The sequence below is a fragment of the Pseudoflavonifractor sp. genome, from assembly GCF_050943825.1.
Classification (GTDB): Bacteria; Bacillota; Clostridia; order Oscillospirales; family Oscillospiraceae; genus Pseudoflavonifractor.
On the sequence record NZ_JBMNPX010000008.1, the window covers coordinates 56,474 to 111,726 of the forward strand.

At 51.1% G+C, this 55,253-nt stretch carries 44 protein-coding genes (1 of these 44 cut by a window edge); 32 read left to right on the forward strand and 12 right to left on the reverse strand.

Features of this window, described 5'->3' with window-relative positions:
* On the reverse strand, window positions 1-105 hold the 5' portion of the coding sequence (locus tag ACOX7T_RS08785; RefSeq protein WP_433441875.1) for a helix-turn-helix transcriptional regulator. 804 nt of this gene lie to the left of the window's left edge; 105 of the gene's 909 nt are visible here — the first part of the coding sequence; its start codon is at window positions 103-105; the stop codon falls past the left edge of the window.
* A 127-nt stretch (window positions 106-232) separates the two neighbouring features.
* Between ACOX7T_RS08785 and ACOX7T_RS08790 the strand changes: the two genes are divergently transcribed.
* Genes ACOX7T_RS08790 through ACOX7T_RS08800 form a run of 3 tightly spaced genes read left to right on the forward strand, consistent with a single transcriptional unit; the run spans window position 233 to window position 1,972 of the window.
* On the forward strand, window positions 233-763 hold the full coding sequence (locus ACOX7T_RS08790) for a dihydrofolate reductase family protein (protein WP_433441877.1): 531 nt from the start codon (window positions 233-235) through the stop codon (window positions 761-763).
* Between the two features lie 6 nt (window positions 764-769).
* Window positions 770-1,519: a GNAT family N-acetyltransferase gene (locus tag ACOX7T_RS08795; RefSeq protein ID WP_433441879.1), complete on the forward strand. Its 750-nt coding sequence runs from the start codon at window positions 770-772 to the stop codon at window positions 1,517-1,519.
* 9 nt (window positions 1,520-1,528) lie between these two features.
* Entirely contained in the window at window positions 1,529-1,972 is a 444-nt protein-coding gene (locus tag ACOX7T_RS08800) for a GNAT family N-acetyltransferase (RefSeq protein WP_433441881.1), read from the forward strand.
* Window positions 1,973-2,025: 53 nt separating this feature from the next.
* Here the strand turns inward: ACOX7T_RS08800 and ACOX7T_RS08805 are convergent, their stop codons facing one another.
* Window positions 2,026-2,502, reverse strand: coding sequence for a flavodoxin (locus tag ACOX7T_RS08805; protein ID WP_433441883.1), 477 nt, complete (start codon window positions 2,500-2,502; stop codon window positions 2,026-2,028).
* Between the two features lie 147 nt (window positions 2,503-2,649).
* Here ACOX7T_RS08805 and ACOX7T_RS08810 point away from each other — a divergent pair, with 147 nt between their 5' ends.
* The 15 genes from ACOX7T_RS08810 (at window position 2,650) to ACOX7T_RS08880 (ending at window position 23,851) form a co-directional block, all read left to right on the forward strand.
* Window positions 2,650-3,528: a LysR family transcriptional regulator gene (locus ACOX7T_RS08810; RefSeq protein WP_433441885.1), complete on the forward strand. Its 879-nt coding sequence runs from the start codon at window positions 2,650-2,652 to the stop codon at window positions 3,526-3,528.
* Window positions 3,529-3,764: 236 nt separating this feature from the next.
* The gene (locus tag ACOX7T_RS08815; RefSeq protein WP_433441887.1) at window positions 3,765-5,756 is read left to right on the forward strand and encodes a DUF4118 domain-containing protein; all 1,992 of its coding nucleotides are present in this window, start codon (window positions 3,765-3,767) and stop codon (window positions 5,754-5,756) included.
* A 380-nt stretch (window positions 5,757-6,136) separates the two neighbouring features.
* Window positions 6,137-6,214: a K(+)-transporting ATPase subunit F gene (gene kdpF / locus ACOX7T_RS08820; protein WP_433441960.1), complete on the forward strand. Its 78-nt coding sequence runs from the start codon at window positions 6,137-6,139 to the stop codon at window positions 6,212-6,214.
* A 31-nt stretch (window positions 6,215-6,245) separates the two neighbouring features.
* The gene (locus tag ACOX7T_RS08825; RefSeq protein ID WP_433441889.1) at window positions 6,246-8,006 is read left to right on the forward strand and encodes a potassium-transporting ATPase subunit KdpA; all 1,761 of its coding nucleotides are present in this window, start codon (window positions 6,246-6,248) and stop codon (window positions 8,004-8,006) included.
* A 16-nt stretch (window positions 8,007-8,022) separates the two neighbouring features.
* The gene (gene kdpB / locus ACOX7T_RS08830) at window positions 8,023-10,074 is read left to right on the forward strand and encodes a potassium-transporting ATPase subunit KdpB (protein WP_433441891.1); all 2,052 of its coding nucleotides are present in this window, start codon (window positions 8,023-8,025) and stop codon (window positions 10,072-10,074) included.
* A 14-nt stretch (window positions 10,075-10,088) separates the two neighbouring features.
* Window positions 10,089-10,760, forward strand: coding sequence for a K(+)-transporting ATPase subunit C (kdpC, locus tag ACOX7T_RS08835; RefSeq protein WP_433441893.1), 672 nt, complete (start codon window positions 10,089-10,091; stop codon window positions 10,758-10,760).
* A 174-nt stretch (window positions 10,761-10,934) separates the two neighbouring features.
* Complete coding sequence (locus ACOX7T_RS08840; protein WP_433441894.1) at window positions 10,935-11,129, forward strand: hypothetical protein; 195 nt, start codon at window positions 10,935-10,937, stop codon at window positions 11,127-11,129.
* 134 nt (window positions 11,130-11,263) lie between these two features.
* Window positions 11,264-12,598: a TrkH family potassium uptake protein gene (locus tag ACOX7T_RS08845; protein WP_433441896.1), complete on the forward strand. Its 1,335-nt coding sequence runs from the start codon at window positions 11,264-11,266 to the stop codon at window positions 12,596-12,598.
* An 18-nt stretch (window positions 12,599-12,616) separates the two neighbouring features.
* Window positions 12,617-13,267 (forward strand): potassium channel family protein, encoded by a 651-nt coding sequence (locus ACOX7T_RS08850; RefSeq protein WP_433441898.1) that lies wholly within the window; start codon window positions 12,617-12,619, stop codon window positions 13,265-13,267.
* A 38-nt stretch (window positions 13,268-13,305) separates the two neighbouring features.
* Window positions 13,306-13,791, forward strand: coding sequence for a hypothetical protein (locus tag ACOX7T_RS08855; RefSeq protein WP_433441900.1), 486 nt, complete (start codon window positions 13,306-13,308; stop codon window positions 13,789-13,791).
* A 46-nt stretch (window positions 13,792-13,837) separates the two neighbouring features.
* Window positions 13,838-16,483, forward strand: coding sequence for a DUF4118 domain-containing protein (locus ACOX7T_RS08860; RefSeq protein ID WP_433441902.1), 2,646 nt, complete (start codon window positions 13,838-13,840; stop codon window positions 16,481-16,483).
* Window positions 16,476-17,177: a response regulator gene (locus ACOX7T_RS08865; RefSeq protein ID WP_433441904.1), complete on the forward strand. Its 702-nt coding sequence runs from the start codon at window positions 16,476-16,478 to the stop codon at window positions 17,175-17,177. Before ACOX7T_RS08860 ends, ACOX7T_RS08865 begins: the two co-directional genes overlap by 8 nt.
* Window positions 17,178-17,246: 69 nt before the next feature.
* Window positions 17,247-18,242: a helix-turn-helix transcriptional regulator gene (locus tag ACOX7T_RS08870; RefSeq protein ID WP_433441906.1), complete on the forward strand. Its 996-nt coding sequence runs from the start codon at window positions 17,247-17,249 to the stop codon at window positions 18,240-18,242.
* Between the two features lie 87 nt (window positions 18,243-18,329).
* The gene (locus tag ACOX7T_RS08875; RefSeq protein WP_433441908.1) at window positions 18,330-21,803 is read left to right on the forward strand and encodes a hypothetical protein; all 3,474 of its coding nucleotides are present in this window, start codon (window positions 18,330-18,332) and stop codon (window positions 21,801-21,803) included.
* On the forward strand, window positions 21,800-23,851 hold the full coding sequence (locus ACOX7T_RS08880) for a hypothetical protein (RefSeq protein ID WP_433441910.1): 2,052 nt from the start codon (window positions 21,800-21,802) through the stop codon (window positions 23,849-23,851). The genes ACOX7T_RS08875 and ACOX7T_RS08880 overlap by 4 nt, the downstream gene beginning before the upstream one ends.
* Window positions 23,852-24,177: 326 nt before the next feature.
* Here ACOX7T_RS08880 and ACOX7T_RS08885 read toward each other — a convergent pair whose 3' ends face one another.
* From ACOX7T_RS08885 to ACOX7T_RS08905, 5 genes are all read right to left on the reverse strand, one after another.
* Window positions 24,178-30,501 carry a leucine-rich repeat protein gene (locus tag ACOX7T_RS08885; RefSeq protein ID WP_433441912.1) on the reverse strand — a complete coding sequence of 2,108 codons (6,324 nt, stop codon included), beginning with the start codon at window positions 30,499-30,501 and terminating at the stop codon, window positions 24,178-24,180.
* A gap of 133 nt (window positions 30,502-30,634) precedes the next feature.
* The gene (locus ACOX7T_RS08890) at window positions 30,635-31,258 is read right to left on the reverse strand and encodes a response regulator (protein WP_433441914.1); all 624 of its coding nucleotides are present in this window, start codon (window positions 31,256-31,258) and stop codon (window positions 30,635-30,637) included.
* Window positions 31,221-32,687, reverse strand: a complete 1,467-nt coding sequence (locus ACOX7T_RS08895; RefSeq protein WP_433441916.1) for a sensor histidine kinase — start codon at window positions 32,685-32,687, stop codon at window positions 31,221-31,223. The genes ACOX7T_RS08890 and ACOX7T_RS08895 overlap by 38 nt, the downstream gene beginning before the upstream one ends.
* 112 nt (window positions 32,688-32,799) lie before the next feature.
* Window positions 32,800-33,639 (reverse strand): sigma-70 family RNA polymerase sigma factor, encoded by an 840-nt coding sequence (locus ACOX7T_RS08900; protein WP_433441918.1) that lies wholly within the window; start codon window positions 33,637-33,639, stop codon window positions 32,800-32,802.
* The gene (locus ACOX7T_RS08905; protein WP_433441920.1) at window positions 33,636-34,859 is read right to left on the reverse strand and encodes a DUF6076 domain-containing protein; all 1,224 of its coding nucleotides are present in this window, start codon (window positions 34,857-34,859) and stop codon (window positions 33,636-33,638) included. Before ACOX7T_RS08905 ends, ACOX7T_RS08900 begins: the two co-directional genes overlap by 4 nt.
* A 151-nt stretch (window positions 34,860-35,010) precedes the next feature.
* Here ACOX7T_RS08905 and ACOX7T_RS08910 point away from each other — a divergent pair, with 151 nt between their 5' ends.
* The 8 genes from ACOX7T_RS08910 (at window position 35,011) to ACOX7T_RS08945 (ending at window position 41,684) form a co-directional block, all read left to right on the forward strand.
* The gene (locus ACOX7T_RS08910) at window positions 35,011-35,226 is read left to right on the forward strand and encodes a helix-turn-helix domain-containing protein (protein WP_433441922.1); all 216 of its coding nucleotides are present in this window, start codon (window positions 35,011-35,013) and stop codon (window positions 35,224-35,226) included.
* The gene (locus tag ACOX7T_RS08915) at window positions 35,223-35,900 is read left to right on the forward strand and encodes a helix-turn-helix domain-containing protein (RefSeq protein WP_433441924.1); all 678 of its coding nucleotides are present in this window, start codon (window positions 35,223-35,225) and stop codon (window positions 35,898-35,900) included. The genes ACOX7T_RS08910 and ACOX7T_RS08915 overlap by 4 nt, the downstream gene beginning before the upstream one ends.
* Before the next feature lie 314 nt (window positions 35,901-36,214).
* On the forward strand, window positions 36,215-36,634 hold the full coding sequence (locus ACOX7T_RS08920) for a hypothetical protein (RefSeq protein ID WP_433441926.1): 420 nt from the start codon (window positions 36,215-36,217) through the stop codon (window positions 36,632-36,634).
* Complete coding sequence (gene mobP3 / locus ACOX7T_RS08925) at window positions 36,622-38,592, forward strand: MobP3 family relaxase (protein WP_433441927.1); 1,971 nt, start codon at window positions 36,622-36,624, stop codon at window positions 38,590-38,592. The genes ACOX7T_RS08920 and mobP3 overlap by 13 nt, the downstream gene beginning before the upstream one ends.
* Before the next feature lie 146 nt (window positions 38,593-38,738).
* Window positions 38,739-39,044 (forward strand): hypothetical protein, encoded by a 306-nt coding sequence (locus ACOX7T_RS08930; protein ID WP_118642008.1) that lies wholly within the window; start codon window positions 38,739-38,741, stop codon window positions 39,042-39,044.
* Between the two features lie 5 nt (window positions 39,045-39,049).
* Window positions 39,050-39,253: a hypothetical protein gene (locus tag ACOX7T_RS08935; RefSeq protein WP_433441930.1), complete on the forward strand. Its 204-nt coding sequence runs from the start codon at window positions 39,050-39,052 to the stop codon at window positions 39,251-39,253.
* A gap of 53 nt (window positions 39,254-39,306) precedes the next feature.
* Complete coding sequence (locus ACOX7T_RS08940) at window positions 39,307-40,500, forward strand: tyrosine-type recombinase/integrase (RefSeq protein ID WP_433441932.1); 1,194 nt, start codon at window positions 39,307-39,309, stop codon at window positions 40,498-40,500.
* Window positions 40,458-41,684: a tyrosine-type recombinase/integrase gene (locus ACOX7T_RS08945; protein ID WP_433441934.1), complete on the forward strand. Its 1,227-nt coding sequence runs from the start codon at window positions 40,458-40,460 to the stop codon at window positions 41,682-41,684. Before ACOX7T_RS08940 ends, ACOX7T_RS08945 begins: the two co-directional genes overlap by 43 nt.
* Window positions 41,685-41,952: 268 nt before the next feature.
* Here ACOX7T_RS08945 and ACOX7T_RS08950 read toward each other — a convergent pair whose 3' ends face one another.
* Entirely contained in the window at window positions 41,953-42,372 is a 420-nt protein-coding gene (locus ACOX7T_RS08950) for a GNAT family N-acetyltransferase (protein ID WP_433441936.1), read from the reverse strand.
* Between the two features lie 327 nt (window positions 42,373-42,699).
* Between ACOX7T_RS08950 and ACOX7T_RS08955 the strand changes: the two genes are divergently transcribed.
* The 5 genes from ACOX7T_RS08955 to ACOX7T_RS08975 all read left to right on the forward strand — a co-directional run bounded on the left by ACOX7T_RS08955 (window position 42,700) and on the right by ACOX7T_RS08975 (window position 49,619).
* Window positions 42,700-44,004 carry an RNA-binding domain-containing protein gene (locus ACOX7T_RS08955; RefSeq protein ID WP_087170146.1) on the forward strand — a complete coding sequence of 435 codons (1,305 nt, stop codon included), beginning with the start codon at window positions 42,700-42,702 and terminating at the stop codon, window positions 44,002-44,004.
* Between the two features lie 26 nt (window positions 44,005-44,030).
* Entirely contained in the window at window positions 44,031-46,967 is a 2,937-nt protein-coding gene (locus ACOX7T_RS08960) for a TOTE conflict system archaeo-eukaryotic primase domain-containing protein (RefSeq protein ID WP_433441940.1), read from the forward strand.
* Between the two features lie 607 nt (window positions 46,968-47,574).
* A complete protein-coding gene (locus ACOX7T_RS08965) occupies window positions 47,575-48,285 on the forward strand; it encodes a tyrosine-type recombinase/integrase (RefSeq protein ID WP_433441942.1) in 711 nt (236 codons plus the stop codon).
* Complete coding sequence (locus ACOX7T_RS08970; protein ID WP_433441944.1) at window positions 48,282-49,250, forward strand: tyrosine-type recombinase/integrase; 969 nt, start codon at window positions 48,282-48,284, stop codon at window positions 49,248-49,250. The genes ACOX7T_RS08965 and ACOX7T_RS08970 overlap by 4 nt, the downstream gene beginning before the upstream one ends.
* 54 nt (window positions 49,251-49,304) lie before the next feature.
* Complete coding sequence (locus ACOX7T_RS08975; protein ID WP_433441946.1) at window positions 49,305-49,619, forward strand: DUF6809 family protein; 315 nt, start codon at window positions 49,305-49,307, stop codon at window positions 49,617-49,619.
* 56 nt (window positions 49,620-49,675) lie between these two features.
* Here the strand turns inward: ACOX7T_RS08975 and ACOX7T_RS08980 are convergent, their stop codons facing one another.
* The 4 genes from ACOX7T_RS08980 to ACOX7T_RS08995 all read right to left on the reverse strand — a co-directional run bounded on the left by ACOX7T_RS08980 (window position 49,676) and on the right by ACOX7T_RS08995 (window position 53,917).
* A complete protein-coding gene (locus ACOX7T_RS08980) occupies window positions 49,676-50,338 on the reverse strand; it encodes an anti-sigma factor family protein (RefSeq protein WP_433441948.1) in 663 nt (220 codons plus the stop codon).
* Entirely contained in the window at window positions 50,335-50,805 is a 471-nt protein-coding gene (locus ACOX7T_RS08985) for an RNA polymerase sigma factor (protein WP_433441950.1), read from the reverse strand. Before ACOX7T_RS08985 ends, ACOX7T_RS08980 begins: the two co-directional genes overlap by 4 nt.
* 323 nt (window positions 50,806-51,128) lie before the next feature.
* The gene (locus ACOX7T_RS08990) at window positions 51,129-52,523 is read right to left on the reverse strand and encodes a DNA adenine methylase (protein ID WP_433441952.1); all 1,395 of its coding nucleotides are present in this window, start codon (window positions 52,521-52,523) and stop codon (window positions 51,129-51,131) included.
* 53 nt (window positions 52,524-52,576) lie between these two features.
* Complete coding sequence (locus ACOX7T_RS08995; protein WP_433441954.1) at window positions 52,577-53,917, reverse strand: ATP-binding protein; 1,341 nt, start codon at window positions 53,915-53,917, stop codon at window positions 52,577-52,579.
* Window positions 53,918-54,259: 342 nt separating this feature from the next.
* Between ACOX7T_RS08995 and ACOX7T_RS09000 the strand changes: the two genes are divergently transcribed.
* Entirely contained in the window at window positions 54,260-54,967 is a 708-nt protein-coding gene (locus tag ACOX7T_RS09000) for a hypothetical protein (protein ID WP_433441956.1), read from the forward strand.
* Window positions 54,968-55,253 lie beyond the last annotated feature (286 nt).

The following is a 55,253-nucleotide window of genomic DNA, read 5'->3' on the forward strand; positions in this document are numbered from 1 at the left end:
GATGGTACGGCGGGATACCTCGAACTGTTCCGCCAGCTCCGGGGCGGTGACCTTCTCACACTGGAGCAGGATGGACAGAATGCCAATGAGCCGCTCCATCTTCATAAGCCGCACCGCCTTTCTTGTTTCTTCTGTATTATAGCACAGGAACAGGACAACTGTCTGTCATGTTTCACTTGCCTTGTTTTTTTATATCGCTTGGATATAATAGAGGAAACAAAGGAGAATTGCCATGGGAAAAATTGTGTTGTATCTCGCCATGAGCGTGGATGGTTATATTGCGGACGAGCGGGGCGGCGTGAGCTGGCTGGTAGGCGACGGCAGCGAGCCAGACGCCCCCGGCAGTTACCCGGCATTTTTGGATACGGTGGACGCCATTGTCATGGGTTGGACCACCTATCACCAGCTGGTCACGGAGCTCTCCCCGGACAGCTGGCCCTATGAGGGACGACCCTGTTATGTGGTGACCAACCGGCAGGAAGAGGATCAGAAGGACATTTTCTTCTGGAATGGGGAACTGGCTGCCCTGGCGGACAAGCTGAAAGGGGAGCATGAGGGCAATGTCTGGATCTGCGGCGGCGCATCCGTGGCCGGACAGCTGCTGAAAGAGGGCCGCATCGACAAGCTGTGGCTGTCGCTCATCCCCACAGTGCTTGGCAAGGGCGTGCGGCTGTTCCCGGAACTGTCTCAGGAGCTTCCGCTGAAGCTGGTGGGAACGGAGTATTGGAACGGGATTGTGGATCTGGTGTATGAAAAGCGGTGATAAGCGATGAACGAACAATTTATCAATCTGACAGAAGAAAATCTGGCGCAGGAGCACCTGTGCTGCATTATCCGCAGCAAGAAACCCCATCCCGGAGTAGAAGCCAAGCGGGCCTGGCTCAAAGAGCGGCTGAAAGAAGGGCATGTGTTCCGCAAGCTGGATGCCAAAGGCGTAGTGTTCATTGAATATGCCCCGCTGGAGACTGCCTGGGTACCGGTGGAGGGAGAGAACTATCTCTACATCTACTGCCTGTGGGTCACCGGGGACTTCAAGGGCAAGGGCTACGGCAGGCAGCTGATGGAGTACTGTCTGGCCGACGCCAGGGCCAGGGGCAAATCCGGCGTGTGCATGCTGGGCGCGGAAAAACAGAAGGCCTGGCTCTCGGACCAGGCCTTTGCAGAAAAGTATGGATTTAAAACGGTGGATACCACCCCGGACGGCTACCGGCTGCTGGCCCTTTCCTTTGACGGAACCAAGCCACGCTTTGCAGAGAACGCCAAGCGGCTGGAGACGGAACATCAGGAGCTGACCATCTATTACAGTGCCCAGTGTCCCTACATCCATCAGAGCGTGGAACTGGTGCGCAGGACCTGTCAAGAACTGAAAGCTCCCTATACCCTCATTCCGGTGGATACGCTGGAAAAGGCCAAAGCTTTGCCATGTGTGTTCAACAACTGGGCGGTATTTTATCAGGGAAAGTTCGCGACGGTGAATCTGCTGGATGCCGCTGCGCTGAAGCGGCTTCTGAAAAAGTAAGGTGTGCCCATGGAAATCAGAAAAGTGGAAGCCGATAAAAAGCAATACCTCGATTTGCTCCTGTTGGCGGATGAGCAGGAGAACATGATCGACCGATACCTGGAGCGAGGAACCATGTATGTTCTGGAGGATTGCGGAGTCAAGGCCGAATGCGTGGTAACCGACGAAGGCAGCGGTATCCTGGAACTGAAAAACATCGCCGTAAAGCCAGGCTTTCAGGGCAAAGGCTATGGGAAAGCCCTGGTGGACTTCCTCGTCCAAACCTACATAGGACAGTATACAGTGCTGCAGGTGGGCACCGGGGACAGTCCCTCCACCATCCCGTTTTATGAGTCCTGCGGCTTTCGCAGGCACCACCTGGTCCGGAACTTTTTCACCGACCACTACGACCACCCCATCTACGAGTGCGGGATTCAGCTGGTGGACATGGTGTATCTGCAAAGAGAGATATGAAAAATGTGGAGTGTCCAACAGACACTCCACATTTTTTGCATATCCGGGATGCTTTACAGCTTGAGCCCCTCCGCCCAGGCCTTCAGTTCCGCCTCGTTCAGGCGGCCATTGAGCATCCGGCCATCCACGATTTTGGCGCCGGGGGCGCTGGAGCGCAGTCCGGCCGCCGACTTGCCCAGACCGCTGCCGCCGGAGGTGGCAAAGAGGACGATGGTTTTGCCGGTGAAGTCATAGGACTCCAGAAAGGTGTTGAGAATGGTGGGGGCCACATACCACCACACGGGGAAACCCAGGAAGATCACATCGTGTCCGGCTACCGGGGCGTCGGTGTCGGCCAGAGCGGGACGGGAGCTGGTATCCTTCATCTCAACGCTGGAGCGGGAACCTTTGTCCATCCAGTTCAGGTCGGCGCTGGTGTAGGGAACAGCGGGCTTGATCTCATAGAGGTCTCCGCCCACGGCGCTTGCCAGAGCCTTTGCCGCCTTGGCGGTGGTGCCGGTAGCGGAAAAATAAGCAACCAATGCGTTCATGTGAATAACCTCCTTTTCTGGCTCCATTGTAAATCCCACGCCCAGAAATGTAAAATACCCATTTTCTATTTACAGCTATTCTGTGAAGGCATTTTTATCTTGCGGGAGCGGGACGGGGGTGGTAGGATGAAAAAAGGAGGGATGCCCATGGAGCTTCGTGTTTTGAGATATTTTCTGGCGGTGGCCCGGGAGGAGAACATCACCAAGGCTGCGGCCCTGCTCCATCTGACCCAGCCCACCCTGTCCAGGCAGCTGATGCAGCTGGAGGAGGAGCTGGGGGTACAGCTCTTTCACCGCAGCCGGTACCATATCGTGCTCACCGACGAGGGAATGCTGCTGCGCCGCCGTGCTCAGGAGCTGGTGGACCTGGCGGACAAAACAGCCCGGGAATTTGCCGCCCGGGAGACGGAGCTGATGGGTGAGATCGCCATCGGCGCGGGGGAGAGCCGGAGCATGACCTTCCTCTCCCAGGCCATCCGCACCTTCCGAGAGCGCTACCCCAAGGTTACCTTCCGCATCTTCAGCGCCATCGCCGACGATGTGAAGGAGCGGCTGGACACGGGACTTCTGGACATGGGGCTGCTGACGGAGCCGGTGGATGTGGGCAAATATGCCTTTTGCCGGATGGAGGAGAAGGACCGCTGGGGTGTGCTGGTACGGGAGGATTCCCCCTTGGCTGAGCTGGACGCGGTCACGCCGCAGGATTTGGAATCGGTTCCTCTGCTGGTCAGCGGGCGGGAGAGCGTACAGCAGGAGCTGGCCAGCTGGTTTGGGGACTGTTGGGATCGCCTGCAGATTGCCGCTACCTTCAACCTGATTCTTAACGCTGCCAATATGGTGCGCTGCGGCGTGGGGGCGGCGCTGGGATTTGACCTAAACCTGGCCTTTGATGACCTCCGGTTCCGTCCCCTTTCTCCGGCTATGGAGACGGGAACGGTGCTGGTCTGGAAAAAGGAACAGGCACTGACTCCGGTAGTGGAGGCATTCCACCGGCATATCAAAAATGAGCGGGAGCCTCAGTTTTGACAGCCTCTTTAATCGCAGGCTGCTGGCCGACTGCTACCGGCGGGCCATGGCCAAGCGTATATTGGGGTGGAAGAAACAGACGAATATAAACCGGACGCCAAGTGTGCTTGGCGTCCGGTTTTATTTTTATGTCATCTTAATGTCTGATACGTATTACTAATCATTTCATAGCGCGGCGCATGGTACGATAAACAAAATGGTATATTCTCGGAGAAAAGCGGAGAAGGAGAGCGCGTATGGATCAGACAGAAAAAGAGCTGGAATATGCTCCACATAACACAGAAGGTACGGTATCTCCGGGCCGGTTAAAGATATTTTTCGGGTATGCGGCAGGCGTGGGAAAAACATATGCCATGCTGGAGGCGGCCCATCAGCTCCAGAAGGAGGGGATTGATGTTGTCGTAGGCTATGTGGAGCAGCATGCCAGACCGGATACCCAGGCCCTGCTGGAGGGGCTGGAGGTCTTGCCGTGTAAGGAGATCGATTATCGGGGCATCAAGCTCAAAGAGTTCGACCTGGATCAAGCATTGCAGCGGAAGCCGCAGCTTATTCTTGTAGATGAGTTAGCTCACAATAATGCCCGGGGATGTCGGCACACAAAGCGCTATCAAGATGTAGAGGAGCTGCTCAAAGCCGGGATTAATGTCTATACCACGGTCAATGTGCAGCATCTGGAGTCGTTGAACGATTTGGTGTCTTCCATTACGGGCATAGCGGTGAATGAGCGGATTCCGGATCGGGTGTTTGACCGGGCGAACCAGGTTGAGCTGGTGGATATCGAGCCGGACGAGCTGGTGAAGCGGCTTCAGGCGGGCAAGGTATACCGGGAGCGCCAGGCCAAGCAGGCGCTTCAAAATTTTTTTACCACAGAGAATCTGGCGGCGCTGCGTGAGATTGCCATGCGCCGTACAGCAGATCAGTTAAACCGTGCGGCGCTGCAAAAAGGGGAGGAAAAGAGTGCTAAGGCTGGCGAGCACATCCTGATTTGTCTGTCCTCTGCGCCCTCTAACGCCAGGGTAATCCGGACAGCTGCCAGGATGGCAGAGGCTTTTCACAGTGGGTTTACCGCGCTGTTCGTACAGACGCCGGAGACAAAAGAGCTATCTGGCGAGAATCTCAAACGCCTGCGGAATAATTTACATCTGGCAGAGCAGTTGGGCGCTCAAATTTCCACGGTATATGGAACGGATCCAGCCGTACAGATTGCGGAATATGCACGGGTCAGCGGTGTGACAAAGATTATTATGGGACACATGAATCACAGGCAGAACGCCATTACGGGGAAGAAAAGCTTGACAGACCGTCTGCTTGAGCTGACCGACCTGGATGTCTATATTATTCCGGACCATCAGCCTTTGTATAAGAAACCGCTTGGAAAGCTCCACCGGCCTCAAGTGCACTTATCCTTGAGAGATACGGCGATTATGCTGGCGGCGCTTGTATTCTCAACTGCCGTTGGAGCTGTCTTTTATTATGCGGGATTCAGTGAGTCCAATATTATAACGGTCTATATTCTGGGCGTGCTCATGACTGCGGTCTGGACAGGAAGCCACCTTTATGGTGCAGTAAATTCGTTTCTAAGCGTGGCGGCGTTCAATTTCTTTTTTACAGTACCGCGATATTCATTCCAGGCCTCTGATCCCAGCTACTCTGTTACTTTCTTGATTATGCTATTTTCCAGCATGATCGCAAGCTCTCTGGCCAGTCGGGTTAAGGCGCAGGCACGCCTGGCCGCAGAAAAGAGCTACTATACAGAGCTCCTTCTGGAGAACAGTCAAAAACTGCAAAAAGGCAGAACAGAGTGGGAATGTCTGCGCCTGACTGCGGAACAGCTCAGCAGACTTTTTGACCGTCCAGTATTGTATGCGTTAAATGGACCAGAGAGGGAACTGACTTTTCGGGTAGAACCGGAGGATGAAAAAAGTATTTTGGCTGGGTTGGGTTCTGAGGAGATCGGGGTAGCTAAGTGGGTTCAAAAAAACAATAAGCACGCCGGCGCAACTACCAGTACACTGCCGGACTCCAAATGGCTGTTTTTGTCAGTCAGAGGGACACAGGGGGTGATGGGGGTTGTGGGAATCCCGATTGCAGGCTATTCGATTCCGGATGCGTTTGAGAAGAATTTGATGATCGCGATCCTGAACGAATGCGGCCTGAGCCAGGAACGGATCCGATTGGAGGACGAGCGAAACAGGGCAGCTTTGCCGACACAGAAGGAACGTATCTAAGCAAACCTGCTTCGGACAGGGAGCAGCAAAATAAAGTGAGTCATATGAAATATTAATCCTATATTAACATAGCCGTACCTTCCTTAATCTCCGCTTATTAAAGTTTGCGGTATGCTAGGGACGCAAAACGGGAGTTCGTCCGGTTTGCCTGCCGCCGTGGCCTGAGCGGCTTTGATGCCGCCTGCCGATGCTGTACAGACGATAGAAATGCAGCCGGAGGCCGCGCATGCAGTACGCTTTGGAAGAGAGGAGAGCCTCAGACATGATGGACCTATTAATGGTAGGAACCCTGCTGGTATGCTTCGGCCTGATTTGGCTGCTGACGAAGTGGTGCCAGAAGCAGGTAGACGAACAGGAATGACCACGATGGAGGAAAAAATATGATTCTGCTTGGAATTATCGTTTTGCTGCTGGGCAGTTATCTGGTCTACGCTCTGGCGCATCCGGATCGATTCTAACAACGAGGCCACAGTTTAGGAGGAGTTTCATATGTTACAGCTGGCTCTGACAATTCTCATCTGTTTGATAATTGTCATTCCGGTGGGGCGGTACATGTATCATATCGCCGCAGGAAAGCATACCTTTGCCGATCCGGTGTTTAATCGGGTCGACGGAGTGATCTATAAAATCGGCGGAGTAAACCCCGAAAAGGGAATGAACTGGAGGCAGTACGTTCTGGCTCTGGTGGGAACCAACGCCGTCATGGTGTTCATCGGCTACCTGCTCCTGCGTATCCAGAGCATCCCCTTCTTTAACCCCAACGGGATTGGAGGCATGGAGCCCACCCTATCCTTCAACACCATCATCAGCTTCATGACCAACACCAACCTGCAGCACTACTCCGGTGAGAGCGGCCTGAGCTACCTCTCCCAGATGCTGGTCATCATCTTCATGATGTTTGCCTCCGCGGCCACCGGCTACGCCGCCTGCGTTGCGTTCATCCGGGGCCTGGCCGGAAAGAGCAAAGACAATGTGGGCAACTTCTTTGCTGACCTGGTGCGCATCACCACCCGCATCCTGATTCCGTTCTCTGTTGTGGGCGGCATGCTGCTGGTGTGGCAGGGTGTGCCCCAGAATTTCGACAGCAATGTTGTGGTAAAGACACTGGAGGGCACATTCCAGACCATCGCAATGGGCCCCATCGCTGCGCTTGAGATCATCAAGCACTTGGGCACCAACGGCGGCGGCTTTCTGGGCGCCAACTCCTCCACTCCGCTGGAGAACCCCACCATGCTGTCCAACCTCATTGAGATGTATTCCATGATGCTGCTGCCCGGCGCCTGTGTCATCACCTTTGGCAAGATGGTGGGCGACAGCCACAAAGAGCGCATGCAGAACGCCGCGCCCGACAACGCGCTGCCCGCTGCCCGCGAGGGCCTTACCACCCGGATCTTCGGCCGTGAGGGCCGCAGCATCTTTGCCGCCATGGGCATCCTCTTCCTGGTGGGGCTGAGCCTGTGCTTCTGGGCTGAGAGCCAGGGCAACCCTCTGCTGGCGGATATCGGCCTTAACCAGTCTGCCGGCAGTATGGAGGGCAAGGAAGTCCGCTTCGGCATTGCCCAGTCGGCCATGTTCACCACGGTCACCACTGCCTTCACCACCGGCACCGTCAACAACATGCACGATACCCTGACGCCTTTGGGCGGCATGGTGCCCCTGCTGAACATGATGCTCAACGTGGTGTTCGGCGGCAAGGGTGTGGGCCTGATGAACATGATCATGTACGCTATCCTGGCCGTGTTTATCTGCGGCCTGATGGTAGGCCGCACCCCTGAGTATCTGGGGAAAAAGGTGGAAGGCCGTGAGATGAAGCTTACTGCACTGTGTATCATCATCCATCCCTTCCTCATCCTGGCGTTCTCTGCGCTGGCCGTAGCTACCAAGGCTGGTATTGAGGGCATCACCAATCCGGGTTTCCATGGCCTGAGCCAGGTGCTGTATGAGTATGCCTCTTCCGCTGCCAACAACGGATCCGGCTTTGAGGGCCTGGCAGATAACACTTACTTCTGGAACATGACCGCCGGTCTTGCCATGTTCTTTGGCCGCTATCTGTCCATCGTGATCCAGATGGCCATCGCCGGCTCCCTGATGAAGAAGAACCATGTGAATGAGTCCGCCGGCACCCTGCAGACCAACACCTTCTCCTTTGCAGTGATTCTGGTCTTTGTTGTGTACATCTTTGCCGCGCTGACCTTCTTCCCGGCGTTGGCTCTAGGCCCCATTGCGGAGCATCTGACCATCTGGGGCTAAGGAGGATTGTTCAGATATGAGTAAGAAGCAAAATAAGAAACTGTTGACCCCCGAGATCCTGAAACAGGCGCTCGTTGGCTCGGTCAAAAAGCTGGATCCCCGCTACATGATCAAGAACCCGGTCATGTTCGTGGTTGAGATCGGATTCTTTGTTACGCTGCTGCTGACGTTTGTGCCTACTCTGCTTGGCGGTACTGATACCAGCCTGCGTGTTTACAATCTCGTGGTCTCCATCATCCTGTTGGTGACCGTCCTCTTTGCCAACTTTGCCGAGTCGGTGGCGGAAGGCCGCGGCAAGGCCCAGGCGGCCAGTCTGAAGAAGACCCAGAAGGATACACAGGCGCATCTGCTATACGAGAACGGCAGCGAGACCATTGTCTCCTCCAGCGAGCTGAAGAAGGGCGATGTCGTCATGGTGGTGGCCGGCGAGGTCATCCCCGGCGACGGCGAGGTCATCGAGGGCATCGCCTCCGTAGACGAATCCGCCATCACCGGCGAGTCCGCCCCTGTGGTCCGTGAGAGCGGCGGCGACTTCTGCTCTGTCACCGGCGGCACCACCGTGGTGTCCGACTGGCTGAAGATCCGCATCACCTCCGAGCCGGGCAACAGCTTTCTGGACCGGATGATCGCCCTGGTTGAGGGCGCTTCCAGAAAGAAGACCCCCAACGAGATCGCGCTGAACACTCTGCTGGTGTCCCTGACCATCATCTTCCTCATCGTCATCGTGACGCTGTATCCCATTGGCGTGTACAGCGGTGTGCAGCTGCCTGTCTCCACGCTGATCGCGCTGATGGTCTGCCTGATCCCCACCACCATCGGCGGCCTGCTCTCCGCCATTGGCATCGCCGGCATGGACCGTGTGACCCGCTTCAATGTCATCGCCATGTCCGGTAAGGCCGTCGAAGCCTGCGGCGACGTGGACACCATGATCCTGGACAAGACCGGAACCATCACCTTCGGCAACCGCCTGGCTGCCGATTTCATCCCCGTGGAGGGCGCCAGCCGCAGCGACCTGATCCGGTGCGCCGCCCTGACCAGCCTTCACGATGAGACGCCCGAAGGCAAGTCCACGCTGGAACTGGCCCGCCGCCTGGGCGACACCAGTGAGGAGCAGGCCGGATCCGCTTTTATGGAGTTCACCGCACAGACCCGCATGAGCGGTGTGGACCTGCCCAACGGCACCCGTGTCCGCAAGGGCGCTTCCGATGCCATCGAGCAGTATGTCAAGGAGCAGGGCGGCAAGATCCCCGCTGATCTCCACACCCATGTGGAGGAGGTCTCCTCCCTGGGCGGCACGCCTCTGGTGGTGTGCGAGAATAACAGGGTTCTGGGCGTCATCTACCTGAAAGATACCGTGAAGCCCGGCATGGCGGAGCGCTTTGCGCGTCTGCGCGCCATCGGCATCAAGACCATCATGTGTACCGGCGACAATCCTCTGACCGCTGCCACCATCGCCAAGGAGGCCGGTGTGGACGGTTTCATTGCCGAGTGCAAGCCGGAAGACAAGATCAGCGTGATCAAGAAGGAGCAGGCTGAGGGCAAGATCGTGGCCATGACCGGCGACGGCACCAACGACGCCCCCGCTCTGGCGCAGGCCAACGTTGGTCTGGCCATGAACTCCGGCACCACCGCCGCCAAGGAAGCGGCCAACATGGTGGACCTGGATTCCGACCCCACCAAGATCCTGGAGGTCGTTGAGATCGGCAAGCAGCTGCTGATCACCCGCGGCTCTCTGACCACCTTCTCCATTGCCAACGATATCGCCAAGTACTTTGCCATTATCCCCGCTATGTTTATGGCGTCCATTCCCCAGCTGGGCGTGCTGAACATCATGCACCTGACCACGGAGTACAGCGCCATCCTGTCCGCGCTGATTTTCAACGCCATCATCATTCCCTGCCTGATCCCCCTGGCCATGAAGGGCGTCAAGTACCGCCCCATGTCCTCCGGCAAGATGCTGGCTCGGAATATGATGATCTATGGCCTGGGCGGTGTCATCACGCCCTTTGTCGGAATCAAGATCATCGACATGATTATTGCGCCTGTCCTGCAGGCTATGGGCTTCTAAGGAGGATTCCCAAGATGAACGAGACAACAAGCAATAAAATCCTGCACAATGTGCGCCAGGCTGTGGCCGTGACGCTGATCCTGCTGCTGCTGTGCGGCTTTGTGTTCCCCGTTGTGCTCAGCGGCCTGTCTGCGGTGATCTTTCCCCACCAGGCCAAGGGCAGCATGGTGACTGCGGACGGTATCGCCGTAGGCACGGCTAACGTGGGGCAGGACTTCACCGAGCCTTATTTCATGAAGTGCCGTCCCTCTGCGTATCACTACAATACTTACTACGAGGACGAGGAGGGCAACCGGTTCTATAACGACGGGACTGAGTTTGCCGGACTCGCCTCCGGCAGCAACAACTATGCCGCCTCCAACCCGGCTCTGGTAGAGCGGGTGGAGGCCGACATCGAGAAATTCCTGGCTGCCAACTCCGAGATTAGCCGGGAAGAGCTGCCTGCCGACCTGATGACGGCTTCCGGCTCCGGTTTGGATCCCCATGTGTCTCCCGAAGGTGCTCAGGTGCAGATCCCTGCTCTGGCAGAGGCCTCCGGTCTGAGCGAGGAGGAACTGGAGCAGATTATGGCGGATAATACCAGGGGTAAGCTGCTGGGCATTTTCGGTGAGGAGACCGTCAATGTGCTGGGCGTAAACCTGGACATTGCCAAGGCCATGGGCCTTGTGGGCGAAGTTTCCAAGTAAGCATGCTCCCCACAGTTTTCTGACAGAGGTCAGGGTTTCTCGGAAGGCCGGGAGATTCGTCTGAATATTTGGACGAATCTCTCGGCTTTTATCGATTCTTAATTCCATAGATACAATCTTTTCCCCGGTTTTAGTCCTGCCGCGTTATGATAAGCCTGTAAGGAGGAGAGCGTTATGCTTATGCTCAAAAAGCGCATGTCTCGCATGGAAAAGCAAGTGGATGCCTCTTTAGAAAGGTTTATCTTTCAGCATAAAGTCTTGGGTGTGTTAATGCTCTTTATTGGGATGCCGTTGCTTACATTACTTGCAGTGTGCATTTGCACCACTGTAATCGCGCTACCTATGGCAATGGCGCTTGGCTGGGCGTAAGAGTTCCGCCAAGCGCCATTGCCTTCTTAATGCCGTCTTAATATGCAGATAAATAAATTAACACCTCTTTTAGACCATATATGGATAATGGGGATATAAAGAACAGATAAAGACGCATTAAGAGGTGGAGGCTTGTGTGGCAGCTTTTGCACAAAAGCAATAAGTCCCCGTTCCAGATCATCATATTCGGTTTTTTGCTTGTCATACTCACAGGAAGCATTCTCCTGATGCTCCCGCTGTCAACACGGGAAGGCACGGTTACGCCTTTTTTGGATGCGCTGTTTACATCCACATCTGCGGTATGTGTAACAGGCTTGGTCATTCATGATACCGCCACCTATTGGTCGGAATTTGGGCAGCTTATTATTATCCTTCTGATCCAAATCGGCGGTTTAGGCGTTGTTACCGTGGCGGGCGCATTTGCCATTCTTTCCGGCCGCAGAATCGGCCTGATGCAGCGCAGTACCATGCAGGAAGCGATTGCAGCACCCCATGTAGGCGGTATTGTGCGGCTGACCGGGTTCATTCTGAAAACAGCTTTGGCTGTCGAGCTGCTGGGAGCAGCATTGCTCTTTCCTGTATTCTGCAAGGAATTCGGCCTTATAAGAGGCGCATGGTACGCTTTGTTTCACTCAATATCCGCTTTTTGCAACGCAGGCTTCGACCTGATGGGTATAAAGGCTCCGTTTTCTTCTTTAACAGATTATGCGGCACAGCCCGTTGTTTCTGTGGTAATCGCCCTTTTAATCGTGGTTGGAGGAATCGGCTTTTTGACCTGGGAGGATATCCGCACAAATCGGCTGAGCTTCCACAAATATCGAATGCAAAGTAAGGTAATCCTGACTGTAACGGGCGCACTGATTCTAATTCCAGCCATCTATTTTTTCTTTTTTGAATTTGCAGGAAAACCAATCGGAGAAAGAGTGCTGTTGTCCGTCTTCCAGTCGATAACGCCCAGAACGGCTGGCTTTAATACAGCGGATTTAACAGCTATGAGTGAAACCGGTCAGTCGGTTATTACAATTTTGATGCTGATTGGCGGTTCACCGGGTTCTACCGCGGGCGGTATGAAGACCACTACCCTGGCGGTCTTGCTGGCAAGTGCGCTTGCTGTTTTCCGGCGGAGAGAAAACCCCCATTTTTTTAACCGGCGGGTGTCGAATGAGACGGTGTCTCAGGCCGCGACCATTCTGATGATGTACTTAATTCTGTTTTTAGTCGGTGGATTGGTTATCAGCAGAATAGAAGAGATTCCCGTCCTCACCTGCCTGTTTGAGACAGCTTCTGCCATTGGAACGGTAGGGCTTTCCCTGGGGATTACGCCGCAGCTGCATTGGATTTCACACCTTATCCTGATTGGATTGATGTTTTTCGGCCGTGTTGGCGGACTGACGCTTATCTTCGCGGCGCTTTCAAATACGCAGGGAACGAATGCACGGCTGCCTCAGGAGCGCATTACAGTTGGGTAAAAGAAAGGATAAGAGCTTATGAAAACGATTCTGTTGATAGGTTTGGGCCGTTTTGGCCGCCATATTGCGATGAAATTGAACGAATTGAACCATCAGGTCATGGCAGTGGATAAAGACGAGGAGAAAGTAAATGCCGTTCTGCCCTTCGTGACCAACGCGCAGATTGGGGACAGCACCAGTGAGGAATTCCTTTCCGCCCTTGGTGTTCGGAACTTTGATGTGTGCATTGTGGCCATCGGCGACAATTTTCAGAGTTCTTTGGAGACTGCCTCGCTATTAAAAGAATTGGGCGCCCAAAAGGTGGTGGCCAGGGCCGCACGGGATGTTCAGGCAAAATTCTTGCTGCGGAATGGCGCTGATGAGGTGGTATATCCTGAAAAGCAGATGGCAGTTTGGACGGCTATCCGCTATAGCTCCGATCACATTTCAGATTATATTGCGCTGGGAGATGATCACGCCATCTTTGAGGTTGAAGTTCCGGACAGCTGGATTGGAAAAACGATAGGCCAGCTAGATGTGAGAAAACGGTATCATGTCAACATTATGGCCATCAAACAGAATGGCAAATTCGCAATGACGGTTATTACTCCGGATACCTGCTTGCCGGCGCATAGCACCATTCTGGTTCTGGGAACACAGCGCGATATTCAAAAGTGCTTCCATATATAAAACGCGCCGGAGCCATGGCGTAAAATGGAGGGAAAGAGATGGAAGACTTTGTTTTGCTGGGTGGTTTTGCTGCTATCATAATATTGGGCTATTTTGTGATGGCAAGGGTAGATCTTTTTTTGGAAAAAGTGAGAAGACAAAATGCGGAGCAGGGAAGAATACACCCGCTAAATATTGCAACCTCGAGCTTTAACGCGATACCATCCGTTATAAATATTCTAAATGATATGGAAGCCAGATATCCAGACGTGCAGTATAACCTGTGTTTTGGGCCGGAGCAGGAAGTGATCAGAGTTTTTGAGGTTGGAGACGCTGATGTAGCAATTGTATCTGCCCAGGCAGAAAGCAGGGGGGCGGCACAACAGAAAGACATTATCATTGACCCGCAGCCTGCTTTTATGGAGAACGGCAGTTTGACGATAAAAGCGTTTGACCAAGCCCCGCAGGACAAGAAGGTCCTGTGGAAGGATGGCAATGCGCATGTTTTGACCGCAGAATTTGTTCGGCAATTTTGCGGATACTGACCTCGAAAATATGCTATAATACCTCTATTTGAGGGGGGAGCTTTCAATGGATACAGCCACGCTGCCCAGCCAGAGGAAAAAAGAAAAACGGGGAGAGCTCACGATTTTTTGCAGCTATTTTCCGGGCACAGGAAAGAGCTATGCGATGCTGGAGGCTGCTGATAAAGCCAGACAAGCAGGAGCGGACGTTGTGATAGGACTGCTCTCTGCTGAACAGTGGCCCGAAACCGAGGCATTGGCACAGAAATTTGAGATCTTGCCCCATAAGACTGCCGTATACGCCGGACAGAGAAGCGATGAAATTGATTTGGGTGCCTGTTTAAAAAGGCTGCCCCAGCTGATTTTAATTGATGAGCTGTCCCATTTGAATGCGGATGACTCTCGGCACGCGAAACGTTATCAGGACATAGAGGAATTACTGAAAGCTGGCATGGATGTCTATACCACGCTGGATGTTCAGCATATTGAAAGCATTCAGGATTCGGTTTCCTCCATATTGGAATCTCCGATACGGGATCGTATTCCGGATCGGGTATTTGATCAGGCGGCGCGGGTGGAATTTATTGATATTGAACCGGAAAGACTGAGGCAGCGCTTTTTTGAGCAAAAGAAAGAAGAGATGATTTCCGCCTATTCGCTACCGCGATTAAGTGCCCTTCATGAAATTGGTCTGCGGCGCTGTGCAGACCGGGCGGCGCTGCATACCTTGACATCCCATGGTAAGAAAGAATATTGTACACGGGAGCATATTTTAGTTTGCCTTTCTTCGGCACCGTCCAATGAAAAAATTATACGCACAGCAGCGCGAATGGCGGGCGCCTTTCGATGTGGATTTACGGCGCTCTTTGTAGAAACGAAAGAATTCCAGTGGATATCCCAGCTGGATAAAGACAGGCTCCAGGCAAATATTCATCTGGCGCAGCAGCTCGGGGCGTCCATTGAGACAGTCTACGGGGATGATGTGGCGTATCAAATTGCTGAGTTTGCGCGGCTGTCAGGGGTCACGAAAATTGTGCTGGGCCGCAGCGGCATACCCCGACGGCTATTCTTCCGAAAGCTCTCTTTAACCGAACGGCTGATTGAACTCGCACCGGAGCTTGACATTCACATCATTCCAGATAATGGAGTGAACGGCCAGCTTGTGGCCAGACATCGGGAAGCAATACATATACCCACCATCTCGATGCTCGATTTATTAAAGAGCATAGCGATCCTGATTCTAACCACATTAATCGGATTTCTGTTTTATAATTGGGGATTTACGGAAGCAAATATCATTACGCTGTATATCTTGGGTGTTATGCTGATATCCGTGTTCACAAAGAGTTCTATATGCAGTTTTATTGCTTCTGTCGTCGGTGTGCTGACATTCAACTTCTTTTTTACTTATCCCAGGTTTTCTCTGCATGCCTATGACAGTGGGTATCCGATAACATTCCTGGTTATGTTTCTGGTCTCTTTGATTACCGGCTCTTTGGCGGCCAAGCTGAAATCTCACGCCAAGCGCTCTGCCCAGGTAGCATGGCGCACCAAGCTTCTCTTTGAAACGAATCAGAATCTTCAAAAGGCGGGGACACAGGAAGAGATTGTTTCTGTAACGGCAAAGCAGCTACTAAAAATATTTCAGCGGGATATTGTTGCGTACCAGGTTGGGCAAGAGGGGCTGATGAAGCCGGAGGTCTTTCTTGTAAACGATATGGAATCACCAATTCCTTTTACCTCAGAAAAGGAACAGAAAGTAGCACAGTGGGTGGTAGCAAACAATAAGCGGGCAGGTGCGGGAACCGATAATCTTTCCGATTCCGCCTGTACCTATCTGTCCATTCGGACGGGAGAGCGGGTATATGGCGTTGTAGGGATTGCCGTATCAGGTAAGCCGCTCGATTCTTTTGAGACAAGCATTCTTCTCTCGGTTTTGGGGGAATGCGCGCTTGCCCTTGAAAACCAAAAGAACATAGAGGAGAAGGAAGCCGCCGCAGTTTTGGCCAAGAATGAACAGCTGCGGGCCAACCTGCTGCGCTCCATTTCCCACGACTTGCGTACACCGCTTACCTCTATTTCGGGAAATGCAAGCAATTTGCTTTCCAATGGCGCGCTGTTTGACACAAAGACCAAGGAACAGATGTATACTGATATCTACGATGATGCCATGTGGCTTATTAATCTGGTAGAGAACCTGCTGTCTGTCAGCCGGCTGGAAGAAAGCAAAATGAATCTGCACATGTCCACAGAACTGATTGACGAGGTGGTGGCAGAGGCGCTCCGCCATATCAATCGAAAAAGTGTGGAGTACCACCTGAATGTACAAAATAGCGAAGATTATGTTCTGGCACAGATTGACGCAAAGCTGATAATACAAGTTTTGATTAACATTGTGGATAACGCCATCAAGTACACACCGCCCGGATCACAGATTGACATTGGGTGGAAACGGCAGGGAAGATTCATTTATATTTCCATCGGGGATAATGGGCCGGGAATTCCGGACCAGGCTAAGCCGCACATATTTGATATGTTTTACAGTGCGTCCAATCGAATTGCGGACAGCCGCCGCAGTATGGGGTTAGGCCTGGCCTTGTGCAAGTCCATTATCAATGCCCATGGCGGAGAGATTACCGTGGAGGACAATGTGCCGCATGGCTCGATTTTTACATTTTCCGTGCCAGCTGGGGAGGTAGAATTGCATGAATAAGCCGTTGATTTTGGTGGTTGAGGACGATACGCCTGTCCGCAACTTGATCACCACCACACTAAAAGCCCACGATTACCGCTTCCTGACGGCTGCAAACGGAGAATCTGCCGTTTTGGAGGCGTCTTCCCACAATCCTGAAATCATCCTTTTGGATCTGGGCCTGCCGGATATGGATGGAGTGGAGGTTATTCATAAAGTCCGTTCCTGGTCCAATATGCCCATTATTGTAATCAGTGCCCGCAGTGAGGATACCGATAAGATCGAAGCGCTGGATGCCGGTGCGGACGACTATTTAACAAAGCCCTTTTCTGTGGAAGAACTGCTTGCCCGGCTGCGGGTCACACAGCGGCGTCTGGCCGCACTGCAGATTGGCACGATCAATACAGACGCGGTGTTTACAAACGGCAAGTTAAAGGTAGACTATGCGGCCGGCTGTGCCTTTTTGGATGGGGAGGAACTTCATTTAACACCCAGCGAGTATAAGCTGCTATGCCTACTTTGCAAAAATGTGGGTAAGGTGCTGACCCACACGTTTATTACGCAGCAGCTCTGGGGGAGAAGCTGGGATAACGATGTGGCGTCGCTGCGTGTATTTATGGCCACGCTCCGAAAGAAACTGGAAAAGGAACCGCAATCACCTCAGTATATTCAGACGCATATTGGGGTTGGATACCGTATGATGAAAGTGGAATAACCGTGGATAGCCTCAGGCAAGGAAAGGTGAAGCAAAAGGCTTAGGCAAATTAAAATGTGGAGGGATGATATGAGTCGTACCAGACTGCTGCATATCCTTTCAATTTTGGAAACCGAGACCAATATATCCTGCGGGCTGACATTACAGGAAATTTGCCGAATCCTATTTGAAAAGTACCCGGAAGAAACTTGCTCTGAACAGCGGGTTCGTGAAGACATCTCTGTGCTGCAGGCGCTCAGCGAAGAGAAACTCATAGCGTTTGAATTAAAGTGTGAGTCCGGTCCTCATAATCAGCGAAAGTATAAGCTATATCATCCTGCATTTGGACTGAATGAGGCTCGGATGGTGTTTGATTCAATCTCTATCAGTCAGTTTTTAAGCCAGACGCAAAAGAACTCACTTATATCGCAGCTGGAAGGTTTTCTTTCCCGGAGCGAAGTGCAGCAGTTAAAGCAGCGTGTCCGGGTAAGGCCCTGTTTAATGCAGAATGAGATGCTTCCGCAGACACTTCAGGTAATTTACCGGGCAATTGATGAACGAAAATGCCTGCATTTTGATTATTCAAGATTTGATATAACAGGGCGGCAACAGATCAGAAAAACTTACCGCCACATTCGCCCGATTCAAGTTGTATGGGAGCGGGAACATTATTATTTGGTGGCCATAAATCCGGAACACGCCGAAAACGACCAGCAAAGGAATTACCGCATTGACCGAATGAGAAATGTCACCTTTGACACCGGGGAGTGGAGGCGTGTGAATAAACTCGGGTTCAGCTATGGCCAATTTGATATGTTTTCCGCCAAAGAAAAACGGGTTGTGACATTCCGGGTACATCAGGACCTGCTTGACATGGTATTTGAAACGTTTGGAACGAATATCATATGCCGTCCTGATGATGAACGGCAGGGGTGGATTGTATTCTCTGCTGAAGTGGAACTATCTGCTGGCTTTGACCGATGGGTGCTCCGGCAGACAGACAAAATAGAAGTGTTAGCGCCCCTATTGGTGCGCAATCGTATCCATCAACTGCTGCAAAATATTATCGAAAGCTACCGCGAATAAGCGGTAGCTTTTTTGCTAGTTTTTCATATTTCAAAAAACTGATTTGTTATTCTCATCATAGAGTCATCATAAATTCGGAGGTCGCCCATGAGAAATGAACTTGAACAATACTTCTCAGATCCTTATGAATCCAGTGGGCTGCTGATAGCAGAAGCACCTACCGGATATGGAAAGACATACGAGACCATCCAGGCAATTTACCGTTATATTGAAAAGGGAGGGACGTCTCAAGTCCTGTTTGTCACAAATCTGCTTAAAAATCTGCCTGTAGATGAATTGCGAAATATTTATGAAAAGAATGGCAGGGGTGCTCTGTTCGAAAAAGAAGTGCTGGTCCTGTCCTCTGCTGCGTCGAGTGTGGAGAAGGCTATTTTGACAGAAGAAATTCCATTGGAGTTCCAGACGGACGCATACCAGGAACTTTTATCTGCCTGTGAGAAGAAAAAACAATATCAGCAGCAATTTGGCGAGGCAGGCAAAGCGCTGACAAAGCACCTTGAAGACCAAATCCGTGAGAAACTGGAACCTCAATTCCGGCGTGAGCTGGAACTACACCTTCAAAAGAAGTTTCCGGGGGAGCCGGGGCCTCGCCGGGAGGCGATCCGAAGCAAGGAAAAATACAAATGGATGGCAAAATTCTATCCGTCTGTTTTCTGGGCGGAATATAAGGTGCTTCTGCTATCTGTAAAGAAACTCATGGTGCGCAATATTTCCCTGGTAGAGCCCGGTTTTGAATGCCTATCTGAGCGGATGCTGAAAGACAAAATCGTATGTATAGATGAGTTTGACGCTTCACGGTCGGTTATCTTGGACAGCCTGATTGAGCGGGCGCTTGGCCTGCGGGCGGATTACCTGCAATTATTCCTGCAGGTTTATCGGGGCGCTACCACCCATCAAATATCCCGTGAGCTGGAGACGGTCCGAAATGCTTCTGAGTCTGGGCGCACCCTTACATGGGAAAAGCTTTTAAAAGAGGCGCAGGATATCTATCAGGAAGGCGCCCTTTATTACAGCATGAAGACCGTGGATACGGCAGCGGATGAAGGAAGGAACTTCCTGTTTCACGATACGTCTTATCACACGGTTCTGGACGGCAATCGTACACACATACGCGCAGTCTGTAATGAAACAGAGGCTCAAGTTCAGATTCACTTCGAAGAAAGAGACACGTACTATGCCCACCAGGATGAGCCTCGCATTGTGCTTCAAAACCTTTTGCGGAGAATCCATGTATTTTTGTTGCGTTTTCAGAGGTATGTGTATGGGTGGGCGGGCGCTTATGCCGGACAGGTCAATGCAGGCAGGCAGCAAGAGGAAGAGCTTTATACCATAGCCGCCGCAACTGAGACCATTTTTCGACAGTTCGATTTGACATCAGAACAAACTCGGCTGATGTCAGAAGAGCTTGCGGACAGCAAGGGAGGACGTTCCCTGCAGGACGTAATTTCCCCCGATTTGTCCTTTTATGAAACCGGATTTCGTCTTTTTGAATTCATTGATGACGACCATCACCGGGCCCAAACATATTTGCAGTATCTGCAGATGCGAAATACACCGGAACATGTGCTCTTGTACCTTTGCCGCCAAGCGAAGGTAGTTGGTATCTCAGCGACAGCGGCCTTGCCCACCGTCCTTGGAAATTATGATTTGAAGTATGTAAAGGAGCAGCTGAAAGGACATTACCACGAACTTTCCCATGAGACAGAGGACTCCATCCGAAGAGAGCTGGAGTCGCTGTGGAGCCCATACAGAGAGGGCAGGATTCAGGTGGATTTGCAGGTGGTGGACCGGGGCAAGGACCATCTACTGCTCTCTGAACGGATGGAAGATATTTTCGGACAAGAAGTGCTGGCACAAAAATATACGCATCGCTTTACGGCTTTGGGCGCCGAAGAATATGTTCAAAAGCGATATTGCAACATCTTTGCGGCGATGAAAGCTTTCTGGACACACCCGGATATCCGCGCGTTTCTCTGCCTGAATCAAGTGCTGCCGATGCCGGGGAAACGAGCTATGGATGAAAATCTGCTGAGAGACGCATGGAAAGACCTTCAGAAACGATATGCTCCGCAGGCTGTCGGAGAAATGACCGTCTTGCGCAGCGGAGAGCAGTTTGAGGAGAGCAAAGAGCACTTGCTTCAGGAGCTGCAAAACGGGGCCAGGCGCTTTGTACTATCCAGCTATCAGACACTTGGAGCGGGGCAAAATTTGCAGTATCCGATTCAAGAATTGAGTAATCTAGTTGTACTGAATGCTGAATATGATGAAAAAGACCCCAGATTTCAGAAAAAAGATTTCGATGCGCTGTATTTGGGGGATGTCACGCATACCGTTGTGAACCTAAATGAGGATACCCCTTTGCGTGCGCAGGAGTTAATGAAGTTCTGCTTTCAGGCAGAGTGTCTCTATGAAAACGACGAGATTTCCTATCACACATTGCATCATCTGCTCAAAGATGGCATCAGCCGCTTTTCTGGGAGACGTCCGCTAAATGCGCTTGCCCAGAGTATGTTGCGAAAAAGCGGCAGCATTCATGGCCAGATTACGCGGGATGTAATCCAGGCGGTTGGACGTATGGGGCGGACTTTCTTGAAAAACCCGACTGTGTATCTGTTTACCACGGAGAAAACCCTGTATGATTTGGAACTTTCCTGTCTGGACGGGCGTATTTTAAGCACTGAAATGGAGGCGCTGCGGAAGGCGCGAGCCGATTTGGGCGGTGGAGAAACCTGTATTGATCACACCCACAATGAAGCGGAACGCAAAGCGACCAGAGGTAACACATACATTTTGCGGATGCTGAATGTGGATTGGACCGAAGAGACCATGGCGCTGTGGAAAGCGCTGCGTCAAACAGTCCTTCAATATCCCAGAGCCGAACTTGAGACCCTGCAAGGGAATCCCACTATACGAACCTACTATATCCCGTTGGCAGCGGATAGGCGCTGCTACTTCTATGCGCAGAAGGGAGACTTTTCGGAAGTTATCCTCTCGTTTGACCAGGATAAAACGCAGTTTGCGGCAACGCTCCCGGAGGGCTTGTCTCCTTCGACCGTGAGTGAGGAAGAGGCACGCCTCGCGCAAATCCTGTCGTATCCGGGATTAAAGGAGCATTTTATCCGTCATGGATGGGCTACGGAGTTTGGAACCGGCCCATATATTATGAGCCCTGTTCTGTTTCAGAATATTTATAAAGGCGTGCTGGGAGAGACAGCGGGAAAGTTTATTTTGGAGAGGGAACTGGGGCTTACGCTGCGTGAGATTGAAGACCCGGAAAAATTTGAATTGTTTGACTTTGCTGCTGACGGGAATATCTTCTTTGACTTTAAGCACTGGAAAGGGAATATGCAGGTGGAGGAAAGGCCCATACGGACTAAAATTCTGAAAAAATTGGATGGGGCAGGCGGTAAAAGGGCGTTTATTATCAATCTGTTCTCGGACGGAGTATCCAAGCCGTCCTGCACCAGCGACGGACGTCTCGTTGAAGTGCCGGGACTGCTTCTTCCAACCGGTCAGCTTGACCAATCCGCATTGGATTACATAAGGGGGGTTCTCTTGTGATTCATACCAATCAAATGGAGATTGCTTTTGATTTTGAAGCAATTGCAAGGGAATTTTCGATTTTTGAGGCAAGGAGAGATCAGGGGAACTATTGGAAAAGCAGGATTCCGGATGTCGCCTTACAGGAGTGCAGAGCGTTGGCCGTAGTGTATGAACAGGGGCCAAGCTGCTATATCTTATACAAGCGTAATTCCGCTGAACAGTACTCGCTCAAACAGACATTGGAACGCTGTGAAGACAATGTGCGGGTGCAGGAAATTTCGGCCCAGACATTGGCTGAAACGAAAAAACATCTTTTGGTTCAGCTGCTGTGCAATGCGCTTCCCAGCCTTCAAACGGACGGTGCATTGTATCATAATGTGACTGGAAGGCTGTATTACATGCAATCCGGCTGGGTCTATCGCCGTAAAGAGCTGCTGGCCAGCTTCTGGGTGCTCCAAATTTCATTTGCAAAAAACTGCTGCGTAAAGCTGGAGGTCAAAACCTTTAGCAATGTTCGCATAAGGCAAGATCTAAAGAATCGGCCCCAATATCTTTTCGATCCTGAATGCTACATACTACGGCGGGAATTGAAAGAAGAGCTGGATAAAAATGTAGAGCACTTTGCAATTGGGGCACTTACCCAAAGACGAAAGAATACGGTACCTTTTTTGGAATTTGGCTCCCTGTCTGACTATAAAAATTGCAAAGTTGGAATTTTGTATCAGTTTTTGCAGGATGTGCAGACATGGCTGTCTCCGTATCTGTCTTTCACAATGATTTCGTTCGACGAAAGTACGCATCTTGGGACATGCAGCTCAGACAATAGTATGGAAGGAATCCGAAACCGGCTGAGAGAGATACCGCTGTATTTGGAGGACACCGTACAAAATGAGGAATCGCACACATTGGTCTCCATGCTGCGCTATGAACTGGAACGATATAGTCAAATTACCTTCGTGGAGGGAACGCCGGGAAGAGGGGATGCACTGCTTCGGATTATACATCATCCTCCGTTCTATGAAGACCACCCGGAAGATGATGATTATTTAAAAGCGCCTAAGGATTGCATTGTGCAGCATGTAACGGTTGAAGATTTCCAACTGACTGGCATGAATAGGCGCGGAACAAGAGAAAAAGAAGACCATAAACTGCTGAAAGTCATCCAGGAACTTGCCATTAAAATCGATATCAACCGACGGCAGATGACATGCTATGATTGGCCTAAACTCGGGTTTCATAAACCTGTTACGTTTGTCACGGCAACTTCAGACTATACGGACAAAAGCAAGCCCATATGTTATGATATGCTCCGTGTGCAACCGGATGGAAAACTGCATTTTGAATCGTGGCAGCAATCGTTCTGCGAGGATAACACAGAACGAGAAAAGATTTCCGCTGTATTTGAAACATCCTACGGCAAGCTTGACAGCATGATTAAGGACGTTGTCTATGAAGAGGAAGATAACATCCATATTATTTACGACACGGACCGCTATACGCTCCCCGATATGCAAGGCCTTAAGCAGCGCCTCAGCGCTACACGGGATGAGGAACAAATTTCAGTAAAGCCGCTTATGGAGGCGATACGGAAATACTCCTATGACCTAGCCGGCAGGGAAAGAGAGCAGTGCCAGAGTATACTGGATGAAATAGCCCAACATGGAATACAGGTTAGCAGAAGAGACGTGCGGCGAATTTTTAATTTGAAAAGTAAACTGGGCAGGGAAATAAACCAATTTGTTTTTGAGGAGACCGGTGTTTTGATTGGAAATACGCTGAAAAGCGCTGAAAATAGAGAATCGCTTTTCAGCCCGGTGTTAGGAATTCGGCATTTTTGTGAAGGCGATGCCCAGTACTACTACGCAGGATATCTTGGGAAATCCATGAACCGGTCATTGCCTCACGCCTGTAGAATCCGAAAGGTTTGCTCAACGGGCCAAACATTACAGTTCCAGCGATACCTGCCGCTGCTTGAGGTGGATTTCATACGTGCAAATGGATGGACTGTCATTCCTTTTCCATTCAAGTATTTGCGGGAATGGAAAGCACAGCAGAAACAGAGTTAAATTTATAGTGCTATAAGCAAAGAGTTGGAATTAAATTTCTTGTATTATTTCTAATGGCTTATAGCCGTTTTTGTTCCGTTCTCATTACTCTTTAGCGTTTTTTGAACGTACTGTTTCCGTGTACTCCGAGTGGCACTGTGGCTGAAAATGTGGTCAGAGAAAAGCTGCAGGAGATATTATGCTCTGATCACAGTTCCGGTTTACATGATGATTTTAGCACGGAGTTAACAAAGATAGGGAACAGCCATTTTGATAAATGCAACGAATAAAATAAGCGGGGACAGAAAGATAATCTGGCCCCGCTTATCTCTATAAAAATGTTTTAGCTACTTTTTCAGAGCCCGATAAAGGAATGTCACAATTTGGGCTCGCGTGCAATTGGCTTCTGGGCTGAAGGTGTTCGTGCCGGTACCAGAGGTAATGCCGTTCTGAGCTGCCCATTGAACTGCATCGTAATAGTATGCTGTTTCGTTCACATCAATAAACTCAGTCATCTCTGTAGCAACAGTGCCGTCATAACGGTATAGGAAGGTAACGGCCTGGCTGCGGGTACAGACGGTATCCGGACTAAATGTTCCTGCGCTGGTCCCTGCCGTAATATTGTTCTCCACAGACCACAATACGGCATTGTAAAAATAATCGCTCTCTTGCACATCTTCAAAAGGATTGATTATCATTTGCGGCTGAGGGCTACCGGCAGCACGCCACAGGAACGTGACAGCCTGTGCGCGGGTGCAGACGTTGTCAGGACTAAAGGTTGTGTCCGAGGTGCCGAAGGTAACATTATGGGCCATAGCCCAGGCTACTGCATCGTAGAAATAGTCTTCCGCGTCCACATCTGTAAAGGCAATGAGCATCTCAAGTTCCTGAGCAAACACAGCGTTCACAAGTACCGCGCTGTCGGGCATTGTAAACCGATATGTTCTGCTATCCACATCAATGAGCTTCACATCATTGCCCTTTCCATCGGCGACAGTAAGTGTACGGAGTACATATCCCGCATCAGGCTTTACTGCAATGGTCACGGTGTCGCCGGTTTTCGCGCGGCTTGGAGTGACCGTGATAGTGCCATGTTCCGTATCGGCTGTCTCAACGGCATAGTTGACAGAATTGCTGACACCGCCGCCCGTTCCTCCGCCAGACTGCTCCGCCTTTATCATCAGTTCCAGGCGGATGGTATCACTATATACGCCGTCCAGCACAGCGGCAGCCCGGAGCGTTGTGTTCGCTGTAATAGCGATGGGGCCGGTATAGGTCAGGGCCTCGTCTTTACAGGGACAGGTGTCGTTGAGGGTGTACCGGATGGTTGCGCCTTTCGTGGTGGTGGACAGAGTGATCCTGGTTCCTTGTTCCAAGGTCATGCCGGTGGTCACAACTGTACCGTCGCTCAGAGTCGCCACTACCGGCTCAGGCTTGCCATCCTGCACATTCGTTTCGGTCATGGCAATGCTCACCTGGAAGGTCTCAGACAGTCCGGAAACAGGCTCTGTAACCCGAATCTGTCCCACGCCGGGCAGGTTGCCGGTGAGCATAAGCGCTGCGGTTCCGTCCGCACCGGCAGTCACACTCTGGTCGGAGAGACTCAGCAGACTGGGTGTCAGGTTCTCCACCGTTAGGGCGGTACCTGCCGCGCCGTTGACGAGGGTGACTGGCAGAACGCCCTCCTCATGAACCGTCAGAGCACAGTCCTCTGCCGTGATTGCGGTGGGGCGCTGGATCGGGGTAGCCAGGGCTGCGGTATATATATTCTCCAAACAGGCGTTGGCATAATTTCCTGCGTCGGTGGCAATCGTCAGCGTGCCGGCGCAGTCCCCATCTACCGGGGCCACGGCAAACCGGGTTGCGTACTGATTGGTTCCCTCCAGATTATACTCCGCGTCCAGAGCTTTTACGGTAACGGAGATGTTTTCACCGTCCCGATTTAGGGAAATGGCATCCGCTACGCTTCCAATGTTCATGTACTGACTGAAGGTCACCTCGATGCGGTCGATATAAGCGATGGTATTCTCCACCGTGGGCGCGGCGGTGGACACCATGCCTATGTTCACCCCAAACTGGGGCGGCGGTACCGGGAGCCAGCCGGTATTCCCGGTGTTTCCGACGGCAGCAGGCACACCGCTGCTGTCTGCGGACAGGTATCCATCCTTGGTAAACTTCACTTTCCACTGGCCCTCAGGGACAAACCAGGCATAGGCCCCATCAGCTTTCGTGATCTGAGGATTGAGCTGACTGTAAGTGTCGGCATTCCACAAACTTTCGCCGTCTGTTTCATTCTGATAGTACAGGGCAGCCGTTACCCCCGTCAGCCGGTTGGACGGCACCGCCTCGTATACATAGCCGGAGGGATCCAGAATGGGGATGGTCTCCTTGATCTCGCTCTCCACTGAATCGACCGAATATCCCCAATCTGTATAATTCTCGCTACTGTCACCCTTGCCGGTCTGATCGTCCTCCTCAGGCTCCTTGTCCTCGCATTTGGTGTTCTTAAAGGAGGTGTTCAAGGCATCCAGCCGCTTTTGAAGGCCTGCTGCGGTGGAGTTGATATAGTTCTCCACACTGGCCGGTGTATACAATGCGGGGGTCAGCTGATCGATGGGGATCGTTGTGCCGTTGGGCAGCTTGATGCCGTTTACTAAAGCGTTTTCGATTTCCGGAGTAAAGTACTGTTTACCGATCTCAGTGACCTGTTGCAGTAAGTCTTTCATAATGGTTGCCTTGTATTTCGCCATTTTCGAGGCAAATGGAATCTTATCAAAGGCTTTATCAAATAACTGATTGCCAATGACGGACATAAGTTTTGAAACAGCAGCTCCGGTAGCGCGGCTGGTTGCAGTATCCTGGTATGTCTGGATATCCTGACCAATTTCTATCAGTTCCGATGCCATTTGCATCTGCGTATCCGCATCCAGGCGGTCACTTCCATCCGGGCACTTGGCATCAAGAACTTTTCCAAGAGCGTTTGCGTCTATAAGCAGGACGTCTACATTCCCCTGGATCTGCATGCGCCACTGAATCTGCGCATCCGTCAACTCGATGAGGTCTTTGGTGATACCCGCAAGAGTCAATTTGTCGGTAATCTTCCCATAAGCATCAAAGATAGAATCCATTACCTCTGTCGGGATTCCCCTTGCGTCGGCCAACGAGATAAACTGAGCGCGGGCTGTAGCTGCGGCGGCTTGTGGGTCTTCGAAGTAATAGGTCTCCGTCAAAAGAATGTGCTCAGTCAGGTCCGCATACTGCATCTGAATGGCATCCTCCCGGTAGGATGCCAGCGTATAGAGCGTCTGCTCCATGTTGACCGGATAGAATCCGTTTGCAGCCAGTTGCTGTGCTGTGCGGCTCTCCTGCGTCTGCTGCAGCCGATACCAGAAAAGTGGGTCATTGTTTTCGGTAATCTTCAGGACACCCTGCAAATCATTTTCCTGCTCAGAAGCCTCCTGCACCTCAAAGGTCAGCGGTGCATTGTCGCCCTTTGCACCGTCAATTTCTGTTCCTATCAGATCTGCCAGCGGCTGGGTATCTGATGTTACGAAGGAGACCATGTTATCTTGAAACATCTCCTCCTGCACATCGAGATCATCAGATCCCTTAAAGGAATAGATAACACCGATGCCTTGCGGCGCGTCTTCAAAGGCATAGTACTGCTGGGTCCCAAGCCATCGACCACTGCTCGTATCATAGGCGGTCTCTACATAGGTCCGGTGGCCGCCCTTGCTCTCCGTCACCACATAGACCTGATCCAACTGCGTATTGTCCCCGGAAAATTCAACCTGGAAGGTAAATGTGGGGAAATTTCCGGGCCACATACGGTAGGAGCGGGTATCCTGCGCCGTCTGATTCGCTGAACCGAAATGGAATACACTCTTGTTCTCACCGTTATCCCCGGTGTTATACATCGTCACCGTTTCCAGCACAGCCGGCATATCCTTGTCATAGATCACCAGCTGGCTGTCGATCTCAGCTGGCTTGTCCAAGCCGGCTGCCGTCACGACCCCATGGATATAATGATAGGATCGAGCATACAGCGGCTCTGCCAGGTCAAACATACCCTGCCAGCTGCCCACTGCATTGGCGGTAGCTGTACCAATCTCTAAGTCGTTATCATAGAGAGTAACTGTTGCGTTGGGGAACGTTCGGCCTGTGATCTGTATGGTCTGATTTCCGGTTTTGGTAGGCAGGCTGATCCGCCCCGGAGAGAGAGTGAGGGTCGAACCGCCTAAGGGCAGAATTTGTTCTCCAGCGGAAAGGAGCGCGCTGATATGGTGTTCCCCTACTATCCCAACTTTGCAGGCCAAGTAAACCACACCTTCCGACACACCTTCCGGAAGGGTGATCGTCACGGTGTTTCCACTCGATGTCGTAATCAGATCTTCCACACCCACCGCTGCGCCGACATGCTCCACTCCATCCGGCATAGTCAACTGGATGGTCTGTGCAGTAGCGTCGTCCTTCAGTGCGAAAGCCATACGGAGATAGGCCAGCTCACCAATTGTCACCTGACCGGGAGTCACATTTAGCCCGCCGCTGTCAAGAATACGGCCGGTAAGAATATCGGTATTCAATTCCGGTACGGTCACCGGTTCCAACTGGATCATTATGCCGTCCGTTATAGTAACAGAGAGCAAGGTATAGTCGTTGCCTTCCGTCAGTCCAAGGTCTTTCAAACGGCTGATGGTAGGTACGCTGGAAAGCAGAGCAGTCTTCTCCAAGAAAACCAGGCTGTACTGCCCGGCCGGAAGGGCAGGGCTCTCCATGGGACACTGGACGGACTTGACGGAAACAAGGTTGCCTTCCGCGTCAAAAATCATCATATCCACTGCATGGGCGGCGGAGATGGTGGGGAGATAGAATTTTCCATGTTCCGTCAGAGTGATCTGGACACTGCCCATCTTGCTTTCATCCAGTGTGACAGTGACGTCTTCCGCAGTGTAATTCCCTTGTGTATCCTCTATCGATAACTGAATCGTATCTCCAGCATTGACCACGCCAGGAAGAAATCTCAGCGTGGTGCCCTGAACCTCAAACCTGGTCACCGGCTGCCCGTTTCTGGTCAGGGTAAAATTCAGTCCGGCGGCATCGGGCAGATACCGTTTCCGGAGTGCTTCTCCACTTCTGACCGCGTCAACCTGGGTCAAGGTAAGCTGGATGCAGTCACTGACTGTTTTTGTCAGGACAATCTCTCCCAAGTCATAGGAATTGCCCATACTTACCATCCGGCTGGCGCTGTAATAGCCATTAGCTCGTACCACCACGGTGGTGGGAACATGAGATATTTCCGCAGAAAAACCGCCATCTTGTTCCGTAGTAAGAGATTGGAGATTGATGGACTGATCTCCAAAGTCCTGTGTAATCTCCACGGCCGCCCCCTGCACAGGCCCACCGGTCTCATCCACCACCGTTCCACTGAGATACACGGCAGCATAGGACTTTAGAGAGAAAATAAGCGCTCCACTGCCCTCCGGTTCCACGGTCTGAGGATCAGGTGTTTCATATAGGCAGCTTAGTTCATCCCCCAGTGCAATTCGACATTCATAGGTCTTGGAAGCGTCAGGCAATGTGGCGCTGATCCCCTCAGCAACCTGCTGTCCGGTGCTGACGTCGTACCATCCCACGGTAAATCCCTCTGTCAATGCAGTTCCTTCCGGGCTTTGGACTGTTGCAGTTACCTTTCGGATGTCCTCTGAGCCTATCAATCGAATGGGGTGTCCATGTTCTATGGCAAAGGTGTATGCCTGGCTGTCGGCAGTACACCAGATGGTAATATTGGCTGGATCACAGCCACGGAATGCATTGGAATCAATAGTAGAAACGCTGGGGGGGATTTCAATGGAAGTAAGATCCGTACAGTCGCTAAAAGCGGAGTATGCAATAGTGGTAACCTGATCAGGAATCTGGATGCTGATCAGTCCGCTGTTTTCGAACAGAAAGCTGGAAATCCCAGTCAGATTCGAGGGAAGGGTGATTTGTGTCAAAGATGGGCAATCAGAAAAGGCCGAATGTCCGATACTGGTAACGCTGTCCGGTATGACTACCTCACGAAGAGCCTGACAACCGCTAAACGATGAGGGGCCAATGTACTGCACTCCGTCTGGAATCACCACGGATTCCAAAGCGCTCCCCATAAACAGCGCCTCCGGCAGATCCGTCATATCCTCTGGAAAGGTGACCGTGGTCAGCCCGCTGTTCTGGAATATTCTGAACCCCCAATTGATGACGCCGCTTGGCAAATAGACATGCTTCAGGGACGTGCAGTCGGAAAAGGCGGTATTTCCAATCGTCTTTAGGCCGCTGCCGAATGTCACGGACTCCAAAGCGGTACAGCCAGAGAAGGCACTTGCCTCCAATGTCTCTACGCTGTCCGGGAGTGTAATAGAAATCAAACTTTCACAGGACTGAAACGCGCCGCTCCCGATGGCTGTCACTCCATCTGGAACTACCACATCTACCGGCGTTCCTGTATAACCGGTTACGGTTTGTCCGTAACTTGCAAACGTCAATTCATACTCGTTATCTGCCAACTGCACAGCACTTTGCTCTGCTTCCTGAACAGTCTCAACAGCTGCTGCTGTGAGCTCCAGTCCTCCCGGCATACTGAGCAACATCACAGCGGTGAGCAATACCGCGATCCCTCGCTTCCAACGCAGCTTCATATTCTCTCCTCCTTTTCTTTTTCGCAGGAAATTGCCAAATTCTTTCTATGGTTGCGTTCATTATATCATTTCCCGCTTTCCTATTGTTCCCAAGAAACATGGGAACAGCCTCCGCCTTGAAGGGTGGAGGCTGCTAACTCTTTTGATAGGATTGACCGGTTGCTTCCGCTATCTGAGGGAAATAGGCGGCAAAAACATGGCGTAGTTGCTGCTTATTCTGAAGCCCCAATTTATGGAGCACGCTGGTCTGCTGATTAGCAATAGTTTTTTCCGAGGAGTGGAGTGTAACTGGCGTCCCAAGCATATACCGGAACACAGACATCTCCGCTGGAGTCAGATTTTTCAGCAGTGCGGAGCAGATCAAATGAGACTGAGGTGTGACGCCCCGAGCGGTCTCCCGGATGGTAGGTACCAACAGAGGAAATTGACTTTTTAACACATAGGCGGAAGCAAGGGCTTCCACACTGGCTCTCACCACGGTTTCCGGCTCCTCATAGGAGGTAAGCAAAATCACCTTCGCCCGAGTCTCCAGACGAATACGCCGGGCTGCCATCACTCCCTCTACGGGGTCTGTTGGCAGTGCCAGATCCATTAAGACAACATCAGGTCGTTCCCGTACCGCTGCCAGGAAGGCGCTTTCTCCATCCTGACAACAAGCTATCAACGCAAAATCCGATTGTTCTGACAGACTCTGCTGAATCAAATATTGAAAATCAGGATCATCTTCTACCACCAAAATCCGGATTGGTTCCATCATCCGACCTCCTTCTTTTTTTTACTGGAAATAGCAGTAAAAAAGTACTGCCTTGTCCTGGTTCGGATGTCACCCGAATGCTGCCGCCGTGGGCACTCATAACATTCCAGCAGTAATAGAGTCCCAAGCCAAGATTATTCCCCCCTGCTTTTGTTGTATAGTATGGCTCAAAAATCTGATTTACCTTCTTTGCATCTATTCCACAGCCCTTATCCGCTACTGTAATCATTGCATATCGCTTGCGGGAGAGGTTTTGATAAGAGATCGTTACCTCTCCGTTCTTGCCTGCGGCGTCCAGACCATTGGCGATTAAATTCCGCAAAACTTCCTCCACATGGGCCGGATCACACACCAGCATCTGAGAGTCACATTCAGCAACAAGAACTTTTCCCCGCTTTTCGGCAGAAACATTAAATTCCTCCGCCAAACTGCGGAGAAGTTTCGAAATGTCACACGCTTCTGGAAGAAGAGAGATTTTTTCGGAGTAGAGCTGTGTTCGGCTGATAAACTGCTTGAGATGGGCAGCAGATCGACGGAGAATATCCACCTCTCTGGAGGATGCTCCCTGCGCAGCTAAAAAATCTGTACACCACTCTATTTTTGATAGATCGTTTTTCAATGCATGCCCCACATACTGAGCATTCTTCTGCAGAACCCGGTTTCCGCTGTTCCAGTCGTAGGTTTCCCTGCGAAAGCGAATCCCCCAGATGCCGTCCCGAAAGGCATGATACAGAAAGTACAGTAGAGCAACCAGCACCACGATCAAATTGACCTGCCAGAGCTTACTGAGATTTGGGATACCCAAGGCGTGATAGGGAAAGGCAGACACCAGCCAAAACCACAGTGGAACCAGCAGACTGGCTGCCGCCAGCTTGCGCTGGTGATAATGGGCGCTCATTCGCTCTTCCAATAACGCATGAAGGATAATCCCGGTGCCAATCAGTCCATAGCACCAGTTATAGATTCCTACAGTCAGGCAAAAGACGGTGTCGTGTTGGAAAGAACTCGTCTTTGTACAGGGAAATACTACGGCAAGCAGGAAACCCGGAAGGAACACCAGCATCTGCAGGCAACGAAAACGCTGGGGATGAGTTTGGTCCAAATGGTGAAAGTATAAACAGAAAATCAATACCGCCGGCATGGACAGATAGTAAAACACTGCACTGAGGAGTGAATATAGTGTCTCTGAAAAGCCGCTGGTCCAAATCCCACTATCAATAAGAACGGGACCCAGAGTATAAAATAGATATTCCTTTAGCGCTCCTACGCTGAACAGCATCCCACTGTAGAAACACCAAATATTTAGCCGGCTTTTTGCGTTGGAAAACAAGATCATAGCAAAAATAGCCCAAATCAAAAGCGTAAGCACCAATAGCAGTTCCCCGGGGATTCCATCAGAAAAAATGTGCAACCATGCGGGTTTGTTCTCCACTACAATACCTCCTCCCTATAAAATATTCTTGCTTTTACTTTACCATAGGCACACAAGGAAAGTCAGTATACTCCTAAGAAATATAGGAATGGGGAAACTATGGAATCTATATCTATGCCCCAAACTGTACTGCCCTCTCTATCATCCGTCTGGCCCGGCGAAGTTTCCACGCAAGGCTATCCAGACACAGATCCCGCAGTCGTTCCACCGCCTGATCTTTGGCTTTCTCCACCCCGGATTCTTTCATCAGGTTTCGCATGGCGATCTCCCGCAGGTCTGACTTAGGAAAACCGCACACGCCGAAGTACCGCCCCAAGATATCCTGGTCTTTTTTGGAAAGCTGCAAAAACTCTTCCCGCAGGCATTCCATAGTCAGCATACGAATCACCGTTTCCTCCGCAGAGCCTGAAAGGCGGTTCATGGTAAGTCGCTCGTAAATATCGCCGTCATCATCCGGATCCTGCAGATCATAGACAGAGAGAAAATGTGTGGGATAGACAATCGCCCTGGCCGCCGCACGAAAAGAGATGCCCAGCGCCTCGCTGATCTCCTCCACGCTCTGCCCTTTTTGATGATAGCGGTTCTGTGCCTTTCGCACCAATCCCATACTGTCCCGGTCAAGGGATAGTGTCCCCATGCTGCATTCCAAATGCCGCCGCATGGCTCCGACCAGAAATGGAGTGACAAAGGTGGTGAACCGGCCCTTCTCCGCATCATAACCGCCGGTGCGGACACACTCCACCAGCGCCAGCTTTCCCACGCTCTCCAGTTCGGAGAGCGTTTCTTTTGCATAATCACTCAGGCCGCCATATTTGGTTTGCCGCAGGCAGTGATACTGGCGGGCAATTGACCAAGCGTGATTCTTGACAATGCCTGTGTTTATCAGGCACAGCTTGGTCAGAGCCGCCTCTTCACCGTTGGCGATCCGCTCCAACAGTTCCTCGTTGGTCATGCGTTGTCACCGTCCTTCACTTTGCGGGGACGACCTCGGGGATTGGCCTGACGAGCCACTCTACAAATAGGATAAAGATGCTGCGAGGATATGGATCTCTCAAAATCTTCATTGGAGATGTCGGAACTGCTCAGTGCGTCAAACAGCCTGTCCCGCACGGCATCCTTCAGCCGCCGCATCTCCTCCTCCGTGATGATCCCACGCTGATAGTCCTTTCGGATACGGTTAAAGGCGGTGATCTTGGCCTTGATCTTCGGCACATCATGCGCCAATTCCTTCTGGATCTCATAACTGCCAAACTGCCGGCAGGTGAACCGCTCATCCAACGGGCAACGTCCCTCACAGTAGAGGGCATGGACACCGCTGCGAACCAGGAAGTATTTTTTACAGACAATGCAGCGGCGAATGTTATGTCCGGCGTTTAGCGCTGTCATGAAGTCGGCTTTCAGCAGCATCTGCAAACTGTCCGTTGTGTGCTCCTGCGCGATGGCAAAGGTTCCGTCGGGCAGTTCTCTGGGCAGATAACTCACCACGCAGGGATCGTACTTCTGATAGAAGGGTCGCTCCAGGCTGGTGGGGTTCACGATCAGTTTCTCCACCAGACGCTCATCGTTATAAAACTGATACAGTGCGGCGGCGTACTCCTCAGGGGAGTTCCGTTTCAATTTGGAGAGAAGGAAGTTGATAAAGTTATGGATGGTAGGATTGAAGACAATAACATCGTCGATATATCGCCGGTAGCGGGCCATCTGCAGGTTGTAGTACCGCCACTTGTCCTCATGGCTGCCATCCACTATGAGGAGAAAAGGCGGCGTCCAGCCCTCCTCTTCCTTCTGCCGGTACATTTCCAACCACCGATCCTTGGAGCACTCCTGCTCATCCATTTCCTCGTCGGTGAAAAAGGAATAACTCTCCGTGTACTGCTGGGTTTCGTTGAGAAAGCGGTCATCCTCTTTCAGCAGGATCTGGAACACCCGATACTTCATCAACTGACTGCGCAACTCCATCAGCTGGTTGTTTAACTCCCACCATACGCCCCGATTCAATGTGTCCTCATACTGCTTGGCCAAGTCCTTCATGCGATCCAAGAGACGCTGGATGGGGGGATAGTCCTCGGGAGCAAAGTTCAATATGTCAGCAGTTAATTCACCGGCCTGAAAGATTTCACCGCCGTACTCAATCATGCTGCCGTGGGTATAAAATACGATCTCTCCATACATACGAATTCCCCCCCCCCTTAAAAATTGTCCCACCTGAAAAATAAATGGTCACACCTTTTTCTCAGTCTATCAAAATCTCCGACACAATACAAGCAGAAGGACATCAGTACCGCCGGTGATGTCCTTACTTTTTTGCAAAGGAGAATTTGAAATGAAAGAATCTGTCTACAAAAACTACGACGAACTGCCACTGTTTCTGAACTCAGCAACGGTGGCAAAAGTACTGGGCGTATCGCTATCCAGTGCTTACGAACTCATGCACGAACCAGACTTTCCGGTGCTGCGTGTGGGCAGCCGCATGGTGGTACCCAAGGAGCAGTTCATTCAATGGGTGATGGAGAACACAGAGGGAGGTGTGCACAAATGAGTTTCTTTTTCAATCAACCAGATCCGAAGCGACGCCGCTTCCCAATTCCGAATGATGTCTGGAAATGGGAACTGAAGCCCCAAGGATTTTCCATTCTCGCCTTTCTCTGCTATCTGCATGTCCACTGCAACAAAAATGCCTCACCCAGTGCGGATGAAATCGCATCCCAACTGCACATGAGCAAGGACATGGCCGTGAAGCAGCTTTCTGAACTGAACCGTCGCGGTCTACTGGATCAGCACATGGTCCCGATACTCGAAAGCAACAGTAAGAACTTTTTCTCTCTGCCCAATGAGTTGTTTTTCCTGAACATCGGTCACGGAGCCATCACTGTCTACGCCTACCTGCTCTATTGCGAAAATCGCAGAACTCATCAGTGCCATCCCAGCTGCCGCACGATTGCCGCGGCAGTACATCTCTCAGCGGCCACGGTGATGAAGCACATCACAAAGCTGGAGGATCAGCGGCTTATCGCTGTTGAGAACACCAGCTATATTGATGACCACGGCATGAAGTGGAACGGCAACAACCAGTACACCATCCTGCCAATTCAAATGGCGATGGATCATTGCTACCAGAAGCAGATGCTTCGATTGGAGGAACAGCAGAAACGAGATCAGGCGCAGAAACGCTTGGGATGGAACGCAGAGAACACCCTGTGTGTCCCGCTGTGAGGGGCTGTGTGCCCTCCTTCGGGGCAGGGCAGAGTCCCTGCCACACCTGGGGCTTTCAAAGCGAATTTGGGCCACTGTCGGCCTAAATCAGAGCGCAAGGCGGGGACGAAAGAAAAAGCAGGATAAAGGCCAGGCGTCGCCAGCGACGCCTTTGGCCGGTCACATCTGCCCGCAGTGCGGGCAGTTTCAGGGGTTTCCGTGGGCGTTGGAAATGGGGTCAAAATCGGAGAGAAAACAGAATTCTGCGGTCGTTATCCCGCAACGCTTACTCCCACAAGGAAAAAATAGGGGTCACCTCCCGGAAAGGAGCCATTATGAGCAAAAAAGAAAAATTCCCTCTCTACCTATCGCCAGAGAAAAAAGCCACTCTGGAACGGCGGTATACGGAAGATGGCAGCCGCAGTCTCACCGCTTTTATTGAGAACGCCATCGACTTTTACCTGGACTACCTCAGCGCCAATAACGCTGGATTGTTTCTCCCAACCTCAGTTCAGTCCTACCTGGATGGTAGACTGGACCAGTTCGAAAATCGCATGGCGTCGCTGCTGTTCAAGCAGGCGGTAGAACTGGATATGGGAATGAGCACGCTGGCCGACTGCGTCAAGCTGGACGAGGAGTATCTGCGCCGCCGTCGCGCCAACAGCATCGCCAATGTGAAACGCACCAACGGCAGGCTGCGTTTCGAGCAGATCGCAAAAGACGCCGACGGGAGTGATGATGAGTGGCAAGACTGATTGTTAAGAGTCCCTACATTAAGTGCGGCGGCGGTAAAGGTGCGGGCGGCTACATGAAGTATATTGCCACGCGGGAACGGGTGGAGATCATTCCAGATGACCGTCCGCCCACCCGCAAGCAGGAGCAGCTCATCACTAAACTGGTGAACGATTTTCCTGACACAAAAGGTTTGTTGGAGTATGAGGACTACACTACTCGTCCCACCAAGGCCAATGCCTCGTCTCTCATCACTCTGGCTTTGGAGGAGAACTGGTCCCAAGTACAATCATCTGAGGGCTACGCAAAATACATTGCCACTCGTCCTCGCGCTGAGCGTCTGGGTGACCATGGACTGTTTGGAGATGAGGATAGTGTGGATCTGGACAAGGCCATGTCGGAACTGGAGCACTACACAGGAAATGTGTGGACGCACATCATCTCGCTCCATCGGGAGGACGCGGAGCGCCTGGGCTATAACAACGCCCAGGCGTGGCGTTCTCTCCTGCGTACACACCGCAATGATATTGCTACTGCCATGCAGATCCCGCTCCAGGATTTCCGTTGGTACGCCGCCTTCCATGACGAGGGTAAGCACCCCCATGTGCACATGATGGCGTGGTCGACACAGCCGGGAGAAGCATATCTGACACGGGACGGCATCCGCAATATCAAATCCACACTCACCAATCAGATCTTCAAACAGGAGATGCTCCATCTCTACGAACAGAAGTCTGAAAGCCGGGACGAACTGGTGCGAGAAACACGGAGAGTCATGCTGGAGTTGTCTCAGCAGATGCGTGAGTCAGTCTGTGAACATCCTGAGGCAGAGCGGATGATGCTGGATCTTGCGCAACAGTTGGGTGATGTGAAAGGTAAGAAGTCCTACGGGTATCTTCCGAAAGCATTGAAGAAACAGGTAGATGAGATCGTAGACCAGATGGAGCGGCTGTCGGTTGTGAAAGAGTGCTACCAGAAATGGTGGGACCTGCAGTGCAGAGTAAGTGACTTCTGTTCAGAGAAGAAACGCCAGCGTCCGCCGCTGTCTCATCAGAAAGAGTTCCGCGCTATTAAAAACGCGGTGATCCAAGAGGCCGAGCGTATTCGGCGAAATCAAATTTCCTTTGAGGACAGGGACATGGAGGATGGTGGCGGCTGGGTAGAGGACCGGGAACTCAACTGGGCGTGCTGGGAACTGCGAGGGACGATCGAAAATGAAGAACTGCCTTTTGCGGAACGGGATGCTGCCGCGGCAAAGCTGGAACAGCTGGCCAAAGCGGATGACGCATACGCGCAATATTTTCTGGGACTGTTGTACCGGGACGGCGGGCTGCTGATTCCGGACACAGAAAAAGCCAGACACTGGTTGGAACAGGCGGCAAAGCAGAATGTCACCGCTGCGCAATATTCCCTGGGCAGATTGCTCCTCTCTGACGATCCCGATGTGCGTGATCCAGACGAGGGTATCCGCTGGATGAAGGCAGCTGCCAAAAACGGAAATGACTACGCTGCCTATGCGCTGGGTAAGGAGTATCTCAGCGGTGAGCACATACTCAAAAATGCAGATAAGGCGGCGACATATCTCTGCCAGGTGGCACAAGCGGATAACCCTTGGGCGCAGTATCTGCTGGGTAAACTGTACTTAATGGGCGAAGGTGTGGCACAAGACGAAGACGCTGCCTGCGAGTGGTTCCAGGCCGCTGCGGAACGGGGTCACACCTATGCCCAATTTTTTGTAGACCGGATAGAGCAACAAGGACAGCTTGTATCGCCCGGCCTGCTGCTCTCGACAACCCGACTGCTCCACCACATGGGCAATATTTTCCGGGACAGCGCTCCACAGGATTCCACCACGAGGGTACCGCATATTGATCGCAAGCGGATCCAGAAACTCAGGGCCAAGAAAATCGCCCTGGGGCACAAGCCGGATGACCATGAGGATGAGCAGACTATGGACGGCATGACCATGGGCGGATGGTGAGTAAAAATAGCACAGTGTTAACAATGATAAAGGCCGCGCAGAAATGGACCGGAGAAATTGATAACAGTTTGATAATTGTGGTCAAAAGACCTGGCTATTTTCTCTGTAGTTCGGTATTGTGTGTTGCTGCAAAGGAGGCGGTACACATGAACGACTACATGAGAGCCCTGCACCAGCGGTTCTACCGGGAGCCGGACTTCAGTGAGTTAGAAGAAGATATTGAGAACACCCGCCAGGAGGTGCGGGACTGCCTGGACAAGCTTCAGCGGCGCAGGCTCATGCATCTGGTGGACACCCAAAACTTGCTGCGGGAGGAGACCTCACTGGCCAGCTTCACCGCAGGATTCAAACTGGCCTGGGGACTGAGCAAAGAACTGGAGGCGGACGGCCTGTACTCCTTCGATGAGGAGGAAACAGAGCGCCTCTGTCACAGGATAGAACAGGAGGATTGAATAAGATGATGAATCAACTTCCGGTCCAGCGGTGCCAGTACTGCGGATGCGAGGACATTGGCCTTGGCTGGCAGCATGGCGAGGCGCTGGTCACCTTCAAAAAGCATGGACTACTCGGCAACCGGCTGCAGTATCTGATCTGCCGACACTGCGGTGCAGTTCTGTATCAGTATGTGGCGGAGCCTTACAAATTCCCCGCTGTAAAATAAGCACTCAAAAGTTGCGCCGCAAAACAAAAATAAGGCCTTGGGGGTGATACGGCATGGCAAAAAGACGACCGTCAGGTGAGGGCATGGTGCGCAAGCGGGAAGATGGACGCTGGGAAGGGCGCATCGTGGTGGGCCACAAGGAAAACGGTGATCCCATCTTCCGTTACATCTACGCTGATACCCAAAAGGAACTGACGGCAAAGCTTCGGCAGAGCATCGAGGCATATCAAGGTGTCGAGTTGACTGAGGAGAGCCGGATGACACTGGGACAGTGGCTGGATCAGTGGCTGGAGAACATGACTGGAACGATACGTCCCGTCACCATGAAAAGATATGAGGGAACTGTAGCCAGACATATCAAGCCGTACCTGGGAGAGAAAATTATCTCCCAGGTCACAGGGAAAGACATTCAAAAGTTATATGATACACTGGCTCATCACGGAAACCGAAATACGGGAGAGGGGCTGGCCAGCGGAACAATCCGAGGTATTCACGCAATGTTCCATGAGGCGATGGGCGCCGCACAGCAGGCTGGTCTCATCCCACGAAACCCCACGGAAGATATTGATGCGCCCAAATTCAGCTACAAAGGCAAAAAGGTGCTGACAGATGAACAACTGGAAAAGTTCATGGGAACCATTCAGAGGGACAGCGTCTGGCACGATTTCTTCTACACAGAGTTGACTACCGGTTTGCGCAGAGGTGAAATCTGTGGGCTCAAGTGGGAAGATTTTGACGAGGCCAAAGGTACCTTGAGAATTCGCCGCACGATCCATGAGGAGAAGGGTGGCAAACTGACCGCCTGGGATACCAAGACTGCTGCAGGTACTCGCACCATCAACCTGGCGCCCAGTACCGCTGCACTGCTTCGGGAGAGAAAGAAGACGGCACTGACGGAATGGATCTTTCCGCATCCGCTGAAACCAGAGCAGCCAACCCGCCCGAGTGCCGCCTATGAACGGATGAAGGTCCTGCTGAAAGAGGCAGGGCTTCCTGACCTTCGCTTTCATGATCTCCGGCACACCTTTGCCACCCATGCCCTGACATCAGGGGTGGATGTCAAAACTCTGTCCGGCATCCTGGGACACACACGGGCTGCGTTCACACTGGACACATACACTCACACCACAGGCGATATGCAAAAACGGGCAGCTGAGATCGTAGAAGAATTTCTCATTGACATCTTCGGAGAGGAGTTGAAGCCATGGCAAGAAAGCGGAAAAATGGCGAAGGCACTGTCCGGCTGAGAAAGGATGGCCGCTGGGAAGGACGGATCGTCATTGGGTATGATGAGAATGGTCTTCCCAAGACGAAGAATGTGCTGGCCAAGACCAAAGGCGAATGTATAGAAAAACTAAAGGCGCTGAAGAGCACTATCACACCGGACACACCCATAAAACTCAAGGCAGATATGCTATTCGGGGAGTGGTTGGACTATTGGTATGAAACCTACTGTAAGCCAAATGCCCGACCTGCTACCCAGAGGACCTACGAAGGGTATATCCGATTATACCTTCAGCCCAGACTGGGAAGCATCCCGCTGAACAAAGTGACCACCAGTGATATCCAGCAGATGTGTACCTGGATGATGACGGAGGCCCGTATGGATCAGAAAAACGGAGATAGCGGACTCTCGGACAGTCAGGTGATAAACTGCTACAGTCTATGTGATCGGGTATTGGAAAAAGCAGTGGCAGAAAAGTTGATTGTCCGCAACCCGGCAAAGGGTTGCAAGCTGCCTCCAAACAGGCCAAAGGAGATGAAGGTTCTCTCCCGAGAGGATACGCAGAAGGTGTTGATCCAGGCCAAGGAAGAGAATTACTACGAACTTTTCCTTCTGGAATTCGCCACTGGTCTGCGACTGGGAGAACTGATGGCTCTCCAGTGGGATGATGTGGATCTGGTTACCGGGGAATTGAGGATCAACAAACAGGTAAACCTCGTTGGTTCGAAATTGGTAATCAGTGAGCCGAAAACCAAGGCGGCTGTCCGTACTCTGATCCTGCCCCCATCTGTCAGGAAGGTGCTCGCGGAATACAAGACCAGAGTGAACTCCCGATGGTTATTCCCCTCGCCCAAGAAGGAGGATCTGCCGATTATCCCCTCGGCAGTCAGCCGACGGCTTCACACACTGCTGGAGCATGCGGGATGTGAGCAAGTGCGCTTTCATGATCTTAGGCATACTTTCGCAACCAATGCCCTGGCTCATGGGATGGACATCAAGACACTGTCCGCCATCCTGGGCCATGTATCCAGCGCAACCACCCTAAACACCTACTCCCATATCACCGACGAGATGCGCCAAAGGGCAGCGGTGAAGATCGACCGGGGCATCGCAAAGGCGGAGGTACAGGACACAGCCATTGCCCAGCCAGAACGGACTATGACCACCTTCCAGGCCAGAAAACGCTGGAGCCGAGAGGCCAGTTGAGACAAAACTACCGGCCCATCAGGGAATGCCATCCCTGGTGGGCCGGTTTTCGCTGTCTGTGGGCAAACATGTGGTCAAGTGGCGCATAGAATGAGTCTGCAATCTGAATGCAGGACAAAAACAACTCTGTTTGCGGGATATTTGGATACTTTCAAGGAGAATTAGTTAGCAAGGTTGGAATGACTGTTGGTTGGGCTGGGAGAAACAAAGAATACCGCCCGCCGACATCCGTAGATGCTTAGCGGGCGGTATTCTTATCTGCACATTATCAATCGGACTGCTTTAGGTCCCATCCTTTTTTCAGGAGAGCATACTGCACGGTATTTTCATACCTGAGTGTTCCATCGGGATTTTTCAAGAAGGAGATGAATTCGAAGAACACACCCTCCTGGCGCATACCCAGTTTTTCGCACAGGTGCTGGCTGGAAAGATTGTAGTCCTCGGTATAGGCGTAAATGCGCCTTGCGCCCTTTTGGGAGAAGCGGTGGTCAAGAAACGCGTAGACGGCATCAAAGGCGTACCCTTTGCCCTGATAGGCTTCATTCAGCATCCAGCAGGGGCTGAAGGTGTTCCGCGTGGCGTTCTTATTCCCGTGGGACTTGCCCACCGCTGGGTATTGGTCGAAGTGCGGGGACTCGAACCACGGGCCTCCTGCTCCCAAACGTGTGTCAGAACTTTCAAACAGCACTCTGCCGCCCTCTTTGACGCTTTCCGTTGCTCCGCCAGTTCCTCTTTAGAACTCTTTTGCCCTGCTTGTTTCAAGAAAATCTTTCGTCTTTTGGGATTTGTGTGGGATTGGATTCTGTATATTAAAAGATGTTCCGTCCGGTTTTAGGGGGCGATGACAGGACGGTTCATCTCAGAGCAGAGGCGCAGGAAATGCGCCGCATAAACAAAGAAATACTCTGGGCCGTGGGCTTTGACAACACGGAATAATTTTCTTGTCAGATGAATACAAATTGACAAGAATGACAAGAATGATTATAATGACAACTAAGAAAAGGAGGCGCTGTGTATGGCATTTGTTGAGAGTGAAGTTGTTGAACTGAAAGCAGAGGTCGTGGGAGATATCTGCAAAGAAGTCATTGCCTTTGCCAATACAAAAGGCGGTACGCTGTATATTGGCGTCAGCAACGATGGAAATGTCTTGGGGGTCAAAAACGCCGACCAAGTCATTTTGCAGCTAAACAATATGATTCGAGATTCCATCAAGCCTGATGTGACAATGTTTGTGGGCTACGAAAACCAACACGTCGGCGACAAGGATATCATTGCTGTGACCATTCAAAAAGGAACCGACCGGCCCTATTATCTGGGCAGTAAGGGATTGAAACCCAGTGGGGTCTATGTCAGAAACGGCACATCTTCTGACCCGGCTACAGATACTGCGATCCGAAGAATGATCAAAGAAACCGATGGTGACAGCTTCGAATCCATGCGTTCGCTGGAACAGAACCTCAGCTTTGAAGCGGCAGAGAAGCAATTTGAAAAGCAGAATATCCCATTTGATGCTGCAAAAATGCAGACCCTTGGGATGATTTCCGCAGATGGTATCTACTCCAATGTGGCGCTGCTCCTGTCCGATCAGTGTCCCAGCACCATTAAGGCGGCGACCTTCTCGGGAGAAGATAAAGGAACTTTTCAGGACAGAAGGGAATTTGACGGTTCGCTGTTTCAGCAAATGGAGGAGCTGTACAGCTATCTGGATATGCGTAACCAGACAAAGGCAACTTTTGATGGGCTATACCGAATCGACACACGGGATTATCCGGAAGATGCACTGCGGGAAGCGCTGCTGAACTCGCTGGTCCACAGAGACTATTCCTTCCGTGCAAGCACCCTGGTCAGTGTATATGCCGACAGAATTGAATTTGTCTCTGTAGGCGGACTGCTTTCCGGCATTGAACTGGATGACATTATGCTGGGACTCTCGGTTTGCCGAAATCCCAAGCTGGCAGCCATATTTTATCGTCTGCAGCTGATTGAGGCATACGGCACGGGTATGCCTAAAATTATGAACGCCTATGGGGAGACGGAATTGAAACCAAAAATCGAGGTATCAAGCAACGCATTCAAAATCACGCTGCCAAACAGGAACGCCGGCGCAAATCATACAGAGACATTGATTGGCACGGTCAAAGGCGATGAAAAGCGGATTCTGGATTTCATTGGTTCCCATGGCCATATCGTACGCCGTGATGTGGATCAGCTGCTGGATGTAAGCCAAGCCACAGCCAACCGAATTCTGAAACACATGGTCGCCAAGGGCCTGATTTATCAGGATGGAAACGGCAGGAAAACAAAGTATAGACGGAAGTGACTGTGGGTGTGGAGGGGGGACTGTGTATGAATAGAAAAGCGATCATCAATAACCGGGAGTATGCGCTTCTTGAAATTGTCCCGTCTCTGGATGGAGGGCAGGCGCTGCTTCTCTGTGAAGATGAAAACGGCAAAAGGGCGGTATGCTCCGAGCCGCTGTGGCGCAGCTGTGCGCTAACGGATGTGCAGTCTGCTCCGGTTCACGCACACAGCTCCTCACAGGAGAAAATCGAGTATTTCCTCTCTGTTTTCAAAGGGCGGGAAGATGTATATGCACGCCGATATCACAGCACGACCACCGGGAAAACCGGTTACACCCCAGTCTGTAAAAATGAATGGGTGCATGGCCTGTGTGATAAAAAGAAATACAGGTGCGTAGAGTGCCCCAACCGTGAGTTTCGGCCACTCACGGCCGATGTGGTCAAGGCGCATTTGATGGGCCGTGATGCTTTGTGCAGAGATGTGGCGGCAATCTATCCGATGCTGGAGGACAACAGGACCTGGCTGTTGGCTGCGGATTTTGATGAAGAAAACTGGAAGCTTGATGTGACTGCATTTTGCAAATCCTGCAAAGAAGCAGGACTTGTACCAGCAGTGGAACGCTCCCGTTCCGGAAACGGCGCACATATCTGGTTTTTCTTTTCGGAGCCTGTTTCTGCCGCCGATGCCAGGCGCTTGGGGACCGGTTTGCTGACCCGAACCATGTCGTGCAGACATGAGCTATCCTTTTCATCCTATGACCGGTTGTTCCCGTCTCAGGATATTGTGCCGAAGGGCGGTTTTGGGAATTTGATTGCCCTGCCATTTCAAGGCCAGGCGCAGAAAGACGGAAATTCTCTGTTTGTGGATGATCACTTTGAGCCTTATCCCGATCAGTGGGCGTTTCTGTCCTCCCTGCCCAAAATTACACCGGAACAGTTGGAAGAATGTCTGGGGAAACTATGTCATCATGGCGACATGGGAGAACTGGAAGATGCTGGGGAGAAGCAAGTGCCATGGAAGCGCAAGCGAACCCAGACAAAACTGACACACAGAGATTTTCCGCTGCAGGTAAGCCTGTATAGTTCCAATCTGATCTATATTTATATTGAGAAAAAAGACTTCTCTCAAGGGGCATTGAATACGCTCAAGAGACTTGCGGCGTTTCCAAATCCGGAATTTCGCTCCAAGCAAGCCATGCGCATTTCCGTTTATGGCGTTCCTCGTGTTCTGGACTGCGGCTATGAAGATGAGGAATACATCGGCCTTCCCCGTGGTTGCATGGATGAGATTCTGGGGTTATTTGATCAATATGAAATCCCTGTCATTCTGGAAGATCACAGATCACTGGGACGTTCCATTGATGTGGAATTCAATGGGGTGCTGCGCCCAGAACAGGAACCTGCTGCCCAGGCCCTGCTTGCCGCAGACATGGGCGTTCTCTCAGCAACTACTGCGTTTGGAAAAACTGTGATTGGCGCCTATCTGATTGGACAGCGCAAAGTCAATACTCTGGTATTGGTGCAGTCCAGCGCATTGCTGGAACAGTGGAAATCCTCGCTGGAACAATTTCTGAATGTTCATGAGGTTCTGCCGGAACTTCCAAAAAAGCGCGGCAGGAAGAAAAAACAGTACCTCATTGGCCAAATCGGCAGCGGAAAGAATTCCCGCAGTGGGATTGTCGATATTGCCACCATGCAGTCCCTGCTTGAGGGAGAAGAAAAGACGGTAAAGTCTTTTGTGACAGAGTACGGAATGGTCATTGTAGATGAGTGCCATCATGTGGCCGCATTCACCTTCGAAACCGTGCTGAAAGCAGTTGAAGCCAAATATGTTTACGGTTTGTCTGCTACTCCTGTCCGCAAGGACGGTCATCATCCCATCATCTTTATGCAGTGCGGCCCTGTCCGGTATTTGGTGGACGCCAAAAGTCAGGCAGAAAAGCGAAGCTTTTCTCACATTGTAATTCCCAGATTTACACGCATGAGGCTACCAAATGCCAATGGGATTCAGGATATGTACGTCGGAGTAATTGAAAATCAAAACAGGAACGAACTGTTGGTGTCAGACACTTTGAAGTTGATACAGGAGGGGCGTACACCGATTCTGCTGACGGAGCGGAAGGAACACGCTGTATTGCTTGCTGGTTGTCTGTCGGATCAAGTGAAAAATGTCTTTCTGCTTATTGGTAGTGAGAAGCAAAAGGATAAGCGTGAAAAGCTGGCAGCATTGCAGAATGTGCCTGACGATGAGGACGTGGTGGTCGTTGCCACCGGAAAGTATATTGGAGAGGGATTTGACTCTCCGCGGCTGGACACCTTGCTTCTGGCGATGCCCATATCGTGGAAAGGTACATTGGCACAGTATGCCGGACGTCTCCATAGAAATTATGAAGGAAAGCAGGAAGCTCGCATCTATGATTATGTGGATATCCATGTTCCCACCCTGGAGCGGATGTATCATAAACGCCTGAAGGGCTATGCGGAACTGGGATATCAGGTCAAATTCGGTGCAGCGGATCAGTCTGTCAGCGTGATTTACGACGGATACTCATCTATGCTTCCCTTTGAGCAGGACCTGGATGATGCCGCCCGCAGCGTGGTTATCGTCAGTCCTTATCTGCAAAAAGGCAGAATCGTGAAACTTCTTCCCTCTTTACAGAAGGCGGTTGCTTCCGGTGTCGAAATTGCGATCCATACCAGAACGGCAGATAGCAGAGAACTATCAAATCAAGAAAGTGTGTGTGAAGCGATCAAGATGATGAGGCAGACAGGTATTGTGGTCCATACGCACAAAGAACTGAATCAGCGGTATGCCGTCGTTGATGAAAGCGTTGTGTGGTATGGCGGCGTGGATTTTCTTGCGTTTGGCAGAAAAGATACGGATGTGCTTCGGTTCAAAAATCCAGACATTGCCGGTGAGTTCCTGGCACTTTCTGGTCATGCAGAAAGCGAACAGCTTGTCATGGAAGATGTTTCTATGTAGGGGTCGTCTTCGGGATATTTCCGCATTTGGGATTACACGAAATGGAGAAAAGGGGTAGAGAAAAACCGCTGCTTTCTGCTGCTTTTCAATGCTCTTTAACCCTGTTTGGCAGTGTTTGGTCCGGCGTGTGGGGTTCGAATGTCTGGGAATGCGGTCCCAAACGTGTGTCGGAACCTTCAGCCGACACTCTACTGCCCTCTTTGGCCCTTTCTGCTGCTCCGGCAATTCCTCTTTGACACTCTTTTGCCCTGCGTGTTTCAAGCAAAACTTTCTCCTTTTGGGATGGGTGTGGGATTGGATTCTGTATATTAAAAGAAGTGCCGTCCGGGCTGGCGATGATAGCAGGGCCAGACCACCGCAGAAAATGCGCCGCATAAACAAAGAATAAGACCTGGCGCGGCATGCCCGTTCTCAAAAAGCGGAAAATGTGTATGCAGTTGCAATAACTCGCTCATAATCAGATTCTTGTCATGTAATCAGCAGATGACAAGAAAGACAACAAGTGGTATTGTTCGGAACAGGCATTCTTCTGCAAACAGTCCATTCTTTCCGGTAGCTATTTTCCTCTTTCTGTGGTATTGTTCGGTTGCCGAAAGGAGGCGACGATATGCAAAAAGGAAACAACTGCACCGTAGGCCAGTGGTGCGACCGCTGGTTTTGTGAGAATCAAAGCAGATGGAGCGGCAGCACAGTGGGCGGATACCGCAACCTGCTCTACCGCCACATCCTCCCCGGGATCGGGTGCATCCCGCTGGCGGAACTGTCAGAAGATTCCGTTACTGACTTCTACGACAGTCTGCGGAGCCAGGGGCTCAGCGCCAGAAGTGTCTGGTGCGTCCATCTGCTCCTGCGGCGCTGTATGGACAAAGCGGCCCGTGACCAGGCCATTCCCTATAACCCGGTGCGGCTCTGCCAGGAGCCGCAGGCAGACGAATATAAGACTGCTCCCTTACGCCTGGGACAACTTCAGCGGTACCTGAACGCGGCGGAACAGCTTGGCGTACTCCCTCTCATCTACACAGGACTATCCAGCGGCCTGCGGCAATGTGAACTTATCACCTTGTCGTGGGCCGATTTTCATATCCGCTGCCGGTATATCCTCAAGGGACGGCGCCTGCTGGCCCTCAACCGCAAGGCGGAGCATCTTCTGGAACAGATACCGGAAACCGACTGCTATGTGTTTCTCAACCCCAAGACCGAAGCGTCGTATCAGCTCCACGAGCTCTACTACCTGCACAAGCGGATACTGAAACAGGCCGGCCTGCCGTGGGTGGCCTTCCGGAATCTGCAGCGCCAATGCATGGAGGTGGGGATATGACGCTGAAAGAGTACATCGTTCACTGGCAGGAGGTCTATGACAAGAAGCAGAGCCGCCCGACCACATACGCCGCTCATGGGTATCTCTTCAAAAACCACATCCTCCCCGGCTTGGGGAATATACCTCTGGAGGAGTTGACTGCGGAACAGGTCGGAGATTTTCTGGAGGAGCGAAAACACTTTGGCGGTCACCGCCCGGAGAACCCTGAATATCCAGGGCTGGGAGAACACACCATGCGGCACATCCACCGACTGCTCCAGCAGTGCCTGGACCGAGCGATCCGGGACGGCCTGATAGCGGAAAACCCCGCCCGTGCGTTTCATTATCCAAAGCCCAAGAAGGTCAGCGCCAATGTGCTGATGCCAGCAGAAGTGGAAGACTATCTGGATGCGGCGGAGCGGTTAGGTTACCTCCCCATGTTCCTGCTGGCACTGACCGCGGGCCTTCGGCAAGGCGAACTGATTGCGCTGAAGTGGAGTGACCTGGACACGAAGGAGCGGACGCTGACCATCACCGAGAAACGCTCGGTGGAACGGCGGGAGCTGGTGGAGTACGAAGGTGGCACCAGGATCATCACCCTGACCCCGGAAGTAGTTGAACTACTGCGCCTGGAACACGCCAAACACCCCAGCAGTTCGCTCATGTTTATGCACCCGGCTACCCAGAGGCCCTACTCACCGCAGATGGTGCGCCGTCTGCACAATGAGGTCATCAAAGAGGCCGGGCTGGATCACATCCGGTTTGCGGATCTCCGGCACACCTGCGCCGTCCTGTCGCTGAAAAACGGAATGGACACGAAAGAGGTTTCTCAGATGCTGGGCCACTTCAGAACCGCAATGACCCAGCAGAACTATGCGCCATACCTGGCCCATACTGTCGCCGAAAGCGAAAGCAAGCCCAATGAAGCGTCTACAGAAGATCTTAGGGAAGCGGCAAATATTCTGGATAATCTTCTGAAATTCTGATGGATATTCTACGGAAGGTGTGGTATATGTTTGAGTCACAAGGAGATGATGACCATGGAAAACAAACTGCTTAAAGAGCTGTATGATTACTTTTATGTCCGCCCTGAGCTTGACGAACAGGAAAACGAAGTGGAGGAGTGCCATAAAGCATTGATCGCAGCTTTGGAAAAACCGGAGCGAAAACTTGTACTGCGGATCATCGACGCCCAGAACTATATCACAGAACAGACCTCACTCGACAGTTTTATTGCCGGCTTTGAACTGGCGTGGAGGCTCTCAATAGAACTGCAAAATGAGGAAAACGAGCGCTCATTCTCCTATCGGACCAGGAGAACGGGCGCTCGTTGTGTATGGGATGACGAAATATAAAATGAGCCTGGGCAGCCCTCGAAAAGCTGCCCAGGCATTCTGCGTGTGGGCTTGGTTCAGCGTTCCCACAGAAGGACCGCATCCGCCACGGCCTGCTCAAATTCGGCCTGCGCCAGACCGGGGAGCTGTAAATAATCTCCCACCAAATAGTAGACCGCATCCACCTGCCGATCTACTTGATAGGTAGCTGTCTCAAAGTCGGTCAGCAGCCCGTTGCCGATGCACAAATGTCCCTCACGGTTCGGCATCACATCCGAGCGAAGGGTACGGTCAAAATAGAGGAAAACAGCATTCCGTCCGTCTACCTCCCGGCTGAAGCCGTGGAAAGAATCGTAGCTCCCGCCGTGATAGTAGAGGTCGATTACCTCATCCACCGCAAGCTCTGCCGTCACCAGACCGTCCGTATAGGATACCGGCTGCGGAACATCGGCCGCACCTGCCAAAACAATGGAAAAAATCAGCATGACCACCACGGCGATCAGGACCGCCCGCCGGCGCCCACGGGAAAACTTCTTCTTCACTCCCTGAAGAACACGGGCTTCCGTTTCCGACTCAGGAGAGAGCGAGGGGACGGGAGCATCCTCTTTCATTTCCGCCAAACAGGCGCGGCATTCCTGACATTGTGCCACATGGGCTTCGATCTCCTGCTTGCTGGGCTCGCTGCACAGCCCGTCGCAGTACAGGGGCAGCAGGTCGCGGATGATATCACATTTCATCATAACCCCTCCTTAATTTTCTGTTTCGCACGATAATAAGTCACTCTGGCCCAGTTTTCAGATTTGCCAAACAATTCGCCGATCTGCGTATAGGGTAGTTCCGCAAAGACCCGCAGGGTGAACACCTCCCGGTATGGCTCTGGCAGAGCATGAAGCCGCTGATGGATCTGGCGGGCGTTTTCCTGGATGAGCAGATCCTCTTCTACATTCTGAGGGGAGGTCATCTGCTCCAGGGCTTCGTCACCAGCCTGCCGTTTTGCCTTTCTCAAGTAGGAGAGCCAACAGTTCTTCCCAATTTGGCACAGCCATACAGACAGACGGCATTTTCCTTGAAAAGAGGCGCTGTGTTCAATGGCACGGCAGAAGGTCTCCTGGGTCAATTCCTCTGCCAGTGCCTGGTTTCCGCAGAGTCCTGTCAGATAGCGGTACACCACAGGGAACTGCTCCTTGTACAGCTGGTCAAAATCCATCCACACCACCTCGCTTTCTGCCTATATGACGCACATCAATGTGGATTGTTACAAAATTGTTTTTGTCTTTTCGCTTTTCTTGAGAGAACAACTTTATCGCTCGTTTTTGAAATAGCAAGCGATAAAACAAACTTTCCAGCGAGTACAAACAGGTGGTTGTCAAACGCCCGACTCGTAGTCGCAGCAATTGCCGCCAGTTTTGCCGTGTGGATCGCTGTTTTAGGTGCCAGGATGATGGTGGCGGTGTAAAGGATAAATAATTAATATAAATTGCAGCGCCCATCGGTCGTCAGAAATGATCGATGGGCGCTATTTCGTGTTGATTATTTTAAATCTGTTTCAAGATATTGGCTATAGGTATAGATATTATCAGTTCCAACCAGTTTAGTAAGAAAAGCTCTGAACACTACATCTATTGGAACCGACACAAAGAAAAACAATCTTTTTTTGGGTCTTGAGCAACAAACATAAAATAGGTTTCTGTTTCTTTCATAAGAAGCTTGCTTTCCTTCGGGAACATTAGAGTGTCCTGTTATCATCGGTGCATAGGTTTCAAACTGATATAGATTCCAACCTTTGCTGATAACAAAGACAACATTGTCATATTCTTCGCCTTTAACGCCATGTTCAGTAGAAAACATAGCATCAGGAAACAAAAAATCAATCGCTGCGGTAAATTGCAGGTAGTCCAATTCTAAAAATGATTGAATGGAAGTATTGGAAACATACACTGTTTCCGGCGCTTTCTGATATAGATGATACCACCCATCCAATTTTGGAGGAATAGGAATCAATTTGGTTCGCTTGATTAACTCAAATACATCAATTGCTCTTTTGGTACGAGCAATTTCCAACTGCTGCTGTAGCTCCTTCCATTTGACTTTTTCGGATTTTTTCTTAATGGGAAAGCGTTTAATTCCAAGTGTATCAAAAAGCAACTGCATATTTGAATCTTTAAGTGCTTGATAGATTGGTTCAACGGTATCCATAAAGAACAACAGGAACGGATCTTCTTTATCTCTCAGCCCGTCATCTAAAATCTCTAAAAGTTGTTCGTACCCTTGCTGCGTAGCAAGGACTTTATGCGTTATCATTAGAACCTTTAGATCATCCTCTTTAGATGATTCACGCTTGATCTTCTCTGTGACATTATTTAGACGATTCTTTAATTCTTCCGCAGGTAATTCACCTTTTAGATTGCGTTCTGTCCGGCGAGGTCCAGTGTAATCGTCGCAGGTAATTACAATCACTTCTCCGTCAAAGCCATCTATTGCAGATGTTTGAGGCAAGTCAGGCCGCAAATCATTTAGGAGTTGAACAATCCGTGGTGCAGATCTGAAATTTGAGCCTTTCTTTATAATCTCAAGGTTCTCGTTTTCAATTAGGCCACAAGCTTTGTTGGACTGGTAAATAGTTTGCCAAGCATCACCAAAAAAACCGAATTGAGGGCCCTTTTGCTCTGCAATGAAGAAACTAATAAAACGATCAATGATCGGCTTATAGGAATCTTGATACTCATCAATTAAAATCAAAGGAATGTCGTTGCTAATGACATTTTTATATGACTTAAGAGCATAGCCAACAGAACCTGTTCCCGCAAATAGATCAACAACGGTTTGAATTGACTTATTCTTTATTATTGGGTCACATATATGGGAAATGATACGTGCTTTACTTCCCATATATTGAAGTGTAGAAATTTCGTTATATTGATTCATGCTATTCGCCTCAATGATTTTTAAAATTGTGGAGAGAAATTAGTCAATGTGAGTTATCTTAGCTGTTTCTCCATTGCTAAGCCAATTAGCCGATCAGTCTGATCTGTCATAAACAGTGGGATGTTCAGCACATCATCATCCAGTTTCAGATTATCCAGTGAGAACCGGACACGGAGTTTAACTTGATTCGGGAACAACTCTTTGAATTTCTTAAGGCTCCTGCTGGTGGTGTTAGTTTCGGACTTGACCTCCACAGGGAAAATATCATTTTCACGCTGAATTAGGAAATCCACCTCATAAGGAGGATTTGTCTGTGCCCAGTACCGGGGAGTCACTTCAAACTGTGTAATCAAAGTCTGAAGTACAAAATTTTCGGTTAATGCACCCTTGAATTCGGTAAATAACCGATTACCCTCGCCAAATGCAGTCGGTGCAAGCTGGGCCAGGCGGCGGAGGAGCCCCACATCTACCAGATAAATCTTAAAAGCAGATAGGTCATCATAAGCTGCCACAGGCAGGCCGGGAGCGGTGCTGCGGTAGATCTTATGCACCAGTCTGGCGTCCACCAACCACTGTAAGGCGTCCTCGTATTCACGGGCCCGTGCCCCTTCTTTGACTACCTTATAGATAAACTTTTTGTTTTCCCTCGCCAGCTGGGACGGTATGGATTTCCAAATCATTGAAATCTTGGGAAACTCGCTGATATTGGGGTGCTTGGCAAAGTCACGCTCATAAGCGCCAATAATCCCAGACAAGGCTTCCTGCATGGCATCCACATCCCTTGCCTCCGTCCACATCTTAACGGATTCTGGCATACCGCCGGTCACATAGTACATCTTCAACTTTTCATACAGAGGATTAAAGAAGGCATCAGGGATCGGCTCAATGGTGTTTACTGTCTCCAGATATTTTACCAGGTTCTCATCCCCATTGGCCAATAGGAATTCGGTAAAGGTCATGGGATCAATCTGCATGAAGTTGACTTTTCCGACAGGGAAAGAAGAAGGTTTTGCTAAGGCAATCCCCAGGAGAGAGCCGGCGCAGGCAATGTGATACTGCGGCGCATTCTCGCAGAAATACTTCATGGAATTGATGACCTTAGGGCAATCCTGTACCTCGTCAAAAATAATGAGGGTTTTCTCTGGCATAATCTTCTGACCACTTGCCAGCATGAGATTCTGCAAAATCCGGTCTACATCTTTTGTGGTTTCAAAAAATTGTTTGTACTCTTCGTTTTCATCAAAGTTGAAATAAGCAGTGTTTTCGTAGTAGCACTTGCCGAATTCTTTCAGAATCCAGGTCTTACCCACCTGGCGCACGCCTTTCAAAATCAGAGGCTTGCGATAGGGAGAATTCTTCCAGTTCAGCAGTTTCTTCAAAATCAATCGTTCCATATATACACCCCATCACACTTTTATGAGAGATTTAGTGCTCTTTTATCACAGTTTTATTATATGAGAAAAACTTGAAAATGCAACACCAATCACAAAATTATACTGGCTTTGATGACTTTCAATCACAATATTATTAAAATAGTGTTATGCAGCTTACCTGGGGGATTTTGCAATTAAGATTGCGGTTCGACTTTTGCCGTGCTATGATATGTAAATACCGGGTGTAGCAGTAGTCCAGTTGGATAGAGAGCACGCCTCCTAAATAGTTCAATGCTGTGTATGATAGGACAGTTTTTGGGCCAGTTTTTCTGCCCAGTACGCATTCCGGAGCGAGGTGACCAGATGGCAGAAAGAAAAATCCGCGCCGGGTACTACCGTCGGTATGACGGCAAGGTGGTCTATGTAATCTCTCTGGCCACCGATGCCGACACTGGCGAAGAGATGGTCATCTGGACCACCTACCCCTTTGCGGCTGTCCCCAGATACTACACCTCCAGCAAAAAGTCCTTCTGCGCTTTTATCGAAGTGAACGGAGAGCGGAAAGCTAAGTATAAGCGAAGGCTCAATATGAAGATCTCAGGGGAAGCCATAGAGCGGCTGGAGGAAGAAGGCTTCCGGGGACCGGTTCGTAAACGGCAGCGACCACAGCCGGATGAAGCATACGACTCCCGCGAGTACCAGCAGTCTCTTACCTACTACGCATACGCAAAAGATCTCTGCGAGCACTACAACTTCGACCGGAACAAATATCGTCTCTGCGTAAAGGAAAAAAGATTCGTTACCATCACTAAAAGCGACTTCGCCAAACTGAAAGAGGACCTGCAGTTTCTCGACAATGTCCTGAAAACGGTGCTGGTTACATACCAGGGCTATTTCCGGGAGCGGTTCGTGGATGGCCTGTCCATCCGCAGGTACGCGGAAGCCCATCAACTGAACCGTGGCAGCGTGGACTATCAGCAAAAGAAATTCTTCTCTGCTCTGGCCTCTCTGCTGAAAGAGCGGGACGAGGCGGAGGGAACATGCCGGCTGCTGAAACCAGTACAAAAGTAAATAATCCAACCTCAAACGGAGCGTCTGCGACAAAGCAGGCGCTCCGTTTTTCTGTCAAATGTATGTCAGTGGGATATATTTTCCCCTATACAAGTAGGGAGACAACTCGGACACCATCCAAAGATTATGTCAAACCTATGTCACATGCAAATGTTCGCAGCTAAAGAAGTAGAGGGAGTTTTGAGAAGGAGATGGTCAACATGAGAGAATCTGTCTACAAGAACTACGGTGAAGCAAAGGTGCTGGGCGTATCACCGTCCAGCGAGTATGAACTGATGTACCAACC

Bases quoted from the DNA above. Each gene is read 5' to 3' on its own strand.
- ACOX7T_RS08790 (WP_433441877.1), top strand. From the start codon at position 233: ATGGGAAAAATTGTGTTGTATCTCGCCATGAGCGTGGATGGTTATATT.
- ACOX7T_RS08795 (WP_433441879.1), top strand. From the start codon at position 770: ATGAACGAACAATTTATCAATCTGACAGAAGAAAATCTGGCGCAGGAG.
- ACOX7T_RS08800 (WP_433441881.1), top strand. From the start codon at position 1,529: ATGGAAATCAGAAAAGTGGAAGCCGATAAAAAGCAATACCTCGATTTG.
- ACOX7T_RS08805 (WP_433441883.1), bottom strand. From the start codon at position 2,502: ATGAACGCATTGGTTGCTTATTTTTCCGCTACCGGCACCACCGCCAAG.
- ACOX7T_RS08810 (WP_433441885.1), top strand. From the start codon at position 2,650: ATGGAGCTTCGTGTTTTGAGATATTTTCTGGCGGTGGCCCGGGAGGAG.
- ACOX7T_RS08815 (WP_433441887.1), top strand. From the start codon at position 3,765: ATGGATCAGACAGAAAAAGAGCTGGAATATGCTCCACATAACACAGAA.
- kdpF (WP_433441960.1), top strand. From the start codon at position 6,137: ATGATTCTGCTTGGAATTATCGTTTTGCTGCTGGGCAGTTATCTGGTC.
- ACOX7T_RS08825 (WP_433441889.1), top strand. From the start codon at position 6,246: ATGTTACAGCTGGCTCTGACAATTCTCATCTGTTTGATAATTGTCATT.
- kdpB (WP_433441891.1), top strand. From the start codon at position 8,023: ATGAGTAAGAAGCAAAATAAGAAACTGTTGACCCCCGAGATCCTGAAA.
- kdpC (WP_433441893.1), top strand. From the start codon at position 10,089: ATGAACGAGACAACAAGCAATAAAATCCTGCACAATGTGCGCCAGGCT.
- ACOX7T_RS08840 (WP_433441894.1), top strand. From the start codon at position 10,935: ATGCTTATGCTCAAAAAGCGCATGTCTCGCATGGAAAAGCAAGTGGAT.
- ACOX7T_RS08850 (WP_433441898.1), top strand. From the start codon at position 12,617: ATGAAAACGATTCTGTTGATAGGTTTGGGCCGTTTTGGCCGCCATATT.
- ACOX7T_RS08855 (WP_433441900.1), top strand. From the start codon at position 13,306: ATGGAAGACTTTGTTTTGCTGGGTGGTTTTGCTGCTATCATAATATTG.
- ACOX7T_RS08860 (WP_433441902.1), top strand. From the start codon at position 13,838: ATGGATACAGCCACGCTGCCCAGCCAGAGGAAAAAAGAAAAACGGGGA.
- ACOX7T_RS08865 (WP_433441904.1), top strand. From the start codon at position 16,476: ATGAATAAGCCGTTGATTTTGGTGGTTGAGGACGATACGCCTGTCCGC.
- ACOX7T_RS08870 (WP_433441906.1), top strand. From the start codon at position 17,247: ATGAGTCGTACCAGACTGCTGCATATCCTTTCAATTTTGGAAACCGAG.
- ACOX7T_RS08875 (WP_433441908.1), top strand. From the start codon at position 18,330: ATGAGAAATGAACTTGAACAATACTTCTCAGATCCTTATGAATCCAGT.
- ACOX7T_RS08885 (WP_433441912.1), bottom strand. From the start codon at position 30,501: ATGAAGCTGCGTTGGAAGCGAGGGATCGCGGTATTGCTCACCGCTGTG.
- ACOX7T_RS08890 (WP_433441914.1), bottom strand. From the start codon at position 31,258: ATGATGGAACCAATCCGGATTTTGGTGGTAGAAGATGATCCTGATTTT.
- ACOX7T_RS08900 (WP_433441918.1), bottom strand. From the start codon at position 33,639: ATGACCAACGAGGAACTGTTGGAGCGGATCGCCAACGGTGAAGAGGCG.
- ACOX7T_RS08905 (WP_433441920.1), bottom strand. From the start codon at position 34,859: ATGTATGGAGAGATCGTATTTTATACCCACGGCAGCATGATTGAGTAC.
- ACOX7T_RS08910 (WP_433441922.1), top strand. From the start codon at position 35,011: ATGAAAGAATCTGTCTACAAAAACTACGACGAACTGCCACTGTTTCTG.
- ACOX7T_RS08915 (WP_433441924.1), top strand. From the start codon at position 35,223: ATGAGTTTCTTTTTCAATCAACCAGATCCGAAGCGACGCCGCTTCCCA.
- ACOX7T_RS08920 (WP_433441926.1), top strand. From the start codon at position 36,215: ATGAGCAAAAAAGAAAAATTCCCTCTCTACCTATCGCCAGAGAAAAAA.
- ACOX7T_RS08930 (WP_118642008.1), top strand. From the start codon at position 38,739: ATGAACGACTACATGAGAGCCCTGCACCAGCGGTTCTACCGGGAGCCG.
- ACOX7T_RS08935 (WP_433441930.1), top strand. From the start codon at position 39,050: ATGATGAATCAACTTCCGGTCCAGCGGTGCCAGTACTGCGGATGCGAG.
- ACOX7T_RS08940 (WP_433441932.1), top strand. From the start codon at position 39,307: ATGGCAAAAAGACGACCGTCAGGTGAGGGCATGGTGCGCAAGCGGGAA.
- ACOX7T_RS08945 (WP_433441934.1), top strand. From the start codon at position 40,458: ATGGCAAGAAAGCGGAAAAATGGCGAAGGCACTGTCCGGCTGAGAAAG.
- ACOX7T_RS08955 (WP_087170146.1), top strand. From the start codon at position 42,700: ATGGCATTTGTTGAGAGTGAAGTTGTTGAACTGAAAGCAGAGGTCGTG.
- ACOX7T_RS08960 (WP_433441940.1), top strand. From the start codon at position 44,031: ATGAATAGAAAAGCGATCATCAATAACCGGGAGTATGCGCTTCTTGAA.
- ACOX7T_RS08965 (WP_433441942.1), top strand. From the start codon at position 47,575: ATGCAAAAAGGAAACAACTGCACCGTAGGCCAGTGGTGCGACCGCTGG.
- ACOX7T_RS08970 (WP_433441944.1), top strand. From the start codon at position 48,282: ATGACGCTGAAAGAGTACATCGTTCACTGGCAGGAGGTCTATGACAAG.
- ACOX7T_RS08975 (WP_433441946.1), top strand. From the start codon at position 49,305: ATGGAAAACAAACTGCTTAAAGAGCTGTATGATTACTTTTATGTCCGC.
- ACOX7T_RS08980 (WP_433441948.1), bottom strand. From the start codon at position 50,338: ATGATGAAATGTGATATCATCCGCGACCTGCTGCCCCTGTACTGCGAC.
- ACOX7T_RS08985 (WP_433441950.1), bottom strand. From the start codon at position 50,805: ATGGATTTTGACCAGCTGTACAAGGAGCAGTTCCCTGTGGTGTACCGC.
- ACOX7T_RS08990 (WP_433441952.1), bottom strand. From the start codon at position 52,523: ATGAATCAATATAACGAAATTTCTACACTTCAATATATGGGAAGTAAA.
- ACOX7T_RS08995 (WP_433441954.1), bottom strand. From the start codon at position 53,917: ATGGAACGATTGATTTTGAAGAAACTGCTGAACTGGAAGAATTCTCCC.
- ACOX7T_RS09000 (WP_433441956.1), top strand. From the start codon at position 54,260: ATGGCAGAAAGAAAAATCCGCGCCGGGTACTACCGTCGGTATGACGGC.